60 protein-coding genes and 4 tRNA genes (2 of these 64 running past the window's edge) are annotated in these 54,641 nt (G+C 64.5%); 41 read left to right on the top strand and 23 right to left on the bottom strand.

The annotated features are described in order from the left end of the window. Positions 1–614, bottom strand: the 5' portion of a protein-coding gene (locus tag KW843_RS02905; RefSeq protein WP_218293576.1) for a DUF917 family protein. It extends 568 nt beyond the left edge of the window; only the first 614 of its 1,182 coding nucleotides appear in the window; it begins with the start codon at positions 612–614; the stop codon falls past the left edge of the window. A 216-nt stretch (positions 615–830) separates the two neighbouring features. Between KW843_RS02905 and KW843_RS02900 the strand changes: the two genes are divergently transcribed. Beyond that, a complete protein-coding gene (locus KW843_RS02900) occupies positions 831–1,517 on the top strand; it encodes a DUF3334 family protein (protein WP_218293575.1) in 687 nt (228 codons plus the stop codon). 266 nt (positions 1,518–1,783) lie between these two features. Next, entirely contained in the window at positions 1,784–2,110 is a 327-nt protein-coding gene (locus KW843_RS02895) for a plasmid stabilization protein (protein WP_218293574.1), read from the top strand. Positions 2,111–2,221: 111 nt separating this feature from the next. Here the strand turns inward: KW843_RS02895 and KW843_RS02890 are convergent, their stop codons facing one another. Both KW843_RS02890 and KW843_RS02885 read right to left on the bottom strand, forming a co-directional pair. Then, positions 2,222–3,259, bottom strand: coding sequence for a response regulator (locus tag KW843_RS02890; RefSeq protein WP_218293573.1), 1,038 nt, complete (start codon positions 3,257–3,259; stop codon positions 2,222–2,224). After that, positions 3,256–6,906, bottom strand: coding sequence for an ATP-binding protein (locus KW843_RS02885; RefSeq protein ID WP_218293572.1), 3,651 nt, complete (start codon positions 6,904–6,906; stop codon positions 3,256–3,258). The genes KW843_RS02890 and KW843_RS02885 overlap by 4 nt, the downstream gene beginning before the upstream one ends. Before the next feature lie 210 nt (positions 6,907–7,116). Here KW843_RS02885 and KW843_RS02880 point away from each other — a divergent pair, with 210 nt between their 5' ends. From KW843_RS02880 to KW843_RS02840, 9 genes are all read left to right on the top strand, one after another. Next, a complete protein-coding gene (locus KW843_RS02880; protein WP_055399013.1) occupies positions 7,117–7,419 on the top strand; it encodes an urease subunit gamma in 303 nt (100 codons plus the stop codon). 35 nt (positions 7,420–7,454) lie between these two features. Continuing rightward, positions 7,455–8,069 (top strand): HupE/UreJ family protein, encoded by a 615-nt coding sequence (locus KW843_RS02875; protein ID WP_218293571.1) that lies wholly within the window; start codon positions 7,455–7,457, stop codon positions 8,067–8,069. A gap of 26 nt (positions 8,070–8,095) precedes the next feature. Then, the gene (locus tag KW843_RS02870; RefSeq protein WP_218293570.1) at positions 8,096–8,401 is read left to right on the top strand and encodes an urease subunit beta; all 306 of its coding nucleotides are present in this window, start codon (positions 8,096–8,098) and stop codon (positions 8,399–8,401) included. 91 nt (positions 8,402–8,492) lie between these two features. Further along, positions 8,493–10,211, top strand: coding sequence for an urease subunit alpha (gene ureC / locus KW843_RS02865; RefSeq protein WP_218293569.1), 1,719 nt, complete (start codon positions 8,493–8,495; stop codon positions 10,209–10,211). Positions 10,212–10,222: 11 nt separating this feature from the next. Continuing rightward, positions 10,223–10,711, top strand: a complete 489-nt coding sequence (locus KW843_RS02860; RefSeq protein ID WP_369641715.1) for a GNAT family N-acetyltransferase — start codon at positions 10,223–10,225, stop codon at positions 10,709–10,711. A gap of 77 nt (positions 10,712–10,788) precedes the next feature. Beyond that, complete coding sequence (gene ureE / locus KW843_RS02855) at positions 10,789–11,457, top strand: urease accessory protein UreE (protein WP_218293568.1); 669 nt, start codon at positions 10,789–10,791, stop codon at positions 11,455–11,457. Positions 11,458–11,492: 35 nt separating this feature from the next. Next, positions 11,493–12,203: an urease accessory protein UreF gene (locus KW843_RS02850; RefSeq protein WP_218293567.1), complete on the top strand. Its 711-nt coding sequence runs from the start codon at positions 11,493–11,495 to the stop codon at positions 12,201–12,203. Then, positions 12,200–12,880, top strand: a complete 681-nt coding sequence (gene ureG, locus KW843_RS02845) for an urease accessory protein UreG (RefSeq protein ID WP_218293566.1) — start codon at positions 12,200–12,202, stop codon at positions 12,878–12,880. The genes KW843_RS02850 and ureG overlap by 4 nt, the downstream gene beginning before the upstream one ends. A gap of 19 nt (positions 12,881–12,899) precedes the next feature. Then, positions 12,900–12,987 (top strand) — tRNA-Ser (locus tag KW843_RS02840). Here the strand turns inward: KW843_RS02840 and KW843_RS02835 are convergent. Further along, complete coding sequence (locus KW843_RS02835) at positions 12,973–13,236, bottom strand: hypothetical protein (protein ID WP_218293565.1); 264 nt, start codon at positions 13,234–13,236, stop codon at positions 12,973–12,975. The genes KW843_RS02840 and KW843_RS02835 overlap by 15 nt on opposite strands. 201 nt (positions 13,237–13,437) lie before the next feature. After that, on the bottom strand, positions 13,438–13,935 hold the full coding sequence (locus KW843_RS02830) for a DUF2726 domain-containing protein (protein WP_218293564.1): 498 nt from the start codon (positions 13,933–13,935) through the stop codon (positions 13,438–13,440). 305 nt (positions 13,936–14,240) lie between these two features. Between KW843_RS02830 and KW843_RS02825 the strand changes: the two genes are divergently transcribed. From KW843_RS02825 to KW843_RS02775, 11 genes are all read left to right on the top strand, one after another. Continuing rightward, a complete protein-coding gene (locus KW843_RS02825; RefSeq protein ID WP_218293563.1) occupies positions 14,241–15,464 on the top strand; it encodes a replication initiation factor domain-containing protein in 1,224 nt (407 codons plus the stop codon). Positions 15,465–15,487: 23 nt separating this feature from the next. Then, the gene (locus KW843_RS02820; protein ID WP_218293562.1) at positions 15,488–15,811 is read left to right on the top strand and encodes a hypothetical protein; all 324 of its coding nucleotides are present in this window, start codon (positions 15,488–15,490) and stop codon (positions 15,809–15,811) included. A gap of 2 nt (positions 15,812–15,813) precedes the next feature. Continuing rightward, positions 15,814–16,026: a hypothetical protein gene (locus KW843_RS02815; RefSeq protein WP_218293561.1), complete on the top strand. Its 213-nt coding sequence runs from the start codon at positions 15,814–15,816 to the stop codon at positions 16,024–16,026. After that, positions 16,019–16,210, top strand: coding sequence for a hypothetical protein (locus tag KW843_RS02810; protein ID WP_218293560.1), 192 nt, complete (start codon positions 16,019–16,021; stop codon positions 16,208–16,210). Before KW843_RS02815 ends, KW843_RS02810 begins: the two co-directional genes overlap by 8 nt. Continuing rightward, positions 16,203–16,406 (top strand): hypothetical protein, encoded by a 204-nt coding sequence (locus KW843_RS02805; protein WP_218293559.1) that lies wholly within the window; start codon positions 16,203–16,205, stop codon positions 16,404–16,406. The genes KW843_RS02810 and KW843_RS02805 overlap by 8 nt, the downstream gene beginning before the upstream one ends. A gap of 3 nt (positions 16,407–16,409) precedes the next feature. Further along, positions 16,410–16,625 carry a major capsid protein gene (locus KW843_RS02800; RefSeq protein ID WP_218293558.1) on the top strand — a complete coding sequence of 72 codons (216 nt, stop codon included), beginning with the start codon at positions 16,410–16,412 and terminating at the stop codon, positions 16,623–16,625. Between the two features lie 1,288 nt (positions 16,626–17,913). Beyond that, positions 17,914–18,444: a virulence factor TspB C-terminal domain-related protein gene (locus KW843_RS26960; protein ID WP_218293557.1), complete on the top strand. Its 531-nt coding sequence runs from the start codon at positions 17,914–17,916 to the stop codon at positions 18,442–18,444. Positions 18,445–18,447: 3 nt separating this feature from the next. Next, entirely contained in the window at positions 18,448–18,750 is a 303-nt protein-coding gene (locus KW843_RS02790; protein ID WP_218293556.1) for a DUF2523 domain-containing protein, read from the top strand. A gap of 3 nt (positions 18,751–18,753) precedes the next feature. Beyond that, entirely contained in the window at positions 18,754–19,935 is a 1,182-nt protein-coding gene (locus KW843_RS02785) for a zonular occludens toxin domain-containing protein (protein WP_218293555.1), read from the top strand. 163 nt (positions 19,936–20,098) lie between these two features. Next, positions 20,099–20,539, top strand: coding sequence for a hypothetical protein (locus KW843_RS02780; protein WP_218293554.1), 441 nt, complete (start codon positions 20,099–20,101; stop codon positions 20,537–20,539). Continuing rightward, the gene (locus KW843_RS02775; protein ID WP_218293553.1) at positions 20,536–21,114 is read left to right on the top strand and encodes a recombinase family protein; all 579 of its coding nucleotides are present in this window, start codon (positions 20,536–20,538) and stop codon (positions 21,112–21,114) included. Before KW843_RS02780 ends, KW843_RS02775 begins: the two co-directional genes overlap by 4 nt. Positions 21,115–21,752: 638 nt before the next feature. On the opposite strand, the gene KW843_RS02770 is transcribed toward KW843_RS02775, so the two are convergent. The 5 genes from KW843_RS02770 to KW843_RS02750 form a co-directional block, all read right to left on the bottom strand. Further along, positions 21,753–22,280, bottom strand: coding sequence for a hypothetical protein (locus KW843_RS02770; RefSeq protein ID WP_218293552.1), 528 nt, complete (start codon positions 22,278–22,280; stop codon positions 21,753–21,755). Between the two features lie 463 nt (positions 22,281–22,743). Then, positions 22,744–23,115 (bottom strand): DUF2750 domain-containing protein, encoded by a 372-nt coding sequence (locus tag KW843_RS02765; protein WP_218293551.1) that lies wholly within the window; start codon positions 23,113–23,115, stop codon positions 22,744–22,746. A gap of 423 nt (positions 23,116–23,538) precedes the next feature. Continuing rightward, entirely contained in the window at positions 23,539–23,778 is a 240-nt protein-coding gene (locus KW843_RS02760) for a hypothetical protein (protein ID WP_218293550.1), read from the bottom strand. A 37-nt stretch (positions 23,779–23,815) separates the two neighbouring features. Beyond that, positions 23,816–24,088, bottom strand: a complete 273-nt coding sequence (locus KW843_RS02755) for a hypothetical protein (RefSeq protein WP_218293549.1) — start codon at positions 24,086–24,088, stop codon at positions 23,816–23,818. A 300-nt stretch (positions 24,089–24,388) separates the two neighbouring features. Next, a complete protein-coding gene (locus tag KW843_RS02750; RefSeq protein ID WP_255591736.1) occupies positions 24,389–24,973 on the bottom strand; it encodes an IPTL-CTERM sorting domain-containing protein in 585 nt (194 codons plus the stop codon). 447 nt (positions 24,974–25,420) lie between these two features. Here KW843_RS02750 and KW843_RS02745 point away from each other — a divergent pair, with 447 nt between their 5' ends. Next, positions 25,421–25,768 (top strand): I78 family peptidase inhibitor, encoded by a 348-nt coding sequence (locus KW843_RS02745; protein WP_218293547.1) that lies wholly within the window; start codon positions 25,421–25,423, stop codon positions 25,766–25,768. Between the two features lie 43 nt (positions 25,769–25,811). Here the strand turns inward: KW843_RS02745 and hemW are convergent, their stop codons facing one another. The 5 genes from hemW to KW843_RS02720 form a co-directional block, all read right to left on the bottom strand. Further along, positions 25,812–27,065, bottom strand: a complete 1,254-nt coding sequence (gene hemW / locus KW843_RS02740; RefSeq protein ID WP_218293546.1) for a radical SAM family heme chaperone HemW — start codon at positions 27,063–27,065, stop codon at positions 25,812–25,814. 172 nt (positions 27,066–27,237) lie between these two features. Then, positions 27,238–27,840: an RdgB/HAM1 family non-canonical purine NTP pyrophosphatase gene (gene rdgB / locus KW843_RS02735; RefSeq protein WP_218293545.1), complete on the bottom strand. Its 603-nt coding sequence runs from the start codon at positions 27,838–27,840 to the stop codon at positions 27,238–27,240. 66 nt (positions 27,841–27,906) lie between these two features. Continuing rightward, complete coding sequence (rph, locus tag KW843_RS02730; protein WP_218293544.1) at positions 27,907–28,641, bottom strand: ribonuclease PH; 735 nt, start codon at positions 28,639–28,641, stop codon at positions 27,907–27,909. 121 nt (positions 28,642–28,762) lie between these two features. Continuing rightward, positions 28,763–29,665, bottom strand: a complete 903-nt coding sequence (locus KW843_RS02725; RefSeq protein ID WP_218293543.1) for a PP2C family serine/threonine-protein phosphatase — start codon at positions 29,663–29,665, stop codon at positions 28,763–28,765. Positions 29,666–29,747: 82 nt separating this feature from the next. Continuing rightward, positions 29,748–30,764 (bottom strand): serine/threonine-protein kinase, encoded by a 1,017-nt coding sequence (locus KW843_RS02720; RefSeq protein ID WP_218293542.1) that lies wholly within the window; start codon positions 30,762–30,764, stop codon positions 29,748–29,750. A 90-nt stretch (positions 30,765–30,854) separates the two neighbouring features. On the opposite strand from KW843_RS02720, the gene KW843_RS02715 reads away from it, so the two are divergent. The 4 genes from KW843_RS02715 (at position 30,855) to KW843_RS02700 (ending at position 35,009) form a co-directional block, all read left to right on the top strand. Then, a complete protein-coding gene (locus tag KW843_RS02715) occupies positions 30,855–31,757 on the top strand; it encodes a YicC/YloC family endoribonuclease (protein WP_304505103.1) in 903 nt (300 codons plus the stop codon). A gap of 36 nt (positions 31,758–31,793) precedes the next feature. After that, entirely contained in the window at positions 31,794–32,414 is a 621-nt protein-coding gene (gmk, locus tag KW843_RS02710) for a guanylate kinase (RefSeq protein ID WP_218293540.1), read from the top strand. Positions 32,415–32,429: 15 nt separating this feature from the next. After that, a complete protein-coding gene (gene rpoZ / locus KW843_RS02705) occupies positions 32,430–32,633 on the top strand; it encodes a DNA-directed RNA polymerase subunit omega (RefSeq protein ID WP_005794722.1) in 204 nt (67 codons plus the stop codon). A 96-nt stretch (positions 32,634–32,729) separates the two neighbouring features. Further along, positions 32,730–35,009, top strand: a complete 2,280-nt coding sequence (locus tag KW843_RS02700; protein WP_218293539.1) for a bifunctional (p)ppGpp synthetase/guanosine-3',5'-bis(diphosphate) 3'-pyrophosphohydrolase — start codon at positions 32,730–32,732, stop codon at positions 35,007–35,009. A gap of 67 nt (positions 35,010–35,076) precedes the next feature. On the opposite strand, the gene greB is transcribed toward KW843_RS02700, so the two are convergent. The 4 genes from greB to hrcA form a co-directional block, all read right to left on the bottom strand. Continuing rightward, the gene (gene greB / locus KW843_RS02695) at positions 35,077–35,634 is read right to left on the bottom strand and encodes a transcription elongation factor GreB (protein WP_218293538.1); all 558 of its coding nucleotides are present in this window, start codon (positions 35,632–35,634) and stop codon (positions 35,077–35,079) included. A 79-nt stretch (positions 35,635–35,713) separates the two neighbouring features. Then, positions 35,714–35,790, bottom strand: a tRNA-Arg gene (locus KW843_RS02690). A 206-nt stretch (positions 35,791–35,996) separates the two neighbouring features. After that, positions 35,997–36,073: transfer RNA gene (locus KW843_RS02685), tRNA-Ile, on the bottom strand. A 51-nt stretch (positions 36,074–36,124) separates the two neighbouring features. Next, entirely contained in the window at positions 36,125–37,129 is a 1,005-nt protein-coding gene (gene hrcA, locus KW843_RS02680) for a heat-inducible transcriptional repressor HrcA (RefSeq protein ID WP_218293537.1), read from the bottom strand. A gap of 28 nt (positions 37,130–37,157) precedes the next feature. Between hrcA and KW843_RS02675 the strand changes: the two genes are divergently transcribed. From KW843_RS02675 to rapZ, 3 genes are read left to right on the top strand one after another with little or no spacing between them, the layout of a single operon-like run. Further along, on the top strand, positions 37,158–38,054 hold the full coding sequence (locus tag KW843_RS02675) for an NAD kinase (protein WP_218293536.1): 897 nt from the start codon (positions 37,158–37,160) through the stop codon (positions 38,052–38,054). Positions 38,055–38,056: 2 nt separating this feature from the next. Beyond that, on the top strand, positions 38,057–39,727 hold the full coding sequence (gene recN, locus KW843_RS02670; RefSeq protein ID WP_218293535.1) for a DNA repair protein RecN: 1,671 nt from the start codon (positions 38,057–38,059) through the stop codon (positions 39,725–39,727). Beyond that, a complete protein-coding gene (rapZ, locus tag KW843_RS02665) occupies positions 39,727–40,590 on the top strand; it encodes an RNase adapter RapZ (RefSeq protein ID WP_218293534.1) in 864 nt (287 codons plus the stop codon). The genes recN and rapZ overlap by 1 nt, the downstream gene beginning before the upstream one ends. Positions 40,591–40,620: 30 nt before the next feature. Here rapZ and mutY read toward each other — a convergent pair whose 3' ends face one another. The 3 genes from mutY to mutM form a co-directional block, all read right to left on the bottom strand. Then, positions 40,621–41,691, bottom strand: a complete 1,071-nt coding sequence (mutY, locus tag KW843_RS02660; RefSeq protein ID WP_218293533.1) for an A/G-specific adenine glycosylase — start codon at positions 41,689–41,691, stop codon at positions 40,621–40,623. Continuing rightward, positions 41,688–43,652 carry a dynamin family protein gene (locus tag KW843_RS02655; protein ID WP_218293532.1) on the bottom strand — a complete coding sequence of 655 codons (1,965 nt, stop codon included), beginning with the start codon at positions 43,650–43,652 and terminating at the stop codon, positions 41,688–41,690. The genes mutY and KW843_RS02655 overlap by 4 nt, the downstream gene beginning before the upstream one ends. A gap of 107 nt (positions 43,653–43,759) precedes the next feature. Continuing rightward, positions 43,760–44,575 carry a bifunctional DNA-formamidopyrimidine glycosylase/DNA-(apurinic or apyrimidinic site) lyase gene (gene mutM / locus KW843_RS02650; protein WP_218293531.1) on the bottom strand — a complete coding sequence of 272 codons (816 nt, stop codon included), beginning with the start codon at positions 44,573–44,575 and terminating at the stop codon, positions 43,760–43,762. A gap of 29 nt (positions 44,576–44,604) precedes the next feature. Between mutM and KW843_RS02645 the strand changes: the two genes are divergently transcribed. From KW843_RS02645 to pth, 7 genes are all read left to right on the top strand, one after another. After that, complete coding sequence (locus tag KW843_RS02645) at positions 44,605–46,383, top strand: tetratricopeptide repeat protein (protein WP_218293530.1); 1,779 nt, start codon at positions 44,605–44,607, stop codon at positions 46,381–46,383. 32 nt (positions 46,384–46,415) lie between these two features. After that, positions 46,416–46,919: a lipoprotein insertase outer membrane protein LolB gene (locus KW843_RS02640; protein WP_218293529.1), complete on the top strand. Its 504-nt coding sequence runs from the start codon at positions 46,416–46,418 to the stop codon at positions 46,917–46,919. Positions 46,920–46,952: 33 nt separating this feature from the next. Continuing rightward, on the top strand, positions 46,953–47,810 hold the full coding sequence (gene ispE / locus KW843_RS02635) for a 4-(cytidine 5'-diphospho)-2-C-methyl-D-erythritol kinase (protein WP_218293528.1): 858 nt from the start codon (positions 46,953–46,955) through the stop codon (positions 47,808–47,810). Between the two features lie 30 nt (positions 47,811–47,840). Continuing rightward, positions 47,841–47,917, top strand: a tRNA-Gln gene (locus tag KW843_RS02630). Positions 47,918–47,964: 47 nt separating this feature from the next. Then, positions 47,965–48,939, top strand: a complete 975-nt coding sequence (locus KW843_RS02625) for a ribose-phosphate pyrophosphokinase (protein ID WP_218293527.1) — start codon at positions 47,965–47,967, stop codon at positions 48,937–48,939. A gap of 162 nt (positions 48,940–49,101) precedes the next feature. Beyond that, on the top strand, positions 49,102–49,737 hold the full coding sequence (locus tag KW843_RS02620) for a 50S ribosomal protein L25/general stress protein Ctc (protein WP_218293526.1): 636 nt from the start codon (positions 49,102–49,104) through the stop codon (positions 49,735–49,737). A 218-nt stretch (positions 49,738–49,955) separates the two neighbouring features. Then, positions 49,956–50,564: an aminoacyl-tRNA hydrolase gene (pth, locus tag KW843_RS02615; RefSeq protein ID WP_218293525.1), complete on the top strand. Its 609-nt coding sequence runs from the start codon at positions 49,956–49,958 to the stop codon at positions 50,562–50,564. A 107-nt stretch (positions 50,565–50,671) separates the two neighbouring features. Here pth and KW843_RS02610 read toward each other — a convergent pair whose 3' ends face one another. Beyond that, positions 50,672–50,929: a YfhL family 4Fe-4S dicluster ferredoxin gene (locus tag KW843_RS02610; protein WP_218293524.1), complete on the bottom strand. Its 258-nt coding sequence runs from the start codon at positions 50,927–50,929 to the stop codon at positions 50,672–50,674. A 209-nt stretch (positions 50,930–51,138) separates the two neighbouring features. Between KW843_RS02610 and KW843_RS02605 the strand changes: the two genes are divergently transcribed. The 4 genes in view from KW843_RS02605 to KW843_RS02590 are tightly spaced (at most 30 nt apart) and all read left to right on the top strand, a layout consistent with a single transcriptional unit that may run on beyond the window. Next, positions 51,139–52,101 (top strand): ABC transporter permease, encoded by a 963-nt coding sequence (locus tag KW843_RS02605; protein WP_218293523.1) that lies wholly within the window; start codon positions 51,139–51,141, stop codon positions 52,099–52,101. A 5-nt stretch (positions 52,102–52,106) separates the two neighbouring features. After that, a complete protein-coding gene (locus tag KW843_RS02600) occupies positions 52,107–52,985 on the top strand; it encodes an ABC transporter permease (RefSeq protein WP_218293522.1) in 879 nt (292 codons plus the stop codon). A gap of 30 nt (positions 52,986–53,015) precedes the next feature. Next, entirely contained in the window at positions 53,016–54,053 is a 1,038-nt protein-coding gene (locus KW843_RS02595; protein ID WP_218293521.1) for an ABC transporter ATP-binding protein, read from the top strand. Continuing rightward, positions 54,050–54,641 carry the 5' portion of an ATP-binding cassette domain-containing protein gene (locus KW843_RS02590; protein WP_218293520.1) on the top strand. 284 nt of this gene lie beyond the right edge of the window, so only the first 592 of its 876 coding nucleotides appear in the window; it begins with the start codon at positions 54,050–54,052; its stop codon lies off the right edge, out of view. The genes KW843_RS02595 and KW843_RS02590 overlap by 4 nt, the downstream gene beginning before the upstream one ends.

Genomic DNA, 54,641 nt, shown 5'->3' with positions numbered 1-54,641 from the left:
GCGTTGGACGGCCACATCGCGATGCCGGAATACCCGCCAAAGCCGCCCACCACGCCGCCGGCCAGCGTTTCCACCCGCGCGGCCGTGCTCGCGCCCAGCACGGCGGATTCGATGTCGGCGGGGCTGGCCGCGTCGCTGGCCAGCGCCGCGGGGCACGGAGCCAGCGGCGGATTGCCGGTGAACGTGGTCTGCGGCAGCTCGGGCACCGCGCGCCCGGCTCCGTCGCCGTTGACCACCCAGACCGCCCCCCCGCCCATGGCCGCGCCGATCAGCGGCACCAGCGAGTTGATGGGCCCGATCTCCACCGGGATGTAGGCCCCCGGCGACGCCCCGGTGGCGTCCGCCAGCACCTGCACCGTGTTGCGGATGGAGTTCTGGATGGCGGCCAGCGTCAGGCTGTCGGCCGCGTCGGGCGAGCCCATGATGGCCAGCACGCAGGCGTTGGTCGCCCCGTCATAGTCCTGCACCTGGACGGTGCCCGTGAAGCCCTGGCGGGCCAGCTCCTCCAGGATGGAGCACGCGTCGTGGTAACTGCCACCGCCGCCACTGGCCAGCACCGCCGCGCCGTCCGCCACCGACTGGAACTCGTTCAGCCCGTAGGAATAAACACCCATCTCTCGCCCCTCTCATGGATGGCTGGCACGATACGCCAGCCCGGTCGGTTGTCAACCCGCGCCATCCCGCGCGGAACAAAGGCCAAAGCGTGGTAGGCAGCGGACCGCGCCGCGGCCCGTGGCGCGGAAAGCACTCTGGTTTCGCGCGGCGGCTTCGCCTATGCTCTGCCCAGCGCCCCGCGCCAGAAATTCGACTGTCCGCCATCCACACACACCATGAGCCACCCTGAAAAAAACTCCGTCTACGGCACCGAAGACCTGCTGATCAGCCTGTGCAACTCCGTCACCCGGGTGCTGAACGTGGCCACCCACAGCCAGATCCACTACTCCGGCATGGTGCAGCGCATCAGCAAGACCTGCCTGAAGCCGGACATCGGCTGCTTCGTGCTGTTCGATGGCGGCTTCTCGGGCCTGGTGATCATCAACTTCTCGGCCACGGCGGCCATGGAGCTGTACGCCAACTACCTGCTGAACATGGGCATGTCCAAGGACGACCTGGTCACCTCCTACACCTCGGACGAGGTCAGCAACGTGATGGGCGAGCTCATGAACCAGGTGGTGGGCGACTTCACCGGCAAGGTGCGGCGCGAACTGCAGACCCACATCACCCAGAACCAGCCCAAGATGCTGGTGCTGAACAAGCAGGTGATGCTGAGCGTGGACGCCAACCTGGACAAGCCCGAGGCGCGGCGCGTGACCTTCTACACCAGCAACAACAACATCTTCTACCTGGAGCTGGCGATCGACCGCACCGAATTCATCAAGCTCTACGACTTCGAGGCGCAGGAGGCCCCGGACCCGGATGCGCTGATGGCCCAGTCGCAGGCCGCGCCCCCCGTGCCCGCACCTCCCCCCGCCGGGCAGGACGACACGGACGCGCTGCTCAAGTCGCTGGGGATGTAGCGCGGCCCCTGCGGCCGCCCCATGGCCCGCAGGCCATTCGCTATCAAAAAAGTAGCTCCCGGCGCTTGCCGATCGGGCGCCACGGCCATTTTTCATACCGCCACCATGGGGCATGGCGGCCCCGGCCGTTGTCAGCGAGGAGGTCCGCTGTCCTACAGCTGCATGCCGGGCCTGCTGACGCACGCGGGCCGCGCGCCGGATAGATTGGGCTCAGATGCGGGGCCAGCCTGGCTGCCCCGCCCGCCAACCCATCGAAGGAGCCCGCCATGCCCCAAGCCCAGTGGAGCGCCAAGCGCGAACGCCAGTACGAACACATCAAGACCAGCCTGAAACAGCGCGGCAAGAGCACGGACACGGCCGAAGAGATTGCGGCGCGCACCGTGAACAAGGAACGCGCCCAGCACGGCGAAAGCAAGACCGCCAACCCCAAGACCTTGCGCGACACCCCGGCCCCGGTGCGCGGCGGCCAGCGGTCCCACCAGGGCGCGCAGGGCCGAACGCGCGACCAGCTGTACGAAGAGGCCCGGCGCAAGGGGATCGAGGGCCGCTCCAGGATGAACAAGCAGGAGCTGGAACGCGCGGTGGGCCGCTGAGCGGCACCCGGCCGGCCTTGCGCACCGCAGGCCCAGGCCTCACCAAAGCTATTAAATTGATAGCTTTCCGCGCTTATTCCACAAGCGCCAGGAGCCCAAAATACTGAAGAATCAGCCCTCGAACTGCGGGTGCAGCTGCCGGATGCGGTTCATCGCCATGGCGGCCGCCGCCGTGCGCGTTTCCACCCCCAGCTTGGCGAACACGCGTTCGAGGTGCTTCTTCACCGTGGCGGGGCTGGCGCCCAGGATGTCGCCGATGTCGCGGTTGATCTTGCCCTTGACCACCCAGTACAGCACCTCTGCCTCGCGCGCGGTGAGCTTGAAGGACAGGCTCATGGATTCGATGATCTTGGCGTCCGACACCTCGCGCATGACGATCAGCCAGTCGCCCCCGCCTTCGCTGTCGCCCGCCTGCTGGTGCAGGCGGAAGGTCAGGCGGCGCGCGCCCTGCTCGATGGCCAGGCGCGGCGGCTCGGCCAGCGCATGGGCCAGCAGCTCCGCGGCGTTTTCGGCGAGCACATGGCGGCGCAGCCAGGCCTGCACGATCCCGGGCGCCCAGGGACTGGCTTCGCCAAAGTAGCCCTGCAGCAGTTCGCGCGCCAGCGGGGTCTGCCACACGATGCGGCCGTCCACCGCGCGCACCGTGATGCTGGCATAGCCGAAGGCATCGAGCGCATTGCGCGCCTCGCGGGCCTGGCTCGCGTCCTGGCGCGCCCTGCGCGCCGCGCCCAGGTGCACGCCCATGCGGGCCATCACCTCGCGCGGCTTGATGGGCTTGGTCACGTAGTCCACGCCGCCCGCCTCCAGCGCGGCCACCAGGTGCTCGGTCTCGGTGAGGCCCGTCATGAAGATGATGGGGATGTGCGCGGTGGCGGGCGACGCCTTCAGGCGCCGCGCCACCTCGAAGCCGTCCATGCCGGGCATCATGGCGTCGAGCAGCACGATGTCGGGCAATGCCTGCGCGGCGCGCTGCAACGCGGCCTCGCCGTGCGTGGCCACGAGCACCGTGTAGCCCGATTCATCGAGCGCGTCGTGCAGCACGGCCAGGTTGTCGGGCACGTCGTCCACGATCAGGACCAGGTCGCTGTCGCCGCGATCAAGGGCCGCGGCATGCACCGGCAGGGAGGGTGGGGTCGCGGTGGTCGTCACGGTGGCGCCTGCTCCAGGATGTGGCCCATGGCATCGAACTGGAACTGCCTGGCCAGCTGCCGCATGGTGCCGACAAAAGCGCCGTGCGCGGGCTGGCCGCGTTCGATGTCGTCCAGGGTGTTGAGGATGCCCCGGTAGTAGCCCAGCGCGACCACCTGGGCCAAGGCCGCCAAGGCGGTGGCATCGGGGTACGTGAGGGGCGCATCCGCTGCCGCGGGCAAGGCGGGGGCGGGGGCGGCGTCGGCCTCGCCGTGCTGCCACTGCAGGCCCAGGCGGCGCTCCAGCCAGTCCAGCAGCTCGGTGTGGCGCACGGGCTTGACGATGAAGTCCTCGGGGCGGATGTCCACGTCGTTGTCCAGCGCCTTGTCGAACGCATTGGCCGACACAATGGCGCAGTGGACGTTCGCGAGGTGCATCTGCCGCACGCGCCGCAGGGTCTCCCACCCGTCGATGCCCGGCATGGCCAGGTCCATGAAGATCGCGTGCGGCCGGTAGCCCGTGGCCAGCAGGTCCAACGCGTCGTGCCCGCTGGCGGCCTGGCGCAGCTCGAAGCCCAGGGGTTCGAGCAGTTGCACCAGCAGTTCGCGGTCGGGCTCTTCGTTGTCCACCACCAGGATGCGGCGGTGGTCCCCCGCGTAACCCCTGCGCGCGCGCTGGGTGCGTGTGGCCAATGCGGCGGGCGCTGGCGCGGCCTTGCCCAGCGCGTCCCCATGCACCTCGGGCAGGAACAGCTTGACGTGGAACACCGAGCCTACGCCGGGGGTGCTGCCCACCGTCAGCTCGCCGCCCATGAGCGCGGTGAGCATCTTGGCAATGGTCAGGCCCAGGCCCGCGCCCGGCGCGGCCGCGGTGTTGCCACCGCCCGAGCCGCCCCGCGCAAAGGGCTCGAAGATGCGCTCGATCTCCTCGGCCGTGAGGCCCGGCCCCGTGTCCTGCACCTCGATGCGCGCCATCTCGCGCGCATAGCGCACGCGCAGCGTGACGGTGCCGTGCGCCGTGAACTTGACCGCGTTGCCCAGCAGGTTGATGAGGATCTGGCGCAGGCGCTTTTCGTCGGCACGAACCACCTCGGGAATCACGCCCAGCACATCGAACTGGAAGGCCAGGCCCTTGGCGGCGGCCTGCAGTTCGAACAGGCTGGCCATTTCGTGCAGGCCATCGGCAAAGCGCATGGGCGTGACATCCAGCGTGAGCTTGCCGGATTCGATGCGCGCGATATCGAGCGTGCCCTCGATGAGCGAGAGCAGGTGTTCGCCCCCCCGCCGGATCACGTGCACCGCCTGCTTGCGGTGCGGGGGCACGCCCGCGTCCTCGCCCATGAGCTGCGCGTAGCCCAGGATGGAGTTGAGCGGCGTGCGGATCTCGTGGCTGATGGCGCTGATGTAGCGGCTCTTGGCCTGGTTGGCCTGGTCGGCCGCGCGCTGGGCCGCCTCGGCCACCTGGCGCGCCTGCTCGGCCACGCTGCGCGCGGTCTGCAGGGCCTCGTCGGTCTGGCGGTGCAGCTCGATCTCGCGCACCAAAAGGCCCGTCTGGCGGTTGGATTCCTCCTGCGCCACCTGGCGGCTCTTGTGCGCCAGCACCAGCCACCAGGCCACGATGCCCGAGATGACGAGAAGCGCCAGGTAGGCCTTGAGCAGGCCGGAGCGCAACGCGACCTCCGGGGCGGCCAGGACTTCCGTGTCGGTCATCGCATTGGCGATGGTGTTGAGCTCCTGGTGGTACAGCAGCCCCATGACGGAGGCCAGCAGCGGCGCGATCACCAGCATCAGCAGCAGGAAGTGGCCCAGGCCCGTGTCCAGGTAGCGCCACATGGCGCGCGGCAGCACCCAGCGCAGGGCGGCAGACCATTGCACCGCCATGCTGGCGTCGGGCTTGCACAGGTCGCCGCAGCGTGCGTCCAGCGTGCAGCACAGCGAACATATGGCGCCCCGGTAGGCGGGGCACTGGGCCATGTCGGGCGCTTCGTATTCGCGCTCGCAGATCACGCAGCGCTGCACGGTGTAGCGCACGTAGCTGCCCAAGGCCGCATCCATTCCGCCGCCGGCCTTGCGGCCCACCGGGCCGTGCAGGGGTACCGCCACCACGTCGGCCAGCGCAGCGGGCTCGGACTGGCGCGCGATGTAGTAGCGCCCCCCGGTGGCCCAGGCAATGAGCGGTGCGGTGACAAACGCGACAGCCATCGCGATCACGGCCGAGAACGCCTGCGGCAGTGGGCCGAACAACCCCAGGTGCGCGCTGATGGACAGGATGGACGCGAGCGCCATCGCGCCCACGCCCACCGGGTTGATGTCGTACAGGTGCGCGCGCTTGAACTCGATGCCCCGGGGTGACAGCCCCAGCGGCTTGTTGATGACGAGATCGGCCACCACGGACATGATCCAGGCGATGGCGATGTTGGAGTACAGCCCCAGCACCTCGCCCATGGCGCGGAACACGTTCATCTCCATCAGCATGAAGGCGATCAGCGTGTTGAACACCACCCACACCACGCGCCCCGGGTGGCTGTGCGTGAGGCGCGAGAAGAAGTTGGACCACGCCAGCGAGCCCGCGTAGGCATTGGTCACGTTGATCTTGAGCTGCGAGACCACCACGAACAACGCCGTGGCCGCCACCGCCCAGCCGTAGTGGGGGAACACATATTCGTACGCGGCCAGGTACATCTGGTTCGGGTCCACCGCCCGGTCGGCCGGCACCATGTGGGTGAGCGCCAGGTAGGCGAGCAGCGCACCGCCCAGCATCTTGAGCACCCCCAGCACCACCCAGCCCGGCCCACCCACCAGCACGCCCAGCCACCAGCGCCCGCGCGTGGCGGGCGTGCTGGCGGGCATGAAGCGCAGGTAGTCGGCCTGCTCCCCCATCTGGGTGATGAGCGCAATGCCCACCGTGAGCGCCGCACCAAACAAGGGCAACTGGAACGTGGCACCGCGCATCGATTCACCACCATAGTGCACAACCCCGGAAAACGCACCAGGATCGCGCACCAGCACATAAGCAAACGGCACCACCAGCATCACCAGCCACAGCGGCTGCGTCCACACCTGCAGGCGGCTGATGGCGGACACGCCGTGCGTGACCAGCGGAATCACCACGATGGCGCAGATCAGGTAGCCCCAGGTGGGCGGGATGTCGAGCGCCAGCTCCAGCGCATAGGCCATCACCGCGGCCTCCAGCGCGAAGAAGATGAAGGTGAAGCTCGCGTAGATCAGCGAGGTGAGCGTGGAGCCGATGTAGCCAAAGCCCGCGCCGCGCGTGAGCAGGTCCATGTCCACCCCATAACGCGCCGCATACACGCTGATGGGCAGCCCCGCCAGAAAGATGATGAGCCCCGTGGCCACGATGGCCCAGAAGGCGTTGATGAAGCCGTACTGCACCAGCAGCGTGGCGCCCACGGCCTCCAGGATCAGGAACGACGCCGCACCGAAAGCCGTGTTGGCCACCCGCCATTCGGACCACTTGCGAAAGCGCTGGGGCGTGTAGCGCAGCGCGTAGTCCTCCATGGTCTCGGTGGCCACCCAGCTGTTGTAGTCGCGCCGGACCTTGACGACCTGCTGCGGGGCCTGCTGGGGCTCGTGTGCAGCCATGCCGGGCTCTGTCGGCTGCAGCGGGGTGGCGTCAGCAGGGGCGATGGAGGCGGTGTGGGAAGGCATGGGCAATGGCGGCGGTCACCCCTTCAGGTGCAGTTTCCATGCCACTGCACCTGGGGACGTGCGCCAGATGACGTATGGCGGGCACGGGGCTTGCTGCCTATGATGGAACAGCTCTCGCCAGATCACCCCCGTGGCCCATAGCACGCCCCTCGTGGTCACCCCGCGTCGGCTCACGCGCGAGCCAACAACACCAGCATTGAGTACAACGACATGGAACTGACGCCTCGCGAAAAAGACAAGCTGCTGATCTTCACCGCCGCCCTGCTGGCCGAGCGCCGCAAGGCCCGGGGCCTCAAGCTCAACTACCCCGAGGCCATGGCCCTGATCAGCGCCGCCGTGATGGAAGGTGCCCGCGACGGCAAGACCGTGGCGCAGCTGATGAGCGAAGGCCGCACCGTGCTGACCCGCGCGGACGTGATGGACGGCATCGCCGAGATGATTCCAGACATCCAGGTCGAGGCCACCTTCCCCGATGGCACCAAGCTCGTCACCGTGCACCAGCCGATCGTCTGACCCCTTTTCTCCCTCTTTCTCTCTGTGGAGCCCCCATGCGCATCGCACTCTCACACCGCCACACAGCCGCTCTTCTCTTCATGGCTGCCAGTGCCATCAGTACCAGTGCCGTCGCCCATACCGGCGCTGAAACCCACATCCACAGCAGTTTTCTGAGCGGCTTTGCCCACCCATTCTTTGGCCTGGACCACCTGGCCACCATGGTGGCCGTGGGCCTGTGGAGCGCCCTGGCCGCGCGCGGCGCCGGCCGCGAACTGCTGTGGGGCCCCGTGGGCTTTGCCGCCATGCTGCTGGCGGGCGCCGTGCTGGGCCTGCAGGGTGTGGCACTGCCCGCGGTGGAACCGATGATTGCGGCCTCGCTGCTGGCCACCGGCCTGCTCGTCGTGTCGCGCCTGCGCGTTCCCGGCCTGGTGGCCGCGCTGGGCGTGGGGGTGTTTGCCGTGTTCCATGGCGTGGCCCACGGCCACGAGCTGGCAGGCAGCGACAGCGCCTGGCAAACCCTGGCGGGCATGCTGGCCGCCACCGTGCTGCTGCATGGCACGGGCCTGGCGGCGGGCTGGGCGCTGCGCCACCACCACGTGTGGCTGGCGCGCGCTGCGGGTGCGGGCGTGGCAGTGTTCGGTGGTGCGCTGCTGGCGCAGATGGCCTGAGCCAATCCGCCCCACAGGAGCATCCCATGATCCCAGGCGAACTCTTCACCGAACCCGGCGAACACTCGCTCAACACTGGCCGCCGCACCCTCACGCTGGTGGTGCGCAACACCGGCGACCGCCCCATCCAGGTGGGCTCGCACTACCACTTTGCCGAGACCAACAACGCACTGGGCTTTGACCGCGCCGCCGCACGCGGCATGCGGCTGAACATCGCATCGGGCACGGCCGTGCGCTTCGAGCCCGGCCAGGAGCGCACCGTGGAACTGGTGGACTACGCGGGCCAGCGCCGGGTGTATGGCTTTCAGGGCCTGACGCACGGCGCCCTGTAGAAACACCAAGCCAAAACGGCCTCCAGCGCCTGTTGAATAAGCGCTGGCAGCTATCAAAAATATAGTCATCAGTTCTCGCGGAGCACACCCCATGGCAACCATTGGACGACGCGCCTACGCCGAAATGTTCGGCCCCACCGTGGGCGACCGCGTGCGCCTGGCCGATACCGAACTCATCCTCGAAGTCGAGGCCGACCACACGCTGCGCGCCGGCAGCTATGGCGAAGAAGTAAAGTTCGGCGGCGGCAAGACCATCCGCGACGGCATGGCGCAAAGCCAGCGCAGCAACGCACAAGGCGCGGTAGACACGGTGCTGACCAACGCCCTGGTGGTGGACCACACCGGCATCTTCAAGGCCGATATCGGACTCAGGGCAGGCCGCATTGCCGCCATCGGCAAGGCGGGCAACCCCGACACCCAGCCGGGCGTGGACATCATCATCGGCCCCGGCACCGAGGTCATCAGCTGCGAGGGCAACATCGTCACCGCGGGCGGCATCGACAGCCACATCCACTTCATCTGCCCGCAGCAGATAGAGGAAGCCCTGGCCAGCGGCGTGACCACCATGCTGGGCGGCGGCACCGGCCCCGCCACGGGCACGCTGGCCACCACCTGCACGTCGGGCCCCTTCAACCTGGAGCGCATGCTGCAGGCGGCAGACGCCTTCCCCATGAACCTGGGCTTTCTGGGCAAGGGCAACGCCAGCCTGCCCGATGCGCTGCATGAGCAGATCAACGCGGGCGCCATCGGCCTGAAGCTGCACGAGGACTGGGGCACCACCCCCTCGGCCATCAGCAACTGCCTGGACGTGGCCGAAGCCACCGACACGCAGGTGGCCATCCACAGCGACACGCTCAACGAATCGGGCTTTGTGGAAAACACCATCGCCGCCGTGGGCGGGCGCGGCATCTGCGCCTTCCACACCGAAGGTGCGGGTGGCGGCCACGCGCCGGACATCCTGCGCGTGGTGGGCGAGGAGAACTTCCTGCCCAGCTCCACCAACCCCACCATGCCCTACACGCACAACACGCTCGATGAACATGTGGACATGCTCATGGTGTGCCACCACCTCGATGCCAGCATTGCCGAGGACCTGGCCTTTGCCGAAAGCCGCATCCGCAAGGAGACCATCGCCGCCGAGGACATCCTGCACGACCTGGGCGCCATCAGCATGATGTCCAGCGACAGCCAGGCCATGGGCCGCGTGGGCGAAGTCATCCTGCGCACCTGGCAGACCGCGCACAAGATGAAGGTGCAGCGCGGCTGCCTGGCTGGCGACACCGCCCGGAGCGACAACACGCGCATCAAGCGCTACGTGGCCAAGTACACCATCAACCCGGCCATCGCCCACGGCATCAGCCACGAGGTGGGCTCGCTCGAAGTGGGCAAGTGGGCCGACATCGTGATCTGGAAACCCGCGTTCTTCGGCGTGAAGCCCGCGCTGATCCTGAAGGGCGGGCTGATCGCCATGGCGGCGATGGGTGACCCGAACGCCTCCATCCCCACGCCGCAGCCCGTGCACTACCGGCCGATGTTCGGCGCTTTCGGCGGGGCCATTGCCAAAACGTCGCTCACCTTCGTGTCGCAGGCAGGCTTGCATGCCGGCATCGGCGAGCGCTTCGGCCTGCGCAAGACGCTGTCCGCCGTGCACAACATCCGCGGCATCCGCAAGCGCGACATGGTGCACAACAGCTACACCCCGAAGATGGAAGTGGACGCACAAACCTACACCGTGCGCGCCGACGGCCAACTGCTCACCTGCGAGCCCGCGACGGTGCTGCCGATGGCGCAGCGCTACTTCCTGTTCTGAGGCCACGCCCCGTGAATGCTGTGCTGCAAGACCTGCACATCCGCCTGGACGACCTGAGCGATCCACGCATCGAAGCCTTCATGCAGGAACACCTGCAGGACATGTACGCGGTGTCGCCGCCGGAAAGCGTGCATGCCCTGGAGATGGACCAGCTGCGCCAGCCCGGCATTGCCTTCTGGTCCGCCTGGCTGCCTGACGCGGAGGGCGACGTGCTGGTGGGCACCGGCGCGCTCAAGCAGCTCGACGCCACCCACGCCGAACTCAAGTCCATGCGCACCAGCGCCCGCCACCGGGGCCAGGGCATCGCCCGCCAGTTGCTGAACCACCTGCTCCACGAGGCCCGCTCGCGCGGCTTTGCCCGCATGAGCCTGGAGACGGGCCCGCAGCCCTTCTTCGAGCCCGCGCGCCAGCTGTATTTCCAGAACGGCTTTTCCGAGTGCGGCCCCTTTGCCGACTACGGCCCCGACCCTTACAGCTTCTTCATGACCCGTCGGCTGTAAACCGGGGGCGCCCAACAGGGTTGCGCCCCTGGCCGACAATGCACGGTCTACCCGCTGGAACAAAGAAAAGAAACGCCATGATCCAAGCCTCCAAGCTCATCCCCCAAGGCAAAGGCCTTGCTCCCGTTCTGGTCAAGCGCGCCACCACCATCGAACTGGACTGGGACGTGCGCCAGAAAAGCCGTTTCGCGGCCACCGACTCCGCCGGGCGCGAGCTGGGCATCTTCCTGCCGCGCGGCACGCTGGTGCGCGGTGGCGATGTGCTCGTGGCCGAAGACGGCTCCATGGTCCGCGTGATCGCGGCGCCGCAGCCCGTGCTGGTCATCACACACTGCGCCAACCATGGCAGCCCGTTCGATCTGACCCGCGCCGCCTACCACCTGGGCAACCGCCATGTGCCCATCGAGCTGCAGCCCGATCACCTCAAGATCGAACCTGACCACGTGCTGGCCGACATGCTGCGCGCCATGCACTTGATCGTTAAAGCGCAGGACCTGCCGTTTGAACCCGAGGGCGGCGCCTATGCCGCAGGGCACGGCGGCCATGACCATGACCACGGGCACGATCATGGGCATTCCCACGATGCCGGCCAGGGTCACGGCCATGCGCACGGACACGAACAAGGCGCCGCCCCGGCCCGCGCCCGCCCCGTGGCCATCCCGGTCGTCGCCCAGGGCCATGTGCACGGCCCCGGCTGCAACCACGGCCATGACCATGACCATGAAAGCCACGGGCACAGCCACTGACGGGCTGCGTACCCCCCTTCCCCCCCTTCCCCGCCATGCGCCTCGAACGCCCCGCCTCCCTGCCGGCAGCCAGCCTGCTGCAGCTCATCTGGCTCGCCTCGCCCGCGCTGCCCGTGGGCGGTTTCTCGTATTCCGAGGGGCTGGAAAGCGCGATTGAAAACGCAGGCATCGCCAGCGAAGCCGCCGTGGCCGAGTGGCTGCTGGACCAGTTGCACATCACCCAGGCACGCGGCGACATGGCCCTGATCGCCAAGGCCGTGGGCGCCTGGCGCCGCGCCGACTGGGCGCATGTGCGTGAACTCAACGACTGGGTGCTGCACACCCGCGAAACCAGCGAACTGAGGCTGCAGACCGAGCAGATGGGCCGGTCGATGGCCGACTGGCTGCGCAACCAGCACCAGGACGATGAAGAGACCCTGCCCAGAATCCGCCACCTGGCCGCACTGCCCCCGACCTACCCCGTGGCATTCGCGCTGGCCGCCTCCACCACCCAGGCGCCCGTGCGCGACGTGCTGCTGGCCTACGCCTTTGGCTGGGCCGAAAACATGGTCCAGGCCGCGCTCAAGTCCATGCAACTGGGCCAAAGCGCCGGCCAGCGCATCCTGGCGCGCCTGGCCGATGCCATCCCCCCCGCCGCCGACCACGCCATCGGCCTGATGGACTGCGAGCGCCAGGCCTTTTCTCCCATGCTGGCCATCCTGAGTTCCCAGCACGAAACCCAATACTCCCGCCTCTTCCGATCATGACCACCAGCACCCTGCACCACATCCCGAACCGTACCAAGCAACTGCCCCCCCTGCGCGTGGGCATCGGCGGCCCGGTAGGCTCCGGCAAGACCACGCTGCTGGAAATGCTGTGCAAGGCCATGCGCGACGACTACGACCTCATCGCCATCACCAACGACATCTACACCAAGGAAGACCAGCGCCTGCTCACGGTGAGCGGCGCGCTGCCACCCGAGCGCATCCTGGGCGTGGAGACCGGAGGCTGCCCCCACACCGCCATCCGCGAAGACTGCTCCATCAACCTCGAAGCCATCGACCGCATGCTGGGCGAATTCCCCAATGCCGACATCGTGTTCGTGGAAAGCGGCGGCGACAACCTCGCCGCCACCTTCAGTCCCGAGCTGAGCGACCTCACCATCTACGTCATCGACGTCGCCGCCGGCGAAAAAATCCCCCGCAAGGGCGGCCCTGGCATCACCAAGAGCGACCTGTTCATCATCAACAAGACCGACCTGGCCCCCCACGTGGGCGCCAACCTGGACGTCATGCACGCCGACACCACCCGCATGCGCACCAACGCCCAGGGCCTCAAGCCCTTCGTGATGACCAACCTCAAGACATTGGCAGGCGTGGCCGATGTGGTGAAGTTCATCGAGACGCGCGGCATGCTGCAAAAACCCGCGCCCGCCGTGGGCTAGAATTCGCGCCTTCCCTCCCGGAGACTTGGGTGAGCGGTTTAAACCAGCAGTCTTGAAAACTGCCGACGGGCAACCGTCCGTGAGTTCGAATCTCACAGTCTCCGCCATGCCTTGACGCGGCTTTTCAGCCGTGCAAGTAGCTCGCTGTCCTTCTCAGCCTCGAGAGCCGCGATAGCAATCCAGTGCTCTGGATTTTCTCCTAATTCGATAGCAACATTGCCAGCCATGACAGGGCTTAACCGGCCTTTGCTTCTCGCAACATAGAACGCTTCAGGCGTCACATTGAATTGTCGCGCCCATTGCGCAGGGTGCTGCTTTTCGAGGGCTTTTGCCCACAAATCCATAGTCGTGTTCATGCTAAGTACCCGTTTGGAATAACAGGGTTTTAGCATTTTTCGTTGCCCGCGTTCATAACAGGTAGTTAGCCTAACGCCCTGTTAGCCAACAGGAGCCGCCTTGTATACGACCGTTTGCACATCCCCTGCCAATCAACGCCGAGGCATCAGCTTGGCGGCTCCTGTCTCAGCATGGCAGGGGGTGTGCACCCTGCTGCGCTGCTATCGCTCGGCGCGCATGTCCATCAATTCGGCGGGCATGGTCGGAACCGCTGGTGATTCGAAGTCGTCTCTGACGCGGTCAATGTCCGGCACTCGCGGATATCGCAGCACCCGATACCCCGCATTCACTAGCAGCACATCGCGGGCTCCGTCTTCCTTCTCCCGCCCTCGATGGCTGCTGTCGTCCAGCTCCACCACAGCCAAAACGCGGAATGCCTTGTCGCAAACCACGAAGTCCGCAACCTTGCGATCGAACGTGTTGCGCGCCGCATATGACCGTGCTGTCAGTAGCGCACTGAAGCTCACTTGCGCCAGCACGACAAGCTCAGGTAAAGCCTGCACAAGCCGGTTGTACATGGCTTGCTCACGTTCGGTCATCAGTGCTTTTTGTTTGGGCTTTTCGCCTTTGCCTCCGCGCTTCTTGTTCGCCCCTGTCATCACTGCCACGACGACCAGCAGCAGGGCCAGCACTGCCAGCAAAACGAATAAATTTTTCATTGGTACTCCCTCCGTTGCAGGAGGAAGTTTCGCATGACCGATAGGCCCATCTTCAACCGTCAATCCGGCGCAGGCATGGTGCCCATGTTCATTGGTCGCGCCCCTCACCAATGGCAGCACGTCCTCGCCTTCCTCGATGCACTACCCAAGCAAGACGACGCGGCCGCGACCGGCAAGCGAAGCGCGGGCGCGGCCGCGTCGGCTGTTGTTGCTGATTCTTCTGCTATCAATTTTGGGGGGTGCGTAGCGTCAGCAACAGCTGTCCCCGATGGTAATCACGGGGACAACTTCGAAGGGGGCAGAGCGTGACCATCGCCACCCCCCTCGTCCTTGATGGAAACGAAGTCCTGCTTCGTTTGCACGAAGAGCGCACCGTGACGGGTTCGCCCGTTCACATCGATTGGCTGCGTTTCACGCTCAATCTTCGGTTCGCTCCCATCCCTACGGTGGACACCCTGTTTCCCCCACGCGATGACACCGCCGATTGGGAAAAATCCGCCCACACCATCAGCGAAGAAGACCGTCGACGCCACGATTTGGCCCGCATCCTCCGTGGCCTGGATGATCCCGACTTCGCAGCCACCACCCAGGCCCTGGAGCTTGCAGAGAACGTGTGCGAACTGTTGGGCGATGGCTTCACCGTGGACCCTGAGCTGAAGAAGGGCCACGACTTCTACCGCTACCGCTGGTCGATCATGCGCGCAGGCTCCGAATGCGGCTGGGTCGGATGCCTGTCCAGCGGCGACAGCCCGCGACAGTCCGCCCAGGCCAAAACCCTGCACTGCAACCTCTACGGCGCGGCCTGCACCTTTGCCCGTCCTGGCTGGCACTACCAGATGGCCGACTATCTGGAAGAGCACCGCGCAGTGGTCACGCGCTGCGATCTCGCACTTGATTTTTTCGAGGGCATCTCAGGCGGCATGGACCGCATCGGCGCCGACTATGACGCGGGTTTGATGGACCACCTCGGCCACCGGCCTAAGCACAGCTGCGTGGGTGCATGGCGCGCTGGTGGGGTCGGCCGCTCCTTCTACTTCGGCAGCAAGGCCGCAGGCAAGCAGACCAACGTCTATGACAAGGGTGTGCAGCTGTACGGCGAACAGGACGCCACCGGCTGGCAGCGCATTGAAGTGCGCTACGGCAACCAAAAGCGCTTGCTCCCTGTCGATCTGCTGCGCAGGCCCGCCAACTTCTTTGCAGGCACCAGCGAATGGCACGCGCTGCTGCTGGCCGAGCACGGCGAAGTGGCCCAGGCAGAACCCATCAAAACAGAGCCGCGGCTACCGCTCGAAACGCTGATGGCCGAGTGCACGCGCAACGCACGTTGGTTCTTCTCCACCGCTGGCAAATCCGCCGCCCTGGCCTTCCTCTACATGGACCGAGAAACCCTGGCGGGCTTTATCGAGAACTGTGCCGAGCTTCCTGGCCGCCTGTCGAAGTTCAAGCGTCAGGAGGTCGAGCGCGTCTATCAAGCGATGTTCAAAAAAGTCTCTGGCACCAGCGTTGGCCCCGCTGCGTTCGCCGCATAACCCAGGCCAAAAAGGAAACCCAAATGCGTATGCAAAGCCAAGCCGTGTTGCACGGTATCAAGTCCAGCAAGGGCGACTACGAGGGCCGCGCTTTCGACTCCACCACGTTCCACCTCTCGGTGGACATGGGTCAAAGCTCCAGCGGCGAAAGCATCGGCGTTGTCACCCGCCCGTTCAAGTTCGGCGACTCGTCGGAGTTCCAGAAGTGGGCCCACCTCAAGGCCAAATGGCCCATCACCGGCGTGATGTGCGATTGCGAATTCGACGTGGTCGCCGGTGCTGACAACTCCACCAAGCTCACGCTCCTGGGCATCCGCCCCGCAGCCACGGCCAAAGCCGCAGCCTGACCATGCGCCTCGTCATCCAGTCGCGCACCACGGGCTGCTTTCTCGCGCCCAACGTTGAGGACGGACAGCCCGAATGGGTCATGTTGCTGTCCGAGGCTGCAACGCTGGATGACGTGGAAACCTGCGTCCAGCTGATCGAAGACCACGCAGAGCCGTTTCACCGGCCTGCTGTCGTGGACCTTGACGATCTCTACGGAAAGTCCCTTCATGCCTGAAATCGACCTCCCTCACGTGGCCCGGCAACTCGCCATCCTGGGCATCTGCAGTGGCTTCGTAGGCGCTGCCCTGTGGACCCTCGTTACCGGCTCCCTCGGTGTCCTGGCCGCACGCCTGCACGCCCGCGCCATGCGCCGTCAACGCATCGCCCAGGCACGTGCCCGCGCTTCCGGTCATGCCTGAACAAACCATTCAATGCGCCTCGGCCTGCACGGTCACCGTGGTGCACGAAATCACGCTTCCCGTGCTCGATCTGAGCCCGGCTGAAGCGGCACAAATCAGCAGCGCCATCCTGCTGGTGTGGTCTGTGGGGTGGGCCTTCCGGGCCCTCATCCAGACCATTCGATCCGATGGAAATTCATCAACCCAAGAGGACTGAAAAATGAACCGCTTCAATGCACAAACCCGCCGCTTCGCCACTGCTGCCGCAGTCGGTGCCCTGGCCCTCGCCAACAACGCGCACGCCGCCATCGATGTGACCGGCGTCGTCTCCGAGATCGGCGACACCATCGCGCCCATCGGCCTGATCGGCGCCGCCGTGCTGCTGGTCGTGGTGGCGATTGCCGCCTTCAAGTGGGTGCGCCGCGCTATCTCCTAAGCGCCCCTCGCATGTGCTCCCTGACCGGCCGGCAGGGGCCTTGCAAAAGTCCACGCGGTGGGCTTCTTCAAGGTGCAAAGCAAATGGGCCTCTTCGTCATCGTCGCAATCCTGGGGGCCGCATGGCTGATCTTTACCGCTTGATCTCTAGCGTGCTCGCCCTGGCGGTCTTGTTGATTGCTGCTGCAGTCTCGCCGCCGGTTGGGGCTGCTTTCAGTCCCACGCCCGGCCATAGCTACAGCGCATCTAACGGCCAGAATGGGTTTCCGACCGCGCTTGCTGCATGTCAGTCGCTAGGCGGTACATCTGTTGGCTCTTTCAGCAATGATCAGGCGTACTGCTATCAGTCCGGCACCACGGGATTTAAGGGCCTTGTGAGTCGGTATGCGGCATCTACCTGCCCCTCTGGCAGCACGCTGGGGGGAGGGCAATGCACGTGCAACGCTGGGTTTGACGAGTTCCAGAATCAATGCCTGCCCGCTTGCGCGGCGGGTTGGACCCGTGGCACCGATGGCGCGTGCAAGCGCGACAACCCGTGCGGGGAAGGTATGCATGAGGAAGGCGGCGCCTGCGTCCCCGACAACTGCAAGCCCGATGAGGTCCGCGTTAACGGCGTGTGCGTTAAAGAACCTCCCTGCGACCCTGGATACACACGCATCAACGGCAAGTGCGTGAAAGACAAATGCCCGAAGGCAGGCACCAGCGCCGGGGAGGGTTGGGAAATGTCCTCGGCGGCCACCGAGTACACATGTGAGGATCAGGGCGTGAGCTATGACGGCCCGGTCCAGTACTGCATGATCAAGGTGGTCAACAACATGGACGTCAGCTACAACGGCAGGACGCTTTACTATGGGCGCGGCACATACACGGGCGGTCAGTGCCAGGGTGGCACGGGTGGCGGCGATGGTCCCGGCACTGGCCCCGGTGAAGGACCTGGCGAGGGTCCGGGCGAAGGTCCCGGCACGGGTCCTGGTACTGATCCTGGCACCAACCCTGGTGGCGGTCCCAAGCCACCGGACCCTAACAATCCGCCCCCTCCGCCGCCGCCTCCGGTCCCCCCGGACAGCAATGGCAATTGTCCGCCTGGAACCCAGCGCTACAGCAACGGTAACTGCTATGCGCCCACCCCGCCGCCGCAGCCTCCAAACAGCAACGGCACGTGTCCCCCTGGAACCTCCAAGGTAGGCACCAGCTGCGTCTCGCCCTCGCCGCCCGGCAAGCCCATCCCGGAAAAGCCAAACGAGAACGGCGACTGTGGCCCGGGCTTCCACCGTGAGGGGAACTGGTGCGTGATCAACCCCAAGCCGCCCGAAGGTGGCACCTGCCCCGTGGGTACGCACTTGGTGAATGAAGTGTGCGTTTGGAATGCCGGTGTACCGCCCGATGGGGGCGGCAATGGCAATGGCAACGGGGAGGGCGACGGTGACGGAGAGAGCGGCTTTGCTGGCTCGTGTGTCGCGGGGTTCTCATGCGAGGGCGATGCCATCCAGTGCGCCATAGCGAAGGAGCAGCACAGCAGGGCCTGCAAGCTGTTTGACGACAAAAGCGCGGAGTCTGAGCTTTATGGCAAGGAAAAGGGCAAGGAAGGCGTGCAGACAAAAGACCTTCCCGGTAACAAGTCCGAGACCATGACGGGCCGCATCAACATGAGCGATGCATTGGGCGGTGGAGGCCAGTGCATTCAGGACCTGAGCGTCGTTGTGATGGGCCAGTCTATGACCCTGCCTTTCAGCAAGATCTGTCCAAGCATCGCGGTCATTGGAAACATCATGGTCGCGGTGTCGCTGCTGCTGGCCGCTCGTATTCTTGTGAGGGGGTAAGCCATGCCTGTATTCATCGCTGCCATCGGCGGCATGCTATTGAATCTCGTCGGCTCGCTGGTCGGCCGTGTGTTGATCGCCTTGGGCATGTGCGTCATCACCTATACCGGCGTGAATGCCGCGCTGGATGAGCTCAAGAATCAAGCCATTCAGCAGTTCTCATCCCTGCCCCCTGAGGTGTTCTCGATGCTTGCGGCCATGAAGGTAGGGGTAGCAATCAGCATCGTGACCAGCGCCATGGCGGCACGCATGCTGCTCGATGGCCTCACGTCCGATACGTTCAAGCGCTGGGCGCTCAAGGTATAGCCCATGCTGCACATCATCAGCGGCGCCAACGGCGCGGGAAAGACCCTGAACACCCTCAAGTGGGTACGCGAACGCCAGCTCAAGGAAAACCGCCCCGTGTGTCACAACGGGCGCTTCGAATCCGTCGAAGGCGGGGAGCTTGCGGGCTGGAAAAAAATCGACTTCAAGGATTGGCAGGCAGAGCCGGATGGCACGATCTTTCTGATCGATGAGGCGCACAATGATCTGCCAAACCGCCCGGCAGGGGCCGCAGTGCCGGACCCCATCAAGATGCTGGCAGAGCACCGCAGGCGCGGCTTTGATTTCTATCTGGTCACCCAGCATCCCCAGAACCTCGATAGCTTCGTGCGCAGGCTCGTCGGCCCGCCTGGATGGCACCGGCACCTGAAGCGCTCCTTTGGCGTCGATATGGTCAGCATGCTGGAGTGGTCCGCCGTCAATCCCAATTGTGAGAAGGACGGCAGCGGCAAGACCGGCACAGTGACCATGCAAGCCTTTCCGAAGGAGGTCTACGGCTGGTACAAAAGCGCCAGCCTGCACACCGGCAAAAAGAAGCTGCCCGCGAAGCTCTGGGTGTTCCTGGCCTGCGTGTTGCTCATCCCGCTGCTGATCTGGTTTGCATCGTCCAAGCTGCTGGCAAAGACCGAGGCGAAGGTGCAGGCGAAAACCGCCAGCGAGGCCCAGGCGCAGGCCAATGCGATGCCGCAGCAGGTAGCGGCAAAGCTCACCCCCGATCAGTACATCAAGGAACGCTCACCGCGCCTCAAAGACTTCCCGCACACGGCCCCGGCCTATGACGAGGTGACAAAGCCCACCGTGGCCCCATACCCTGCGGCGTGCATCACGATGGGCAAAACCTGCAAGTGCTACTCACAGCAGGCCACGCTTCTGCAGGTCAGCGGCCCCGTGTGCCTGCAGATCGTGGCGCAGGGTTTCTTTGTGGACTGGCAGCAGCAGAACCAGCAACAGGGCCAACACGCCATTCAGGGCCCGCAGATGCAGCCTATGCAGGCCCGGGGGCGCCCCGCAGAGCCACCACCGCAGCAGGTGCGCACGGTGCCCATGCCGACCCCGCAGTTACAGCAGCCTGGCCAGATCACCCAGGCCGACATACCCCAGGCGCTGGGCATCAGAAACCCTGCGTTCAACGCCCACCCGCACAACAGCGGCAGTCAAGGCGGCTGACGTCGCGCCACATCGTTCTGAGAGACAAACCGGGGCCCCGGGAACGGAGGCCTTGTGCCGCAGTGGTGGGGTCGGGGTATGGGGTGAAAAACCCCATGTCAGCCGGTTATGCAACCCGTGCCCTATCTAGACCAGCGATACACTGTTTTACAGGAGGGACAACATGCACAGGCGCTCGTACCAGACAGAGGACGAAGGGTCGTTTCTGCTGGACATCATCAAGATTGCAATCGGTGTATTCATCGGCGGGCTTGCAGCCGCCTTCACGTACGAAGCCATCCTTGCATACCGGGCTGAAATGGCGATACGCAAGGTGCAAGAGGAAGTCAAAGCCCAGGCGGACCGCATCGAAAAGCAAGACGCCCGTCGTCGCCAAGCCGAGGCCGAAGCTCTCGATGCAGCGCAGCTTGAGGCGGATCAACTCCGATCTGCCAAGGCCCTCGCGCAGCGGCTGGAAACCGAGCGCCAGCAGCGCAAAGATGCTGCCTGGGCCAAGTTCTACCAGCCTTCTCCCAACTGCAAGATCGACCCCGGCACCACCCCGTGCGCCAACGAACACATGGTTGCTCGAAAGCGCTTTGAAGGCCAGTACGTAGACCGTTGACCTCCTACGGCTACGCGCGCGTTTCCACCACCGAGCAGAACACCGCCGTACAGCTCGCGGCCTTCAAGCGCGCAGGAATCAAACACGTTGTGCAGGAAAAGCGCAGCGGCGTCGCGCAACGCCCTGAGCTGCAAAGCCTCCTTGCTCGCCTGCGTCCCGGTGATGTTCTTGTCGTTTACAAGCTCGACCGCCTGTCTCGCAGCCTGCGTGATCTTCTCCGGCTGCTGGAGTCCCTGGAGCAAGCTGGCGTCACGTTCCGCAGCCTCACGGAATCCATCGATACCAGCAGCCCAGCGGGCCGCATGTTCTGCCACATGCTGGGCGCCTTCGCGGAGTTCGAACGGGCCATGATTCGTGAGCGCTGCGCCGCTGGATTTGAGGCCGCCAAAGCAAGGGGGCAGACATTTGGAAGAGCCCGCTCTATGCCCGAAAAGACCGAAGCCAAACTGGTTCGCATGTACCTCTCAGGCAACTACACAATGCAGGCCCTAGCGGATCACTTTGGCGTGCACACTTCCAGTGTCAAACGTGCAATTTACAGAATCACGAAACCTGAGCACAGCAGCTTAAGATAGCGACGTGCGTATCTCATTGCACAGACAGGAAACGGCCAGAAGCAGCCGGTCGCGGCTAGCGAAAGCGGACGCTCAAGGTTCGCGTCTAGCGGGCCAGCCAACTAAGTTTGCGCGAGTTTGCTTGACCAAAGAGCTAAAGCGTCTTTCCGCCCTCATCGTGAACGCCAATCGCTCGTAACCGGCCAGCCACCTCGGCCAGGGCCCCAGATTGCGAACGAAAACGGGAGAGAAACCGAGTTCGCCACCGAGCCCAGTTCTCTTGGACCGCACTCAAAGCAGTCGCAGACGCTCCAGGGTCATCATCAAACCCAAACTCGAAGCCACAGCTGCACATCTCGAATGACGCAGCACCATCGCCAAAGTACGGCGCCTGCTTCAATTCAACGCTGCCGCAGACAGGGCAAGCCCAGTCACCAGACTCGGCTTGATAGATGGAAGCATTTGTTCCGTCTCGAAGGACTACTGGATGGGCACGCATGCGCTCGTAAATGATGATGGGCGATTGCAAATAGCAGAATTCGGCCAGGAGCGGTCTGTGGCGGCAGATAAAAGCGGACACTAAACGTAGAGATGACCGGACCACATCTCTCGCGGCGAAGCCGCCTTCCTGCAGTTGTGGGTCCGAGTCGATTGGCATGTTAAGCCCTTGACTCACTGAGAGCGCGAGAGATGAAGGCGAGGTGTTGTTCATACAGCGTGTGTGCCGTTGATCCTGGAGCATGGCCCTGAATTTTCATCATTACCCGTGAACTCTGATCTCGAAGCAGGTTCTGCAAGGTCATCAATCGTTCGAACAGTTCTTTCGAAGCCTTGTACTGTGACTGACCCCATTCGTAATTCTGCTTGGCAAGTCGCTCGAAGTCCCGTGCCTCGTACTGCCCCGGCGTTTGGGTCACAGCTTTTCCAGATAGCGCAATCTCGGCTCCATGGTCGGTCACGATGTGAGCCTCGGTGCCTGAAATCACGGATACATGGGCACCTGAATCATCTTTCATCACTCTGCAGAGTTCGGCATAAACAGCATCAGCGTTGTGCGGATCATCAACCTGCAGAAGTAAAACTGGCGGCGATGTCGGAGACGGGTCAAATCCCCCAACAACGAAACGCACCAGAATTTTGCCTTCGTCCCGGTGAGTGTGTTCGAGGAAACCTTCGAATGGATGCATGACAAAAGGGTTTAACGAATGAAAGGGACTTCCCCGTCCCCTGTGAACCGCGCAGTTGCGGAGTACGGCATCAAGTATGGGGCCGTAAGCAGAAAAAATGACCGGATTGGAGAGTTGCGCTCAGCGTCGGCTTCGGGCCCAAAGCAGACAGGGATGCTCATCTGTTTCTCGCTCAAAGTTGGCGAAGAATCCTCCGAAGCTCAGATAGTGAATTGCTGCAAGGTAGCATTCCGAGCTCCTCCGCTTCTTGTGGCGAAACATCTTCTGCGATAACCAAAATAGACAACGCATGAAGCCTGTCCTGCAAGTCTTTGGGGACGCCTTCAAGCGCCGAAAGATGTAGCTCAAGACTTGCGGCAATTGCGCTCGCGGGAGCTAAGCCAGTAGCGTACTTGTCCGCAATTTCCAGCACTCGCTCGGCTATTGAGGTATTCGACAAATCGTGAATTTCCGCTCCTGGCCGTCAGGAGTAGTTTTCGTCCAGCTCGGCTTGAATAGCTTGGCTCAGTGTCTCTGCGCTCATCACTATGCCCGCAGAATGGGGTGTTGAGAAAACGGCCACAGACCTGTGGTCCTTCGACATGCCGGGAAGCCAACGCTGCTGAAAGGCCTCAAGGGTTATTGAAGCGGGCTCACAGTCTACCCACGGTCCCGTAGCACAAGCACCGGCGTAATCGGGATGGGGCCAAACGGGGGCAATCTCGTCTGCTCCATTCGTACTGCTCAGGACCCAGCCGTCTTGGTTCCGCAGGCTCCAAACCTCCTCCCAATCTGCAATTCGCTTGATGAAATGTCGCAGCCGCTCCTCAGCAGGCAATCCGGAAACCGAAGCCATTTCCTGCGGTCTTAGTAGATATGACATGGGGGCCTTTTTGCTCCGACCAAAAAGTGAGGAGGTAGGTTCGTGAGTGGCAGCTTCTGGCCGATAGCGGAAAGTCTATCAGCGGTGCTATTTGCGACACACGATCCGCATGGTCGCGGTATACGCAACCAGAAGAGTCCCCTCAGGCAAGCGCACAAACACGCACCGCTCTAGAAATCCCTAAAAGTGGTTGGTTCGAAAACCACAGTCTCCGCCAAAACGCAAGAATGGCCCCCCGCAGTGGAGACCTCTTTGTCTTCGCGTGGCCGATCACAATGAAGGGCATCCGACAGGCCTTTCCGCACAAGCGGAACTCTCTAAAGCTGGCCATGGCAAGCACCGTGGTGGCGCACCTTCGGTCATCCTGAACGGTATCCATCAACGACCCGGCATCCATCACCCCCCGGAAACCGGCGGGGCGAAGCCCAGCACGCCGTCCACCAGCAGCATCAAGAGTGCTGCGCGCAAGTCGTCGCTGGTGTCCGTGACCCCCGTGACGAGGCCGCGCTGCACCCAGATGGCGCGCCCATTGAAGTTCGCGTCGCCCGTGGTGGATTGCAGGTGGCGCGCCAGGATCTCAACCCGTGCATAGTCGCTGTCCGAAATCGAATTCGCAACCGTGATGGTGCTGCTCATGGAGTCCTTGGCGAAGCCGGTCAGTGCGCCTCAAGGTTCAATCATTCATCGCATGCCTGGCACCCTGCGCGCTGCGCGGCGCATTCACAAAGCCACCTTTCAGCGCGTCTTCCACCACGAGCCGGAGGAGGTTCTCGCGCAAGCTGTCGACAGTGTCGGTGACCACGAACTCCTCGACCGGGCCCCGGGTGACCGCGATGGCAACGCCGTCGAAGTTGGCGTCGGTCTGCTGAAGGCAACGCATTACGTCCAGCACACGTTCAAAAGCCTCTTGCGGCACCTTCTGTGCAATGGTGATGTGGATGTTCATGTCTGACCTTGGTTGCAGGGTTGCTGAGCTTGCAGCGAAGAGACCCAGCCCCAGCGGTCATCGATGCCGCCCCCAGCTTGCGCCACCGCGCGGCATCCGTCTATGGGCGCGGTCCTACATCCTCGCCTTTATCTTTGCGATGGATGGATGGATGAATAAATGGACTGGCCGCGCGCAATGGCCGAGGTGCTCGTGCGAACCGCGATGTCCTTGACGCCATCATCCCTGCACCTTCGCACCACGCAGCAGGGCGCAAAAAAAGCCCACCGGAGTGGGCTCTGCGCTGTGCAACAGCCTGGCTCAGCGTTGCCGGCGCCGCAGCCCCACGAGGGCACCGGCGGCCAGCAGGCCAGACATGAGGAGCATGGCCCATTCACTGAGCGTGGGAATGCTGGCTGTCGAAGCCACCACAATGGTGAAGGAATCTGCGGTGGGCCCAGCCCCCCAGGTCCAGGTATAGGAGCCCGGGGTGAGGCCGAGGGCCGCCATCGTGGTTCCCGCCCAGGTCGTTGTGGAGGGCGCCAAGGGGGCGCCGGAAACATAGCCGACGGGCACTCCAATCCACGCCCCCGACGTGATGCCCGCCGCGTCGCCGGTGGTACTGGAGGACAGGATGCCTGCGCCCGACCCATAGTCCGCAGGCCCCAGCGTGGTGATCGCATAGATGCTCGACGGCGGCGTTCCGACCAGAGCCATTCCAAGATTGGGGATGATCACCGCCGGTGAAATGGTGTTCCCGGCAAAAGTCGCACCCGAGGTGTTGATGCTGCCGCTTCCCGTGGCGACGACATCTGGGCCGCTCTGGACAAAATTCAGCGTGTACGCAGCGTGTGAATGGCCGCAAGCAAACACCAGCGCCATGGCCGCGCATTGGACGATTTTCATTGATTCCCCCTGTGAGCGGACGTTTGTAACACGCCGTGAGAAGTCGGCCAACTTCTGGCTGCGCACGTGGCCGCACGGCAGGCGGCGGGCAGGGGTGAAGCCCCGCGGCCGCTGACTCGGAACCAAGCCCTCGCGGCTGCTGTCCGGACCGGCTCCGTTGGTTCGCAGGCCCTCAGCGCCCCCGGCCAGCACGCAAAAAAAAGCCCGCAGTGCGCGGGCTGAACACTTGCTTGTGCAAGCGGGAGGGATGTCGAGAGGGTATCGACGCACGCATCCTAAAACGCCCGTCTTGTGCCAGCTGTAGGACAACATCGCGTGCGGTCCGCGCCGCCGCGGGCAGGGGCTACCGGGCCGGTGCAAACCCGCAGGCCGGGTTGTTACGCGCGGACACGCCGCCCGGCGGAGGGTTCTAGTATGGTGAGCGGATTCGATACCCGAAGGATCCACATGTTGAAAGCTTCTCTTGCCCTTGTGGGCAGCGTGACCTTGGCCGCCGCCATGACGGGCTGCTCCGGTTATGGCCAGACACCCGCCCCGTCCTCCTCCAGCGGGTCCGGCAGCGCCACGCCTCCACCGGCGGCGCCTCCAGCAGCGGTGTGCAACGCCCAGCCCGCGCAGTTCGCGGTGGGGCAGAACAGCACCTCCTCGGTCATGGAGTCCGCACGCGCCCGATCGGGCGCGCAACTGGCCCGCATCCTGCGGCCGGGGCAGATGATCACCAAGGAGTTTGATGCGCAGCGCCTGAACCTGGAGGTGGATGCCAACGGGCGCATCATCGCCGTGCGCTGCGGCTGATCCGGCCCGCGACACCGGGCACGCGGCGGGCGCCCGCGATCCTTCAGTCGGCCAGAAAGAGTTCCTGCAGGTCGCTCAGGAAATCAAAGCCCCGCTCCGTCGGGCGCACGCGGGCCATGTCGCGTTCGATCAAGCCCTTGCGCTCGGCCGCCTCCAGGCCTTTGGCGATGGCGGTGACGGGCAGGCCGGTGCGGGCCATGAAGTCCTGCAGCGCAAAGCCCTCGCGCAGCCGCAAGGCATTGAGCATGAATTCGAACGGCAGGTCGGCGCGGCGCACCTCGTCATCCTGGGCCACGGCGCGGCCGGCCAGGGCGTTGTCCATATAGCGGCCCGGATCGCGAAAGCGCACCTGGCGCACCACGCGGTGCGCAAAGCTCAGCTTGCTGTGCGCGCCCGCGCCAATGCCCAGATAGTCGCCGAACTGCCAGTAGTTGGTGTTGTGAAAACATTGGTGCCCCGCCCGGGCGTAGGCCGAGATTTCATAGCGCCCCAGGCCCGCCTGCCCGGTCATCTCCGTGATGCGGTCCAGCATCGCATAGGCCTGGTCATCCTCGGGCACGGCCGGCGGAAACTTCGCGAAGTAGGTGTTGGGCTCGATGGTCAGGTGGTAGATGGAGATGTGCGGCGGTTTCAGGGCCAGCGCCGTCTGCATGTCCTGCTCCAGCTCTTCCAGCGTTTGCCCCGGCAGCGCGTACATGATGTCGAGGTTGAACGTGTCGAAGGCCTGGGCAGCCTCCCCCACCGCCGCCAGGGCCTGGGCGCGGTCATGCACCCGGCCCAGGGCCTGGAGGTGCCGGTCGTTGAAACTCTGCACCCCCACCGACAGGCGCGTGACGCCCGCTGCACGGAACGCTCGGAAGCGGTCTTTTTCGAAGGTGCCGGGGTTGGCCTCGAGGGTGATCTCGCAATCGGCCTCCAGCCGCAGGCGGGCGCGGATGTCGCCGATCAGCCGGTCAATGGCTGCGGGCGAGAACAGGCTGGGCGTGCCCCCGCCGATGAAGATGCTGTGCACCGTGCGGCCCCAGATCAGCGGCAGCGCCGCCTCCAGGTCGGCCATCAACGCGTCGATGTAGCGTTGCTCGGGCAAACCGCCCCCTCCCGGATCACCGGCGGCCTCGCGGTACTCATGCGAGTTGAAGTCGCAGTACGGGCATTTCTTCAGGCACCAGGGCAGGTGCACATACAAGGACAGTGGAGGCAGGCTTGGCAATTGCAGCAGGCCGGGCCGCATGTAGTGCTGGATGTCGCGCACCACGGCGGGCGCATCAGCAGCAGCAGGAATGATGGGAATAGCCATTGCAAGCCTCAAAGGTTCATAGCGCTCGCGCCGCAGTACCCGCCTGCAGCGGGAGCTGTCGCGCGGACGACCGCCGCGCAAGGGCCTCCCAGGCGGCGCAGCTGCGTTTCACTTGCGTGCGCTGGCGGTGTCCCCCTTTGGGGGGAAGGCGCGAGGCGACTCAGGGGGAACTTCATGCCAGCCAGCGCTCGCGCATCAGCGCCAGCATCTGCGCGGCAGAACGGCCCCGGTGGCTGTGGGCGTTCTTCACCTCCACGGGCAACTCGGCGAAGGTCTTGCCGAATTCAGGGATGAACATCACGGGGTCGAAGCCAAAACCGTTGCTCCCCCGGGGGGCCGTGGTGATCTCGCCCACCACGCGGCCCACCGCAATCAGCGGCTCCGGGTCCTGCGGGCTGCGCACGGCGACCAGGGAGCTGACCATCGCCGCGCGGCGGTTGGCCACGCCCTGCAGTTGCTCCAGCAGGGCCCGCACATTGTTGTCGTCACTCTTCTCGTAGCCGAACTGGGTGCAGTAGTAGGCGGTATCGACGCCCGGCAGGCCGCCAAAGGCGTCCACACACATGCCGGCGTCGTCCGCCAATGCAGGCAGGCCCGTGTGTGCCGAGGCGAAGCGGGCCTTGGCCAGGGCGTTCTCGACAAAGGTGCGAAAAGGCTCTTCGGCCTCGCCCACGCCGAGGTCGGCCTGGCGCACCAGTTCCACGCCCAGCGGCTCGAACATGGCCTGCAGCTCCGCCAGCTTGCCGCGGTTGTTGGATGCAAGGACAATTTTCATAGGTCAAAATGGCCTCTGGCGCTTATCCATCAAGCGCTAGCAGCTATCAATAAATGAGTATTCCTGTCATGGGGTTTCCAGAAGCGACCGCTGCTGCAGCTGCACCAGCTCTGCAATGCCCTTTTCCGCCAGCGCCAGCAGCTGGTCCATCTCCGCGCGGGTAAAGGCCGCGCCCTCGGCCGTGCCCTGCACTTCCACGAAATGGCCAGCGCCGGTCATCACGATGTTCATGTCGGTGTCGCAGTCCACGTCTTCGACGTACTCCAGGTCGAGCAGCGGCGTGCCCTGAACCATGCCCACCGAAATGGCGGCCACGGGCTGCACCAGCGGCGACTGGGCGATCTTGCCGCTGGCAAGCAGCTGGTTGACCGCGTCCTGCGCCGCCACCCAGGCGCCGGTGATGGCCGCGGTGCGCGTGCCGCCGTCGGCCTGGATCACGTCGCAGTCGAGCTGGAGAGTGCGCTCTCCCAGCAGCTTCAGGTCGAACACGGCGCGCAGCGAGCGGCCGATGAGACGCTGGATCTCCTGCGTGCGGCCATTTTGCTTGCCCCGCGCGGCCTCGCGGTCGTTGCGGGTGTGGGTGGCGCGCGGCAGCATGCCGTACTCGGCCGTCACCCAGCCCTCTCCGCTGCCCCGCTTGTGGGGCGGCACCCGCTCCTCCACCGACGCGGTGCACAGCACCTTGGTGTTGCCAAATTCGATGAGCACCGAGCCCTCGGCATGCATGGTGTAGTGGCGGGTGATGCGCACGGTGCGCAACTGGTCGGCGGCGCGGCCGCCGGTACGGACAAAGGGTGTCATGGTGTGGGTGGCTCGTAAAAAAACACAAGGCGGATGAGTGAAGGACCTGCGTGCAGGGACACACTCCCGCGCCCCAAAAACTCAGGCCGCCAGATCCATCGGCGCCTGGCCGGCCGGGAACTCACGCCTTGCGGGCGGCAGAGCGGCGTATGGCTTCGTTGATTTCGGCGATGGACCGCTCAATGGCCGCGTCGTCCAGGTCATCCACCAGCCCGTCGAGCGGGCCCGCCTGGATGGTGGACGCAAACACGTCGTCGCTGATGCTGTCTGTCGAGACGCCCTGGGTGGACTCGAACGCGTCGGGGGTTTCCCATTCCATCGCCACCACCGTGACGTTGTCGCTGCTGTCGCCCGCCTTGCGCAGGGCATCCTCCACCAGCTCGGGCACCGCGTGCGACACCGCATTGCGGGCGAGCTGCTTGGCGATTTCCTCGTCGCTGAGCGTGCCCCACAGGCCGTCCGAGCACAGCAGGATGCGGTCGCCCTGCTCCAGATACACCGGGCCCGTGATGTCGTAGATGGGTTTGGTCGGCGAGCCCAGGCAGGTGAACAGCACATTGCGGTTGATGCGCTCGAGCCCCGGCGGGGGCGAATTGCGCAGCTCCATGTACGAATGGTCGCGCGTGCGGGTGAGCAGGTCGCCGTCGCGCACCATGTACAGGCGCGAATCGCCGCAGTGGATCCAGGTGGCCGTGCCAGCCTGCAGCACGGCCGCCACCAGCGTGGTGCGGGGCGTGTCGAGCATGCCCTTGTCGGTGGCATAGCGCAGGATCTGGTGGTGCGCGGCCAGCAGTGCGCCCGAAAGAAATTCCTGCACGTCCTTGAGCTGGGGCTTGGCCTGGCGCTGGAACAGCGCCGAGATGGTCTGCAGCGCGATCTGCGCGGCCACTTCACCTTCGGGGTGGCCGCCCATGCCGTCGGCCAGCACGAACAGGCCCGATTCGCGCGTGTAGCAATAGCCCATGCGGTCTTCGTTCTTCTCGCGGCCGCCACGGCGGCTGATCTGGAAAACCGAGAACTTCATAGTGACCCACGCAAACAAGGATGCACCACGGCATCGTTAATGAACAGGCGCCCCGCCCCAACCCGCTTCGCGTGGGTCGTTTTCATTTGGGTTTGGCTCCGATACCGGTGGCTTCACCCACCTTTTGCACGTTCTTCTTGGTGTCGGACACCAGGGTGTCCAGCTGCAGGCGCATCTTCTCGGCCACCGTGAGCTTGGTGTAGCGGCGCTCGCCCTCGCGGCTGAGCTCCTTTTGCAGCGCGAACACCGACTGCGGGCGCGACAGCGGGTCCAGCGCCATGCACCACTCCACCACCTCGATGAGGTTGTCGGAGTACACGCCGCGCAGCTTGGTCAGCGCCAGCGACAGGCGGTCTTTTTCGATGCGCTGGGGCGCCTCGTTGGGTGGAAAGCCCTGCATGCAGGCGTAGATGCAGGCACCGATGGCATAGATGTCGGTCCACGGGCCCATGGACGAGTCGCGCCGGTACATCTCGGGCGCGGCAAAGCCGGGCGTGTACATGGGGCGGATGAAGTTGCCCTCCTTGGACAGCACCTCGCGCGCGGCGCCGAAGTCGATCATCACGGCCTTGTTGTCGTCGGTGATGAAAATGTTGGCCGGCTTGATGTCGAGGTGCAGCATCTTGTGCTGGTGCACGATGCGCAGGCCGCGCAGCACCTCGTCGAACAGAGAGCGGATGGTCGACTCGCGGAACACCTTCTGCGTCTTGAGGTCACGCGCGGTGATGATGAAGTCCTGCAGGGTCGCGCCCTCCAGGTAGTTCATCACCATGTAGACGGTTTCGTTCTCGCGAAAGAAATTGAGCACGCTCACCACGGAGGCGTGCGAGATCTGGGCCAGCGAGCGCCCTTCTTCAAAAAAGCTCTTGAGCCCCAGGCGGTAGAGCGAGAGCTTCTCCGACGGCACCTTGGGCAGCAACTCGCCAGGCGCGCGCGTCGCCAGGGACGACGGAAGGTATTCCTTGATGGCGACCTGCTGTCCTTCGCTGTCCGTGGCGAGGTAGACCACGCCAAAGCCCCCGGAGGACACCCTGCGAACCACGCGGTATCCACCAATGGCGGTGTCGGGCGGCAAGGGAGCCGGCTTGATTTTTGACATATTTTGCGAAGATGACTCGGGGGTAGAGCGGAACCCGGATAATCGCCGGATCGCAAGCAACCATCAAAAAGTCCAATGCCAGTTTACAGCATGACCGGATACGCCAGCGCACAGCACGGCGCGTCCGCCACTGGCGCAGAAACCGAGGCCCGCGCGTCCCAATCGCGCAGGCTGGGGCTGGAAATCCGGTCGGTCAACAGCCGCTTCCTGGACCTGTCGTTCCGCCTGCCCGATGAGCTGCGCGCCATGGAGCCCGCGCTGCGCAGCCTGCTGACCGCCCGGCTCAAGCGCGGCAAGGTCGAGGTCCGGGCCGCCCTGGAGAACGAGGAAAGCAACACCCTGCAGGATCCGCCCGCGCGGCTGCTGCAGCGGCTCAACTCGCTGCAGGACTCCGTCAAGGCATGGCTGCCCACCGCCGCCCCCCTCACGGTGGCCGATGCCCTGCGCCTGTGCGCCAACGCCCCGTCGGGCTCCGAGGACTGGAGCGAAGCCGTGCCCGCCCTCGCGGAAGAAGCGCTGACCGCGCTCATGGCCGCCCGCGAGCGGGAGGGCAAGCGGCTGGCCACCATGCTTCTGGACAGGGTCAAGCAGCTGCGCGCCCTGGCGGAACAGGCCGTCCCCATGGTGCCCCTGTTGGTCGAGCAGCAGCGGCTGCGCTTCATGGAGCGCTGGAAGGAGGCCATGGCCCTGACCGATGGCGCCACCCTGCCCGAGGCCGCCCGCGACCGCGCCCTGACAGAAGCCACCGCCTTTGCCATCCGTATCGACGTGGCCGAGGAAATCACCCGGCTGGACTCCCACCTGGACGAAATCGAACGCCTGCTCAAGAAGGGCGGCGAAGTGGGCAAGCGGCTGGACTTCCTGATCCAGGAACTGCACCGCGAGGCCAATACGCTGGGCTCCAAGTCTGCCGCGCTTGACCTCACACGCATCAGCGTGGACATGAAAGTGCTGATCGAGCAGATGCGCGAGCAAGTGCAAAATATCGAGTAATACTCATTTTTTGATAGCGCGCAGCGCACATCAACTATGGACTACCCCGGAAATCTCATCGTAGTTGCAGCCCCCAGCGGGGCTGGCAAATCCAGCCTCGTCAAGGCCCTGCTGGAGCTGGACTCCCACGTCCACCTGTCCATCTCCCACACCACCCGCGCGCCACGCGGCCAGGAAAAACACGGCCGCGACTATTACTTCGCCTCGCAGTCTGAATTCGACGCCATGGTGGAGGGCAATGCCTTCGTGGAGTGGGCGCATGTGCACGGCAACCGCTACGGCACCTCCAAGAAAGCCATCGAGGAGCGGATTGCCCAGGGCTCGGACGTGATCCTGGAGATCGATTTCCAGGGCGCCCTGCAGATCAAGCAGGCATTTGCCAACGCCATCCTGGTGTTCATCCTGCCTCCCAGCTGGGAAGAACTGCGCTCGCGCCTGGAACGGCGGGGCGAAGACTCTCCCGATGTCATCGAAGTCCGCCTCAAGAACGCGGCCATCGAGATGGCGCAAGTCAGCAAATTCGACTTCGTTATAATCAATGAGTTGTTTGAGCGCGCGCTTTTCGACCTGAAAGCCGTAGTTCACGCCCAGCGACTCAAGTACGCCGCCCAGCGCCGCGCCCGTGCTGACACCTTCCAGTCGCTCAATATCACCTGAATCCGGAGTAAACCGATGGCACGCATCACCGTAGAAGACTGTCTGGAAAAGATCCCCAACCGCTTCCAGCTCGTGTTGGCCGCCACGTACCGTGCCCGCATGCTGAGCCAAGGCCACGCCCCCCGCATCGAAAGCCGCAACAAGCCCGCCGTGACTGCCTTGCGCGAAATCGCCGAAGGCAAGGTTGGCCTGGAAATGCTCAAGAAGGTTCCTGGTTGAGCCTTTTCCCGGGCGAAGTCCCTAAAGAGCACCGCGGCAGCGGTGCTTTTTTTTGCCCAGAAGTCGTCTGATGCGCTCCCGCGCTACATTTAAGGCATGAACGCGGTGCTCAACTCACCTTCTGCAACGCAGCCCCGGTTTGGCGAATCGCCAACGGCGGGCACCCTTTCGGCAGCCGCAGCGGCCGCCAATGCCGCTGCGGCCAGCTTTGCCGCGCTGACGGACAGCCTGGACTACCTGGACGCCGGCAGCATCGAGCAGGTGCGCCAGGCCTACCGGTTCGCGGACGAGGCCCATCTGGGCCAGTTGCGCAACAGCGGCGAGCCCTACATCACCCACCCCATCGCCGTGGCGGCCCAGTGCGCCACCTGGAAGCTCGATGCACAGGCGCTGATGGCGGCCCTGCTCCACGATGCCATGGAAGATTGCGGCGTCACCAAGGCCGACCTGATCGACCGCTTTGGGGCCCCCGTGGCCGAGCTGGTGGACGGCCTGACCAAGCTCGACAAGCTGCAGTTCAACACCCGCGAGGAAAACCAGGCGGAGTCCTTCCGCAAGATGCTGCTGGCGATGGCGCGCGACGTGCGGGTCATCCTGATCAAGCTGGCGGACCGCACCCACAACATGCGCACGCTGTCCGACATGCCGCGCAGCAAATGGGGCCGCATCTCATCCGAAACGCTGGAGATCTACGCCCCCATCGCCCACCGCCTGGGGCTCAACCAGACCTACCGTGAATTGCAGGACCTGGCATTCCGGCATCTGCATCCGTGGCGGTATGCCACGCTGTCCAAGGCCGTCAACAAATCGCGCAACCGCCGGCGCGACCTGGTGCAGAAGGTGCAGGCCGAGGTGGATACCGCCTTCTCGAAAATCGGCATGAAGGTTCGCCTGGCCGGCCGGGAAAAGACCTTGTACGCCATCTACCAGAAGATGGACCTCAAGCACCTGAGCTTTGCCCAGGTCACGGACATCTACGGCTTCCGGGTGATCGTGCCCACGGTAACGGACTGCTACACCGCATTGGGCGTGCTGCACCAGATGTACAAGCCCGTGCCCGGCAAGTTCAAGGACCATATCGCGATCGCCAAGCTCAACGGCTACCAGTCGCTGCACACCACCCTTGTCGGCCCTTCGGGCGTGAACATCGAGTTCCAGATGCGCACGGACGAAATGCACGTGATCGCCGAGGCCGGCGTGGCGGCGCATTGGCTGTACAAGGCACAGGATGGCGACGGCACGTCTGCCGAACGCCTGGGCACCAAATGGCTGCAATCGCTGCTCGACATCCAGAACGAAACCCGCGATGCCGCCGAGTTCTGGGACCACGTGAAGGTGGACCTGTTCCCCGACGCCGTGTACGTGTTCACCCCCAAGAGCCAGATCATGGCCCTGCCCCGCGGCGCGACGGTGGTGGACTTTGCCTACGCCATCCACAGCAACGTGGGCGACCGCACCACCGCCGCCAAGATCAACAACGAGCAGGTGCCGCTGCGCACCGAGCTCAAGAACGGCGACGTGGTGGAAATCATCACCGCGCCCGTCTCCACCCCCAATCCGGCCTGGCTGGGCTTTGTGCGCACCGGCCGGGCGCGCTCCAAGATCCGCCACTATCTGAAAACCCTGGCGCAGACCGAATCGGAAGGGCTGGGGGAAAAGCTGCTGACACAGGCCATCCGCGCCGAAGGCCTTGAACAACTGCCACCGCTGGACGCGGAAACCCAGCCGATGTGGGAGAAGCTGCTGCGCTTCACCGGCAACCGCACCCGCAGCGAACTGATGACGGACCTGGGCCTTGGCAAGCGCATTGCCAGCATCGTCGCAAAACGGCTCATGGTGCTGATGTCCGAGCATGGCCACCGCCCCGACGCGCTGCTCATGACCCGCGAGCGCTATACCTCGCATGAAACGCTGTCTCAGGGGGCCGTCACGCTCGACGGCAGCGAAAACGCGTCGGTGCAATACGCCACCTGCTGCAGGCCCGTGCCCGGCGACAGCATCGTCGGCTATCTCGGCCGGGGCGAAGGGCTGGTCGTCCACAACGTGCACTGCACGGTGGCCAAGCGCCTGCAGCACAAGGACAGCGAACGCTTCATCGCGGTGGACTGGTCCGACGAGCCCACCCGCATGTTTGAAACAGGGGTCGTGGTCACCGTCACCAACGGCAAGGGTGTCCTGGCCCGCGTGGCCGCGGAACTGGCAAATTCAGAAGCGGATATCACCCATGTCGACATGGATGACGAGGCCGCGCTCGACACCACCGACCTGCGGTTTATCGTTGCCGTGCGGGACCAAGCACACCTGGAACTGGCGCTGAAAAACCTGCGCCGCACCCAGGCAGTCATTCGCGCCGCCAGGATCACGCCACAGGCGTAGGAAATCCAGCTGGCCTGGAGGCCCCACCAGCCACTCGGCTTCGGCTGAGTTGCTGCGCGGTTGGCTGCTACCCGGCTCGCGGCGGGTATCTCACCGCCACCACCTCCAGATTGCGGACACCGCCCGGCGTGGGCAGTTGCACCTCATCACCGACACGGGCCTTGAGCAATGCGCGGGCGACCGGAGAAATCCAGCTCACCTGCGACTCGTGGCTGTCCGCCTCATCGATGCCCATGATGGTGATGGTGCGCTCCACGGCCCCATCATCCACATAGGTCACCGTGGCCCCGAAAAACACCTGGTCACTTCCAGCGTGAAGGCTGGGGTCCACCACTTCAGCAATTTCCAGCCGCTGGGTCAGGAACCGGATGCGCCGGTCGATTTCGCGCAAACGCTTCTTGCCATACAGGTAGTCGCCGTTTTCGGAGCGATCGCCGTTGCTGGCGGCCCAATGCACGACGTCCACGATCTTGGGACGCTCGTTGTCGATCAGGTCAAGCAGCTCATCCCGCAGGCGGGCATAGCCAGCGGGAGTGATGTAGTTCTTGCCACCCGCAGGCAGCGGAGGCAGCGCCAATTCATCTTCGTCGCCACCGTCGGTTTCTTTGGTAAAAGCCTTGCTCATAGCCACATCTCCCGATCAGCGCAAAGCGCTCTGGACAAATGAAAAAGCCTGCAATCTTTCGATTGCAGGCTTTAAACATTGGTGCGGCTGGCAGGAATCGAACCCACGACCCCTTGGTTCGTAGCCAAGTACTCTATCCAGCTGAGCTACAGCCGCTAAGCTTTGAATTATAGCATAATTTCTTGGCGACCCTTGAAATCAGATTTTTCTGCTTGTTCCTGCCTTGAAGGCAAACTCAATCAGACACTCAACTCAACGCAAGCCAGGATTGTAATGCACTCCAGAGACTCCAAAGAGAAAAGGACTGCACTGCGACAAGAAAAATGGCTGCAATCGCGATGATCGCCCGTGCGAACGACGGGTGGTAGGGCGTGTTGGACTTGAACCAACGACCAAAGGATTATGAGTCCTCTGCTCTAACCAACTGAGCTAACGCCCCAAGCCATGCTCCTGCGCCATACAACGGGGCAAGCGCCGTATTGTAGGGGCTTTACTTGCGATGGCTGAGTGCGTTGGACACGAGCTTGGACGTGATGTCCACGATCTGGATCATCCGGTCATAGGGCATGCGCGTAGGGCCGATCACACCCAGCGTGCCCACGACCTTGCCGTCCACTTCGTACGGCGAACTGACAATGGACAGCTCTTCAAATGGCACCACATGGCTTTCGCCGCCGATGTAGATGCGCACACCTTCCGCTTGGCTGGAGATATCCAGCAACCGCAGTATCTGGGTCTTTTGCTCGAACAGATCGAAGGCCCGCCGCAGGTTTCCCATGTCGCTGGAAAAATCGCTGACAGCCAGCAGGTTGCGCTCGCCCGAAATAACAACCTCGTCCTGCGCCTCCGACAGGGCCTCGGAACCCACGTTGACGGCCGCCTGCATGAGGGAGGCGATCTCGCCGCGCAGCACATCCACTTCGGACTTCAGGCGCTCGCGCACCTGCTCCATCGCGAGACCCGCATAGTGCGCGTTGAGGAAGTTGGAGGCTTCAACGAGCTGCGATTGCGAGTAGTCCGCCTCGGTGAAGATGACGCGGTTCTGAACGTCCCCCTCGGGAGAAACGATGATGACCAGAAACCGGCGCTCGGAAAGCCGCAGGAATTCGATGTGGCGAAATACCGAAGTGCGCCGTGGCGCCATGACCACCCCGACGAACTGCGAGAGGTTTGACAACAACTGCGCCGCGTTCGCAATCACCTTCTGGGGCTGCTCCGGCGCAAGCTGTGGAGGTGTCAGCGGATCCCTTTGCACCGTCAGCATGGTGTCTACAAAGAGCCGGTAGCCACGTGCCGTGGGAATGCGGCCTGCCGAAGTGTGGGGGCTTGCAATCAGCCCCAGTTCCTCCAGATCCGCCATGACATTGCGGATGGTGGCTGGCGAGAGATCGAGCCCCGACGCGCGCGACAAGGTCCTCGATCCAACGGGCTGGCCATCGGCGATATAGCGCTCGACCAGCGCTTTGAGCAACAACTTGGCACGGTCATCGAGCATGGAATGATTTTAATGATGTAATTTCGCGATGACGTCCAATTTCCGCCATGTTGCGCTCATCGGCAAGTACCAGGCTTCATCGGCAGGCTCCATGGGCGACAGCTCTCGCCAAGCCTTGGAAGACATCGCCCATTTTCTGGAGCGCCAAGGCTGTGAAGTGATGCTGGAGGCTGAAACCGCCAGCAACACCGGGCTGACACACTACCCAGCCTTGAATGTAGACCAGATAGGCAGCCAGTGCGACCTGGGCCTCGTGGTCGGAGGCGATGGCACCATGCTCGGCATAGGCCGCAGGCTCGCCCGGTTTGGCACCCCCCTGATCGGCATCAACCAGGGGCGCCTGGGCTTCATCACGGACATTCCGTTTGACACGTACCAAGCCACCCTGCTGCCCATGCTGCAGGGCGAGTACGAGGAAGACCTGCGGCCGCTCATGCACGCCACGGTGGTGCGGGATGAGCGGATTGTCTTTGAGGCCCTCGCGATGAACGATGTGGTGGTGAACCGAGGCGCCACGTCGGGCATGGTGGAGCTGCGTGTCGAGGTGGGCGGCCGCCTGGTGGCGAACCAGCGCGCAGACGGCCTCATCATTGCTTCGCCGACGGGGTCCACGGCCTACTCGCTTTCCGCCGGCGGGCCGATGCTGCACCCCTCCATTCCAGGATGGGTGCTCGTGCCCATTGCCCCCCACACGCTGTCCAACCGCCCCATCGTCCTGTCGGATGCCACCGAAGTGGCGGTCGAGGTGGTCAGCGGAAGGGATGTCAGCGCCAATTTCGACATGCAGTCCCTGGCCTCTCTGCTGCACGGGGACCGCATCCTGGTCAAACGGTCGGAGCACTGCGTGCGGTTCCTTCACCCCCTGGGCTGGAACTACTTTGCCACGCTGCGCAAGAAACTACGTTGGAACGAAGGAGGTTCCTGACCATGGCGCTCAGGCGGATCACCCTGCGTGATTTTGTGATCGTTCAGGCGCTGGAGCTTGAACTGGGCTCCGGCTTCACCGTGCTGACCGGAGAAACCGGCGCCGGCAAGTCGATCCTGATTGATGCCCTGCAATTGGTGCTGGGCTCCCGTTCGGATGCGGGCGTGGTTCGCGAGGGCGCAAGCAAGGCCGACCTGTGTGCGGAATTCGATTGCCCGGCCCATGTTCACCCCTGGCTGGAGGAAGCGGGCTTCGACATCGATGACCTGCTGCTCTTGCGCCGCACCGTGGACGCGCAGGGTAAAAGCCGGGCATGGATCAATGGAACGCCCGCCACTGCGGCGCAACTGCGGACGCTGGGCGACAGCCTCCTGGACATTCATGGCCAGCATGCGTGGCAGAGCCTCACGCGGCCTGACTCCGTGCGCGGGCTGCTCGACGCATTTGCAGGAGTGCGCACCGCAGAGACCACCGCACGCTGGGCCCAATGGCGTGCGGACCAGAAGGCCCTGCAACAGGCGCGCCAGGCGCAGGCCACGCTGCAGCAGGAACGTGAGCGCCTGCAGTGGCAGATCAGCGAGGTGGACAAGCTGGCCCCCGCCAATGGCGAATGGGAAGAGCTCGACGCCCAGCACAAGCGCCTCTCGCACGCGCAGGCCCTGCTGGAAGGCGCGGAGGGCGCGATCCAGACCCTGCAGGACGACGAGGCCGGGGCGCTCGCCGGGCTCGCGCGCGCGCACGCCCTCCTGCAAAGCCAGGAACATATTGAGCCCGAGTTCGCCAATCTTGCGGACATCCTCTCCTCCAGCCTCGCGCAGGCGAGCGATGTCGTGCACTCGCTGCAGCTGTACCTGAGGCATGCGGAGATCGACCCACAGCGCCTGGCAGAACTCGACGCGCGCATATCGCTCTGGATGACTCTGGCGCGCAGGTACAAGCGCACTCCCGCAGAGCTGCCTGCCCTGCTCGCAGGCTGGAAGGAAGACATGCGCCGCCTGGATGCGGCCACCGATCTGGAGCAGCTGCAGGTCGCGGAAGCCTCCAGCGCCAAGGCCTACCAGGCATCGGCGCGGTCTCTGTCACTGGGCCGCGCAAAGGCGGCTCCCCGGCTGTCCCAGGCCATCACGCTGGCCATGCAGGGCCTTGGCATGGAAGGAGGGAAATTCGAGGTGTCCGTCACCAAAGCGCAGGAGCCTTCAGCCCATGGCATCGACGACGTCGTCTTCCTCGTGGCCGGCCATCCCGGCATGACCCCCAAACCCATCGGCAAAGTGGCGTCGGGGGGCGAGCTGTCGCGCATCTCCCTTGCCATCTCGGTGACGACCAGCGAATTGGGCATGGCGCCCACGCTCATCTTTGACGAAGTGGACTCCGGTGTCGGCGGTGCGGTGGCCGAAACCGTGGGACGCCTCATGCAGCAACTGGGCAGCAACCGGCAGGTGCTCGCAGTCACCCATCTGCCCCAGGTGGCAGCCTGCGCCCACCATCACCTGAAGGTTTCCAAGCGCAAGAGCCCACAAGGCACCACCAGCACCGTCCTGGCGGTTCAGGAGGAGCAACGTGTCGCGGAGATCGCCCGCATGCTGGGAGGGGAACGCTCCACGGGCACGACACTCGCCCACGCACGGGAAATGCTGGATATCGCTGCCGCAACTTCGGAAGGAAACGGCTGATGGCGCTCGAAATCGTCCTCATCACCGGCATGTCGGGCTCCGGAAAATCCGTGGCGCTGCATGCCCTGGAAGACGCTGGGTACTACTGCGTGGACAACCTGCCGCCCGAACTGTTGCCTGCCTTCGTGGCACTGGAGCACCGCCACCACGGGAACCGCGTTGCCATCGCAATGGACGTCCGCAGCGCCACATCCTTGCACCAGGTGCCGCAGGAGCTCCATAGGCTCAGGAGCCAGGGTGTGCTGGTGCAATCCATTTTTCTGGATGCAACGATCGACACCCTGGTGCGGCGCTTTTCGGAAACACGGCGACGCCACCCACTGTCGCACGACGACCTCCAGCAGGGGCGCAAGGCGCTGGTGCAGATCATCGAACTGGAGCGCGAGCTGCTGGCCGAGCTACGAGAGCAGTCGCATGTGATCGACACGAGCACGATACGGGCCTCGCAACTGCAAAGCTACGTCAAGAGCTTGATCGTCACGGCCCGGGGGCAGATGACCCTGGTGTTTCAATCCTTTGCGTTCAAGCGCGGCATACCGATGGACGCGGACTACGTCTTCGATGTTCGGATGCTGCCCAATCCGCACTATGAGCCCTCATTGCGTGATCTGACCGGGCTGGACGAGCCTGTTGCCCACTTCCTGCGCCAGCAGCCCGACGTCTCGTTGATGCAGGCGCACATCGAGCAGTTCCTTGCGCACTGGCTGGAAATGCTTGACCGCAACCACCGCAGCTACGTTACCGTGGCCATAGGCTGCACCGGTGGCCAGCACCGCTCGGTCTATCTGGTGGAGCGCCTCGCCGAGGTTCTGAACAGCCGCTGGACCGCACTGAAGAGGCACCGGGAACTGGATGGGCGGTAAGGCGCGGTACCGCGCACACCCCCACCCCCATCACCAAAGCTGCGCCTGCGTCGAATCAAGCAGCTTGCGGATAGGCGCCGGCAGGCCGATGGAGTGCCATTCGTCGGCACCAAACCACCCGCCGTCTTCCGTGGGACGCTCTGCAATGTCCCCCGCGACCAGAACGGGATGAAGATGCAGATCCCTGTGCGTCAGCACGTGAAGAAACGGCTGCAGCTCATTGCAGGAAATGCGGGACGCATCGCCCAAAGACGCGACACAGCCCATGAGAGAGGCACCGTCGGCAAATACCGGAACGCAGTGCATTCCCGCCCAGATGCCAGCCGCCGGACGACGCTGCAACCAAACCCGGCCCCCGGGATTTCGAAGCACGAGCAGTTGCCAGGATTCTGAACGGCGCACCAGCCTGCGCGTCTTGACGGGATAACGCTCCGCGTCGCCGGCCCTGGACGCTGCGCAGCCGCTTGCCAGGGGGCACTGCCCGCAGCGCGGCATTTTTGGAGTACAGACCGAGGCGCCCAGATCCATGAGCCCCTGCGTGTAGCGGGGCATGGCAGCATGCAGATTTTTCCTGGGGAGCAGTGCCTGCGCCTCCTCCCACAACAGACGTTCATTTCCTGCCGACGCCAGGTCCTTGTCGAACCCCAGCAGGCGCGTGAGCACCCTGCGGACATTGGCATCCAGAATGGGGACTCGCTCAGAAAAACAGAAGGCTGCGATCGCTCCCGCCGTGGACCGGCCAATCCCCGGCAAAGTCGCCAGCACCGCGGCAGTGTCGGGAAATACGCCCCCATGTTCGGCGACCACCTGCTGGGCGCAGCGATGCAGGTTGCGGGCACGGGCGTAGTAGCCCAGCCCGCTCCACAGCCCCATCACTTCGTCCTGCCCGGCCTGCGCCAGCGCCCTCACATCGGGGAAACGCGCAAGAAAGCGCGCGTAGTAGTCGAGAACCGTGGCAACCTGGGTTTGCTGCAGCATGATTTCCGACAGCCAGACCCTATACGGATCACGTGTTTGCTGCCAGGGCAGATGGTTGCGCCCGTGCGTCGACTGCCACGCGACCACGCGCTCCGCCACGCTCCCGTGCTCTGTGGCGCTCATGCCGAGACAGGATGGCTGCTGTCGGTGGTCGCGGATTCCAGTCCCGGCAGGGCAATGAGCTTCGCGGTCAGTTCCTGCAGCCTGTGCTCCAGCTGAACCAGCTCGTCCTCGCTCGACTCTATTTCCGCGATGCGCTCCACCAAGCCACTGGCCGCATGCTGTATGCGATCGACGGCTTCGATGCGGCGCGCAAAACTGCGGCGACGTTCACGCAATTGGGCATCCAGCTGGGCGGTGGCGGATTTGCTCCACAGTTCCAGATCGTTCGCTGCGGACTCGTACACGGTACGCAGCCGCATGGCCAAGGCCCGCACCAGGCGTTCCGCGAACTCGGGCTGTGCCAGCTTCAGCGCATTGCCCATGCCGAGGTACTGCAGATGGCTTTGTTCGATCTGGTTCAGATCGTGCGTGAAATGCTCCAGCTGGGGGGCTGAAGGCACCTGAAGGGAAAAACCGAACTCGGCATTGAGTTGCCTGAACGTTCCACCCAGCATGGCCTGGATCTCGGTGCCCGATGCCTGTGCCTTGTCCAGCGTGCCGCGCAGTTTGTCGAAGGTCTGGACATAAATTTTCTTGACCCCCAGCTTGAGCCCCTTTTGTTGCAGCGTCTGCGCCAGTTCAGAGAGTTCCGCCTTGAGCGCCTTGGCGCCCAGTTGCTGGAACACGTCACGGAGAAGCTTGAGGTGAACAGCGCGCACCGCCTGTATCTTGGTCGTGCTCAGGTCGAATTCGCGCTGCTCCTGCTCGACGCGGTGGCGCATCGATTCGATCACCGATGCGTTCTTGCCACGGAGGCTGCGCAACTCGGCCATCTGGTCGTCGAGATCGCGGCGCCGGATATTGATGACGCGGGAGGTTTCAGTGCGCAGGCTGGCGACGCCATTGGCCACCGCCGCCCGCAGAATCGACTGACGCCGGCCCATGATGCCCTTGGCCAGAGCCTCTTCCAACACCGGCAGTCCGCTGGTTTCCAGCAGCAGATCGTCGGCGGTGATCTTGGCGACCAGGCCTTTCTGCGCGGACACCGGGACCACCCTCTCCAGGGGAACCCCCAGCATTTCCGCGGAAGTGCTGCACTGGCGCTCCATCTGCGCCTGCACCTGTTCGGCCGAGTTGAGCGTGTCCCACAGCGTATCGATCTTGTTCAACACCACCAGCCGGGCATCCATGCTGTCCGCTGAAATGGCCAGATGCTCGCGCCAGATGGACAGGTCGGAACGGGTCACGCCGGTGTCGGCACTCAGGATGAAAACGACCGCATGTGCCTGCGGGATGAGATTGACCGTGAGTTCGGGCTCCGCGCCCACGGCGTTCAGCCCTGGGGTATCGAGGATCACCAGCCCCTGCTTGAGCAAGGGGTGCGGAATATTGATGATGGCGTGGCGCCACATGGGCACTTCCACGAGCCCCTGGGCGTCGGGCACGGGGTTCTCATCGGTCAGGTCATCGTGCCAGAAGCCCAGTGCGCGCGCGTTGTCCAGGCTGACCTTGCGCACTTCGGCGACTTTCTCGAGCGCCTTGGCAATCTGGTCTGCGTTGCCGACGTCCAGAGGAATCTCCTGCCAGCGATCCGTTTTGACCCTCCACTCGGCCAGGCTCTGCATCTGCAGGCGGGTTTCAATCGGCAGCAACCGAAGGCTGGGCGCCACGCTGGCGTCGTAGCCGAGTTCCGTGGGGCACATGGTGGTGCGCCCCGCACTCGCAGGCATGATGCGGCGTCCATAGTCGGCAAAGAAGATCGCGTTGATCAACTCGGATTTGCCGCGCGAGAACTCGGCAACGAACGCCACCATGACCTTGTCGCTGCGAACCTGCTCCTCCAGACGGTGCAGCCGTTCCTGCACGGCAGCGTCCATGAGCTCGTGCGAAGACATCCACTCGGCCAGCCGCTTGAGTTGCTGGGCGAACTCACGCCGCCAGACGCCGTGCTGGTCGAACTGCTCGTTGAATGAAGGTCCCACTGTGCTCCCAGAGATCTATGTATGGCCTACAAGGCAGGCATATACACAAAATATAGCATCGACGGCCCACGGGCTGTCATTTGGGCCAGGCCGCGCCCCCGCTCGCCTCAGGGCCGCTGGCATGCCGGGCAAAAATAGCTGCTCCGCTGTCCTTGGCGCAGAACGCGTATCGGAGTGGCGCACCCGTGGCACGGCGCTCCATCGCGCCCATAGACATTTGCCTGGGTCTGAAAGTGCCCCGCGGTGCCATCCGCATTGGAAAAGTCGCGCAATGTGCTGCCCCCCAGCTCCACCGCCCGCGCAAGCACCACGCGAATGGCTTCATGCAGTTTCCGCACCCGTGCGGGCCCAATGCGCGAAGCACTCGTGGTCGGCCGGATGCCGGCCAGGAAAAGCACTTCCGAGGCATAGATGTTGCCAACCCCCACCACAAGCCGGCCGGCCAGGAGCAACTGCTTGATGGGCATCTGGCTCTTTTTCAGCCCCGACTGGAAGGCCGCGAGAGAAAACGCTTCGGACAGAGGCTCCATGCCCAATCCCCCGAGCAACTTGGCAGCGACCGGATCCTCCTCCCCCGTGGCGTAAACCACCGCACCGAACCGGCGGGGATCATGCAGCCGCAGCGTTCCCTGGCTGGTCACCATGTCGAAGTGATCATGGACGCCCGCCGCAGGCAACCCTCGGGTGAACCGAAGGCTTCCGGACATCCCGAGGTGCAGGAGCAGGACCCCGCTGCTGGTATCGGCCAGCAGGTACTTGCCGCGACGGCGCAGGTCCACCACGTGCTGGCCTATCAGGGTCTGAGGGGGGCAACCCAGGGGCCAGCGCAGGGGTTTTCCCAGTGTGACGGCCTCGATGCGGGCGCCAGTGATGGCATCGGCCAAACTGCGGCGCGTCACTTCCACCTCGGGCAACTCAGGCATACGAAGACCCCGGCAATGGGTTAACAGGCATGGATTATTATGACCCGATGGTGCCATTTCACAGCTTTCGGATCGCCGCATTGACTACCGTTATCGCGGTAGCTGCCCACTCAGCATGGGCGCAACAGCCGGGGGGCGACGCCCCTCCCGCCACCGGCGAAGCCCCCGTGGCATCCAATCCGGCGCTGGATGCGGAATTGTTTTACGAGATTTTTCTGGGCGAGATCAGTGCGCGGACCGGTGACCCGGGTGCCGGCTACGCGTTCATGCTCGAGGCGGCACGCCGCAGCGCGGATGGACAGCTTTACCAGAGGGCAGCGGACATCGCACTGCAGTCGCGCTCGGGCGAGTACGCGCTGGCAGCCGCCAAGGCGTGGAAGGAAGCACTGCCGCAGTCACGGGAAGCCAACCGCTATGTACTCCAGATTCTGGTTGCGCTGAACCGGATTGGCGAAACCCCCGATCTGCTGCGCCAGGAGCTTGCCCAGTCCCCGCCCCGCGCCAAGGCGTCCACGCTTTCCGCACTGCCCCAGATGTACGGACGCGCGAGTGACAAGGCACTGGCGGCCAAGGTGGTGGAAGCGGCCCTTGTCGACGAACTCGCGCACCCCGCCACCGGACCGGTGGCCTGGGTGTCCCTGGGGCGCCTGCGCATGGCGGCTGGCGACAAGCCGGGAGCGCTGGATGCTGCGCGCAGGGCGCAGGCCCTGGACAACGCCAACGAGGCTGCCGCCGTGCTGGCGCTCGAGCTGGTGGAAGAGAACACCCCCGAGGCCGAGCCCTTGGTGACACAGGCACTCGCCAAGCAGCCGGTCCCCGAGCTCAGGATGGCGTATGCCCGGGTGCTTCTGGGCTTGCAGCGCTATCCGGACGCCAGCCATCAGCTGGAATTTGTCACCAGGGACAAGCCCGAACTGGTGGAAGCATGGCTGGTGCTCGCCACCTTGCAATTCCAGGACAACCGCCTGCCCGCGTCGGAGAGTTCGCTGCAGCGCTTCATGGAACTTGTGTCGGCCTCTCCGGATGCGGACGTGCGCCAGAAGGGGTTGACGCAAGCCTACTTGCTGTACGCGCAAATCGCAGAGAAGAAGCAGGATTTCGCGGCCGCCGAGGCATGGCTGGGACGCATCGACAACGTCGATGAAGTCTTCAGCGCGCAAAGCCGCCGCGCATCCCTGCTGGCGCGCCAGGGCAAGGTGGCCCAGGCGCGCGCGCTGCTGCGCAACCTGCCCGGTACCTCGGCCGAAGACAAGCGGATGAAGCTGCTGGCCGAAGTGCAATTGCTGCGCGACCTGCGGCTGTACCAGGAGGCCTACGCAGTCCAGAGCGATCTCGTGGCGCTGGCGCCCGATGACGCGGAGCTGGTCTACGACCAGGCCATGCTGGCGGAAAAAGCAGGCCAACCCGAGACGATGGAACGGCTGCTGAGACAGGTCATCGCGCAAAAGCCCCAATACCATCACGCCTACAACGCGCTCGGCTACTCCCTGGCGGAGCGAGGCTTGCGCCTGGACGAAGCCAAGCAGCTGATTCTCAAGGCCATGGAGTTCGCTCCGTCGGACCCCTTCATCACGGACAGCCTGGGCTGGGTGGAATTCCGGATGGGGAACAAGGCGGAAGCGCGGCGGCACCTGGAAACCGCGTACAAGGCGCGTCCGGACGTGGAAATCGCCGCGCACCTTGGCGAGGTGCTCTGGAGCCTGGGAGACAGGGAAGCGGCCGTCAGGGTCTGGAAGGAAGGCCAGCGCGCGAGCCCCGACAATGAGACCCTCAAGGAAACACTGGCGCGCCTCGGAGTCAGCCTTTGATGCGGGGCTGGCAAACGACACCGCTGCACCCCATGGTCGGCCTTGCAGGTCTGCGGCGTTTCGCCGTGTTGCTCGCATGGCTTGCCTGCGCGTTGTGGCTGGCCGGTTGTGCGCAGCCGATGCAAAAAACCGCTCCTGAAGAAGACGCATGGAGCGGTCGCCTGGCCCTGCAAGTCGATGGGCAGGCATCGCAGTCGTTTTCCGCCATGTTCGAGCTGCGCGGCAATGCCCAGAGCGGGGGGCTTGCATTGATAAGCCCCCTGGGCAGCCGCATCGCGCAGCTGGACTGGAAGGATGGGCACGCGCAGCTCGTCAGCGCGCAGGAGACCCGCACCTCCGATTCGCTGGATGCACTGCTGCAGGATGTGACCGGCACGCGCATCCCCGTCGCGGCCCTGTTTGGCTGGCTCAAGGGCGTGCAAGCCACGGTGCCAGGCTGGAGAGCGGACCTCTCCGCCCTGGAGCAGGGGCGGCTGGTCGCCCACCGGGACGACCCCGTGCCACAGGCCACCTTGCGCATCGCCCTGACCCGCTAGCCCGCATCCCCTCCTCGCGCACCGTTTGTTGCCATGCAAGCCCTTTATGACGTGCCTGCCCCGGCCAAGCTCAACCTTTTTCTGCACATCACAGGCCGACGCCCGGACGGGTACCACCTGCTGCAGTCGGTCTTCATGCTGGTCGACTGGTGCGACACGCTTCATTTCGAGCGCTGCGCGTCAGGCGAGATCACGCGTGAAGACATCGGCCCCGCATTGCCGGAGATAGACCTCACCATCAAGGCGGCGCGTGCCCTGCAGCAGGCCACGGGCTGCCGCCAGGGCGCGCGCATCGGCGTCTTGAAGAGCGTGCCTTCGCAAGCGGGCATGGGCGGCGGCTCGTCGGATGCCGCAACCACCTTGCTGGCTCTCAATCGGCTGTGGGGCCTGGACCTGCCGCGCACGGCACTCGAAAAGATCGGATTGACGCTGGGTGCCGACATTCCATTTTTTTTACGCGGCCACAACGCCTGGGTCGAAGGAATTGGTGAGACAATCACGCCGCTTGAGAAAGCACACCAACTGCCGCCAGCGCGCTTTGCCATCGTGAAGCCCGCAGCAGGCTTGGAGACAAAATCAATTTTTTCGTCACCAAGTTTGAAACGCGATTCAGATAGTGCTACAATCTTAGGCTTTGCTGCAGCACACTTTGACTTCGGTCGAAACGACTTGCAGCCCGTTGCCCAGGCGCTCTGCCCCGAAGTCACCGAAGCCATTGAATGGCTCAGGTCGCGAGGGTTGCAAGGCCGGATGACAGGCTCAGGCAGTGCGGTGTTTGCACAAATGTCACACGCAGTTGATTTGGACCGCGCCCCCGAGGGCTGGCAGGTCAAGGCATGTGAAAATCTGATGATCCATCCTCTGGCAGGCTGGGCATCAGACGAGAATTAAGGTTCGCTGCCTTCGGCAGTTGACCTGTGTAGGGGAGTCGCCAAGCTGGTTAAGGCACCGGATTTTGATTCCGGCATGCGAAGGTTCGAATCCTTCTTCCCCTGCCAAATTTCTTTTCGCGTACGGGCTTTTTTTTCAGACTGCTGGGACGCTCATGCAAGCCAACCACCCCGACTTCATGGTTTTCACCGGCAATGCCAATCCTGGCATGGCAGCTGAAATCGCCCAACACCTCGGCACCACCCTCGGTGCAGCCGACGTGGGTCGCTTCTCCGACGGCGAAGTCACCGTAGAAATCAAACAGAACGTGCGTGCACGGGATGTTTTCGTGGTGCAGTCCACCTGCGCGCCGACCAACGAAAACCTGATGGAACTGCTGATCATGGTCGATGCGCTCAAGCGCGCGTCGGCAGAGCGGATCAGCGCCGTGATCCCCTACTTCGGCTATGCCCGCCAGGATCGCCGCCCGCGTTCCACGCGCGTGCCGATCACCGCCAAGGTGGTGGCCAACATGCTGCAGGCCGTGGGCGTTGCCCGGGTCCTGACCATGGACCTGCATGCCGACCAGATCCAGGGTTTCTTCGATATCCCCGTGGACAACATCTACGCGTCGCCCGTGCTGCTGGGTGACCTGCGCCAGAAGAACTACGAAGACCTGATCGTGGTTTCGCCCGACGTGGGTGGCGTCGTGCGGGCGCGTGCGCTCGCCAAGCAGCTCAACTGCGACCTGGCCATCATCGACAAGCGCCGCCCCAAGGCCAACGTGTCGGAAGTCATGCACGTGATCGGCGAGATCGAAGGCCGCAACTGCGTGATCATGGACGACATGATCGATACCGCCGGCACGCTGGTGAAGGCGGCCGAAGTGCTCAAGGAGCGTGGCGCCAAGAAGGTGTACGCCTACTGCACGCACCCCATTTTTTCGGGTCCTGCCATCGAACGCATCGCCAAGGGTTCCGCCCTCGACGAAGTGGTGGTGACCAACACCATCCCCTTGAGCGACAACGCCCGGGGATGCACCAAGATTCGCCAGCTCTCCGTGGCACCGCTGATCGCAGAGACGATACAGCGCATTGCCAAGGGTGAGTCGGTGATGAGTCTGTTCTCGGACCAGGACAACCTGTTCTGACGCGCTTCCCACGGGAGCGTTGCGGACCGGATTGCGTGCAGGCCTCCTTCGGGAGGCTTGCCTGTTCGAGGGCATTGCATGGGCCTGCCGCCAGGAATGGCACCGCAGGCTTTTTTCAACAGGGCAAGACTGGTCGCGGTCTGTCCTTTTCAGGAGCTAGTTATGAACTTCGTCGCTTTTGAGCGCGCCAAGCAAGGTACGGGTGCGAGCCGCCGTCTGCGCAATTCGGGCAAGACGCCTGGCATCGTCTACGGTGGCACCACTGAACCCCAACTCATCGAGGTGGACCACAACGCACTGTGGCACGCCCTCAAGAAGGAAGCTTTCCACTCCAGCGTGCTGGACATGGAAGTGGCCGGCACGACCTCCAAGGTCCTGCTGCGCGACGTGCAATACCACCCCTACAAGCAGCTCGTCCTGCACATCGACTTCCAGCGCGTGGACGAAAAGACCAAGCTGCACATGAAGGTGCCACTGCACTACAGCGGCGCTGAAGAGTCCAACGCCGTCAAGGTCGACAAGTGCATGGTCAACCCGATCGTGAACGAACTGGACGTGACCTGCATGCCTTCGGACCTGCCAGAGTTCATCGCTGTGGACCTGTCCAAGCTGGAAAAGGGCGCATCCCTGCACCTGAAGGACATCAAGCTGCCCAAGGGCGTGGTGGCCAAGGTCCGTGGTGGCCAGAACAACAACCCCGTTCTGGTGTCCGTGGTGCCTCCGGTCGTGGTCGTCGAGACCCCTGCCGAAGCAGCCCCCGCGGCCGACGCCAAGGGCAAGGGCAAGGGCAAGAAGTAATCAGCCGTCCTTCACGGACGACCCTTTGCTTCTTCCCCAAGGCCAGCGCGCTCCGGCGACGCTGGCCACAGAAACGGCCCACCCTGCGTGGGCCGTTTTCATTGGAAGACGCGGCCTGGCGGACCCCGTCCCGCCGCCGGGCGAGCCCCCCTTCCCCGGCGGAGCCGCTCCGCACCCCTTGCAGTTCGCACCACCGCCGCACACGGATAATCCCGCCCATGATCAAGCTGTTTGTAGGCCTTGGAAACCCCGGGCCAGACTACGAGGCCACCCGCCACAACGCCGGTTTCTGGTGGATCGATGCCCTGGCGCGCGAGCTCAAGGCCACGCTGGTGCCCGAGCGCAGCTACCACGGGCTGGTCGCGCGCACCACGGTGCATGGACAGAGCGTGTGGCTGCTGGAGCCGCAGACCTTCATGAACCTCTCGGGCAAGTCCGTCGCTTCGCTGGCGCGCTTCTTCAAGATCCAGCCCGAAGAAATCCTGGTGGTGCATGACGAACTGGACATTCCGCCCGGGCAGGTCAAGCTCAAGCGCGGCGGAAGCCATGCCGGGCACAACGGGCTGCGCGACATCCACGGCCAGCTGGGCTCGCCCGACTACTGGCGCCTGCGCGTGGGCATCGGCCATCCGGGCGTGAAAAGTGAAGTCGCCAACTGGGTGCTCAAGAAACCCTCGCCCGACCAGCGCACGCTGATCGAGGACAGCATCGCCCATTCCCTGAAGGCCTACCCGGCCATGCTGGCGGGGGAGATGGACAAGGCCACCTTGCTCATCCACACCACCAAGCCGCCACGCCCCAAGCCACCCCGTCCCGCGGAAGACTGACCCCCCTGCCGGCGTGGCCCTGCCCACAGGGCATGGCAGTCATTGCTATTTATTTCATAGCATCCTGCGCTTGATACACAAGCGCTTACCGCCTCCAAGGCTTGAAATCAGGCCGGCGGCGCAGCCTGCAGCCGCTGGAATTTCTGCCACAGGGTTTCCCGGTTCTCCACGTGCTGCGGGTTCACGGGGATGCACGCGACGGGGCAGACCTGCACACACTGGGGCTCATCGAAGTGCCCCACGCATTCGGTGCATTTGCTCGGGTCGATCTCGTAGATCTCCTGCCCCAGGTAGATCGCCTGGTTGGGGCATTCGGGCTCGCAGACATCGCAGTTGATGCACTCGTCGGTGATCATCAGCGCCATACGGCCTCCCTGGGCATGGAGCCGGAAGCAGGGGCCAGAAGGTACGCAGCGCAGTTCATGCTCCGTATTATCCCGCGATGGTGGCATGTGCCTTGCATGCGACACTGCAACCCACCACCGCCGACGGGGATGTTTTTACCGTTATGCTGTGTATACACATTAATTTGACGCACTCGCGCCTTCCTCCTTTTTCCTGACGCCACCCTCCCATGGGCCTGTTTTTCCTCAAGCGATTCATCACCCTCCTGGCCACGCTGATCGGTGCTTCGGTCGTGGTGTTCCTGGTGCTAGAGATCCTGCCGGGCAACGCCGCCCAGATCCTGATGGGCCCCGACGCCTCTCCCGATGCCGTGGCCGCGCTGGCGGCCAAGCTGGGGCTGGATCAGCCCGCCGGCCTGCGCTACTGGAACTGGGTCAGCGGCCTGGTGGTGGGCAACATGGGCGACAGCTATGCCTACAGCTCCCCGGTTCTTGATCTGGTGCTGGAGCGCCTGGCCCTGACCGTGCCGCTGGCCCTCATGGCCATGGTCATCACCACGGTGCTGGCGCTCGCGGCGGGTGTCTACGCCGCCGCGCGCCACAACAAGCTCGGCGACGTGGGCGTGATGGGGCTGGCGCAGATCGGCATCGCCATTCCCAACTTCTGGTTCGCCATCCTGCTGATCCTGCTGTTCTCCGTGAAGCTGCAATGGTTTTCCGCCGGCGGCTTCCCCGGCTGGACGGAGGACGCCGGCGGCGGCCCGCTGGAAGCCCTCAAGGCGCTGCTGCTGCCGGCCATCGCGCTGGCCGTGGTGCAGGCGGCCATCCTCGCACGCATCACGCGCTCGGCCGTGCTGGAGGTGCTGCGCGAAGACTTCGTGCGCACCGCGCGCGCCAAGGGCCTGTCGCAGCGCGCCGCGCTCTGGGGCCACGTGCTGCGCAACGCCATGATCCCCGTGGTCACCGTCATGGGCCTGCAGTTCGCCAACCTGCTGGCCGGCACCATCGTGGTGGAGAACGTGTTCTACCTGCCAGGCCTGGGGCGCCTGATCTTCCAGTCGATTTCCAACCGCGACCTGATCGTGGTGCGCAACTGCGTGATGCTGCTCGCGGCCATGGTGGTGATCGTGAACTTCGTGGTGGACATCCTCTACGCCGTGATCGACCCCCGCGTGAAGGCTTCCGACATCTGATTCCCATGAGCGCCGCCGTGTCCACCCCCTCCTCTTCCACGCCCTCCGCCCCCGGCTGGCTGCACCGCGCCCTGCGCCACCGCAGTTTTGTCATTGGTGCTGTGTTGTCAGCGCTGCTGATCCTTGCTGCGCTGCTCTCCTTCGTCTGGACGCCCTGGTCGCCCTACGAGATGGACTTGGCCAACAAGCTGGCGAGTCCATCCGGCACCCACTGGCTGGGCACCGATGCCTTCGGGCGCGATGTCGCGTCGCTGCTGCTGGTGGGCGCGCGCAACTCCATCCTGGTGGGCGTGATCGCCGTGGGCATCGGCCTGACCATCGGCACGGCCCTGGGCCTGCTGGCCGCCGCCAAGCGCGGCTGGGTGGAAGAACTGATCATGCGGCTGGCGGACTTCACGTTCGCGTTCCCCGCCATCCTCTCGGCCATCATGATGACGGCGGTGTTCGGGGCGGGCATCGTCAATTCCATCATCGCCATCGGCATCTTCAACATCCCCACCTTCGCGCGCGTCACGCGCGCCTCGGCCAACGCCGTGTGGTCGCGCGAATACATCATGGCCTCGCGCGCCTGCGGCAAGGGCGGCTGGCGCATCACCCTCGAGCATGTGCTGCCCAACATCCTGTCGGTGCTCATCGTGCAGGCCACCATCCAGTTCGCCATCGCCATCCTGGCGGAAGCCGCCCTCTCCTACCTGGGCCTGGGCACGCAGCCACCCCAGCCTTCGTGGGGCCGCATGCTCAGCGAGGCACAGACCCTGATGTTCCAGGCGCCGCTGCTGGCCGTGTGGCCCGGCGTTGCCATCGCGCTGGCCGTGCTGGGCCTGAACCTGCTGGGCGACGGCCTGCGCGACCTGCTCGACCCCCGCCTTTCACGCAAGCGCTGATCCCGCCAAGCAGACCACCAGAATCCCACGATGTCTCTGTTAGAAGTCTCCAACCTCCGCATCCGCCTGCAGACGCACCGAGGCCCCGCCGACGCCGTGCGCGGCGTGAGCTTTTCGCTGGCGCGCGGAGAAACCCTGGGCCTGATCGGCGAGTCGGGCTGCGGCAAGTCCATCACCGCCATGTCGCTCATGGGCCTGCTGCCCGACAGCGCGCAGGTCACGGGCAGCATCCGCTTTGATGGCCAGGAGCTGGTGCGCCGCACCGATGCGCAGATGTGCAAGATGCGCGGCAACCGCATCGGCATGGTGTTCCAGGAGCCCATGACAGCCCTGAACCCCGTGCACACCATTGGCCGCCAGGTGGCCGAGCCCTTGCGTCTGCACCGTGGCATGAGCGCTTCGGCCGCGCGCGCGGAGGCCCTGGCGCTGCTCGACCGCGTGGGCATCCCCCACGCCGCGCAGCGCTTCGATGCCTACCCCCACCAGTTCTCGGGCGGCCAGCGCCAGCGCATCACCATTGCGATGGCCTTGGCCTGCGGGCCCGACCTGCTGATCGCCGACGAGCCCACCACCGCGCTGGACGTGACCATCCAGCAGCAGATCCTGGACCTCATCAGCGACCTCGTGGCCGAGCGCAACATGGCGCTGATCCTCATCTCGCACGACCTCGGCGTGATCTCGCAGAACGTGGACCGCATGATGGTGATGTATGGCGGCAGCGTGGTCGAGAGCGGCTCCACCGCTTCGGTCTTCTCCGCCATGGCCCACCCCTACACACGCGGACTGTTCGCGGCACGGCCCCATCTGGGCGCCGTGCATGCACCTGGCCAGCGCCCGCGCCTGTCCACCATCCCCGGCACCGTGCCGGAACTCGTGGACCTGCCGGCCGGCTGCCCTTTCGCCGGGCGCTGCAGCTACACCGTGGATGCCTGCCACCACGATCGGCCCGAAGCCACGCTGGTGGCCACCGATGCCGATGGCGACCACGCGGTGCGCTGCCTGCGCCGCGAAGCCATCGCCGAGGCCCAGAGTGCCCAGGCGGTGAACATTGTCGAGGTGACCGCATGACCCCCCTGGCGTCCCTTTCCAACGCCCCCCTGCTGCAGGTGAAAGACCTGGTGCGTGAATACACGCTGCCGCGGGAACATCTGTTCCAGCCCCCGGGCAAGGTGCATGCACTCAACGGCGTGAGCTTTTCGGTGGCTGCAGGCCGCAGCCTGGGCATCGTCGGCGAATCGGGCTCGGGCAAATCCACCCTGGCCCGCCTGGTGATGGCGCTGGACACGCCGACCTCCGGCACCGTCGAGCTGCAGGGCCGCAACCTGCACCAGTTGCCCGCAGAGCAGCTGCGCCACGCGCGGCGCGACTTCCAGATGGTCTTCCAGGACCCCTACGGCTCGCTCGATCCGCGCCAGACGGTGGAGCGCATCGTGACCGAGCCCCTGCAGGCCCAGGGTGAAACCAGCCGCGCCGCCCAGCGCGAGCAGGCCGGCCAGGTGCTGGCCCAGGTGGGCCTGCGCACCAACGACCTCTCCAAGTACCCGCATGAATTCTCGGGCGGGCAGCGCCAGCGCATCGCCATCGCGCGCGCGCTCATCACGCGCCCGCGCCTCATCGTCGCCGACGAGCCCGTGAGCGCGCTCGACGTGTCCGTGC

It is taken from the genome of Acidovorax sp. sif1233, from assembly GCF_019218755.1.
In the GTDB taxonomy this organism is placed as follows: Bacteria; Pseudomonadota; Gammaproteobacteria; order Burkholderiales; family Burkholderiaceae_C; genus Acidovorax.
Note: the sequence above shows the minus strand (reverse complement) of the source record. Positions and strands in the feature narration are given on the sequence as shown.

What these genes read in the sequence shown, in the direction of transcription:
- KW843_RS02900 (WP_218293575.1), top strand. Translation starts at nt 831, where the DNA reads ATGAGCCACCCTGAAAAAAACTCCGTCTACGGCACCGAAGACCTGCTG.
- KW843_RS02895 (WP_218293574.1), top strand. Translation starts at nt 1,784, where the DNA reads ATGCCCCAAGCCCAGTGGAGCGCCAAGCGCGAACGCCAGTACGAACAC.
- KW843_RS02885 (WP_218293572.1), bottom strand. Translation starts at nt 6,906, where the DNA reads ATGCCTTCCCACACCGCCTCCATCGCCCCTGCTGACGCCACCCCGCTG.
- KW843_RS02880 (WP_055399013.1), top strand. Translation starts at nt 7,117, where the DNA reads ATGGAACTGACGCCTCGCGAAAAAGACAAGCTGCTGATCTTCACCGCC.
- KW843_RS02875 (WP_218293571.1), top strand. Translation starts at nt 7,455, where the DNA reads ATGCGCATCGCACTCTCACACCGCCACACAGCCGCTCTTCTCTTCATG.
- KW843_RS02870 (WP_218293570.1), top strand. Translation starts at nt 8,096, where the DNA reads ATGATCCCAGGCGAACTCTTCACCGAACCCGGCGAACACTCGCTCAAC.
- ureC (WP_218293569.1), top strand. Translation starts at nt 8,493, where the DNA reads ATGGCAACCATTGGACGACGCGCCTACGCCGAAATGTTCGGCCCCACC.
- ureE (WP_218293568.1), top strand. Translation starts at nt 10,789, where the DNA reads ATGATCCAAGCCTCCAAGCTCATCCCCCAAGGCAAAGGCCTTGCTCCC.
- KW843_RS02850 (WP_218293567.1), top strand. Translation starts at nt 11,493, where the DNA reads ATGCGCCTCGAACGCCCCGCCTCCCTGCCGGCAGCCAGCCTGCTGCAG.
- ureG (WP_218293566.1), top strand. Translation starts at nt 12,200, where the DNA reads ATGACCACCAGCACCCTGCACCACATCCCGAACCGTACCAAGCAACTG.
- KW843_RS02835 (WP_218293565.1), bottom strand. Translation starts at nt 13,236, where the DNA reads ATGAACACGACTATGGATTTGTGGGCAAAAGCCCTCGAAAAGCAGCAC.
- KW843_RS02830 (WP_218293564.1), bottom strand. Translation starts at nt 13,935, where the DNA reads ATGAAAAATTTATTCGTTTTGCTGGCAGTGCTGGCCCTGCTGCTGGTC.
- KW843_RS02820 (WP_218293562.1), top strand. Translation starts at nt 15,488, where the DNA reads ATGCGTATGCAAAGCCAAGCCGTGTTGCACGGTATCAAGTCCAGCAAG.
- KW843_RS02815 (WP_218293561.1), top strand. Translation starts at nt 15,814, where the DNA reads ATGCGCCTCGTCATCCAGTCGCGCACCACGGGCTGCTTTCTCGCGCCC.
- KW843_RS02810 (WP_218293560.1), top strand. Translation starts at nt 16,019, where the DNA reads ATGCCTGAAATCGACCTCCCTCACGTGGCCCGGCAACTCGCCATCCTG.
- KW843_RS02805 (WP_218293559.1), top strand. Translation starts at nt 16,203, where the DNA reads ATGCCTGAACAAACCATTCAATGCGCCTCGGCCTGCACGGTCACCGTG.
- KW843_RS02800 (WP_218293558.1), top strand. Translation starts at nt 16,410, where the DNA reads ATGAACCGCTTCAATGCACAAACCCGCCGCTTCGCCACTGCTGCCGCA.
- KW843_RS02790 (WP_218293556.1), top strand. Translation starts at nt 18,448, where the DNA reads ATGCCTGTATTCATCGCTGCCATCGGCGGCATGCTATTGAATCTCGTC.
- KW843_RS02785 (WP_218293555.1), top strand. Translation starts at nt 18,754, where the DNA reads ATGCTGCACATCATCAGCGGCGCCAACGGCGCGGGAAAGACCCTGAAC.
- KW843_RS02780 (WP_218293554.1), top strand. Translation starts at nt 20,099, where the DNA reads ATGCACAGGCGCTCGTACCAGACAGAGGACGAAGGGTCGTTTCTGCTG.
- KW843_RS02770 (WP_218293552.1), bottom strand. Translation starts at nt 22,280, where the DNA reads ATGCATCCATTCGAAGGTTTCCTCGAACACACTCACCGGGACGAAGGC.
- KW843_RS02765 (WP_218293551.1), bottom strand. Translation starts at nt 23,115, where the DNA reads ATGGCTTCGGTTTCCGGATTGCCTGCTGAGGAGCGGCTGCGACATTTC.
- KW843_RS02760 (WP_218293550.1), bottom strand. Translation starts at nt 23,778, where the DNA reads ATGAGCAGCACCATCACGGTTGCGAATTCGATTTCGGACAGCGACTAT.
- KW843_RS02755 (WP_218293549.1), bottom strand. Translation starts at nt 24,088, where the DNA reads ATGAACATCCACATCACCATTGCACAGAAGGTGCCGCAAGAGGCTTTT.
- KW843_RS02750 (WP_255591736.1), bottom strand. Translation starts at nt 24,973, where the DNA reads ATGAAAATCGTCCAATGCGCGGCCATGGCGCTGGTGTTTGCTTGCGGC.
- KW843_RS02745 (WP_218293547.1), top strand. Translation starts at nt 25,421, where the DNA reads ATGTTGAAAGCTTCTCTTGCCCTTGTGGGCAGCGTGACCTTGGCCGCC.
- hemW (WP_218293546.1), bottom strand. Translation starts at nt 27,065, where the DNA reads ATGGCTATTCCCATCATTCCTGCTGCTGCTGATGCGCCCGCCGTGGTG.
- rdgB (WP_218293545.1), bottom strand. Translation starts at nt 27,840, where the DNA reads ATGAAAATTGTCCTTGCATCCAACAACCGCGGCAAGCTGGCGGAGCTG.
- rph (WP_218293544.1), bottom strand. Translation starts at nt 28,641, where the DNA reads ATGACACCCTTTGTCCGTACCGGCGGCCGCGCCGCCGACCAGTTGCGC.
- KW843_RS02725 (WP_218293543.1), bottom strand. Translation starts at nt 29,665, where the DNA reads ATGAAGTTCTCGGTTTTCCAGATCAGCCGCCGTGGCGGCCGCGAGAAG.
- KW843_RS02720 (WP_218293542.1), bottom strand. Translation starts at nt 30,764, where the DNA reads ATGTCAAAAATCAAGCCGGCTCCCTTGCCGCCCGACACCGCCATTGGT.
- KW843_RS02715 (WP_304505103.1), top strand. Translation starts at nt 30,855, where the DNA reads ATGACCGGATACGCCAGCGCACAGCACGGCGCGTCCGCCACTGGCGCA.
- gmk (WP_218293540.1), top strand. Translation starts at nt 31,794, where the DNA reads ATGGACTACCCCGGAAATCTCATCGTAGTTGCAGCCCCCAGCGGGGCT.
- rpoZ (WP_005794722.1), top strand. Translation starts at nt 32,430, where the DNA reads ATGGCACGCATCACCGTAGAAGACTGTCTGGAAAAGATCCCCAACCGC.
- KW843_RS02700 (WP_218293539.1), top strand. Translation starts at nt 32,730, where the DNA reads ATGAACGCGGTGCTCAACTCACCTTCTGCAACGCAGCCCCGGTTTGGC.
- greB (WP_218293538.1), bottom strand. Translation starts at nt 35,634, where the DNA reads ATGAGCAAGGCTTTTACCAAAGAAACCGACGGTGGCGACGAAGATGAA.
- hrcA (WP_218293537.1), bottom strand. Translation starts at nt 37,129, where the DNA reads ATGCTCGATGACCGTGCCAAGTTGTTGCTCAAAGCGCTGGTCGAGCGC.
- KW843_RS02675 (WP_218293536.1), top strand. Translation starts at nt 37,158, where the DNA reads ATGACGTCCAATTTCCGCCATGTTGCGCTCATCGGCAAGTACCAGGCT.
- recN (WP_218293535.1), top strand. Translation starts at nt 38,057, where the DNA reads ATGGCGCTCAGGCGGATCACCCTGCGTGATTTTGTGATCGTTCAGGCG.
- rapZ (WP_218293534.1), top strand. Translation starts at nt 39,727, where the DNA reads ATGGCGCTCGAAATCGTCCTCATCACCGGCATGTCGGGCTCCGGAAAA.
- mutY (WP_218293533.1), bottom strand. Translation starts at nt 41,691, where the DNA reads ATGAGCGCCACAGAGCACGGGAGCGTGGCGGAGCGCGTGGTCGCGTGG.
- mutM (WP_218293531.1), bottom strand. Translation starts at nt 44,575, where the DNA reads ATGCCTGAGTTGCCCGAGGTGGAAGTGACGCGCCGCAGTTTGGCCGAT.
- KW843_RS02645 (WP_218293530.1), top strand. Translation starts at nt 44,605, where the DNA reads ATGGATTATTATGACCCGATGGTGCCATTTCACAGCTTTCGGATCGCC.
- KW843_RS02640 (WP_218293529.1), top strand. Translation starts at nt 46,416, where the DNA reads ATGGTCGGCCTTGCAGGTCTGCGGCGTTTCGCCGTGTTGCTCGCATGG.
- ispE (WP_218293528.1), top strand. Translation starts at nt 46,953, where the DNA reads ATGCAAGCCCTTTATGACGTGCCTGCCCCGGCCAAGCTCAACCTTTTT.
- KW843_RS02625 (WP_218293527.1), top strand. Translation starts at nt 47,965, where the DNA reads ATGCAAGCCAACCACCCCGACTTCATGGTTTTCACCGGCAATGCCAAT.
- KW843_RS02620 (WP_218293526.1), top strand. Translation starts at nt 49,102, where the DNA reads ATGAACTTCGTCGCTTTTGAGCGCGCCAAGCAAGGTACGGGTGCGAGC.
- pth (WP_218293525.1), top strand. Translation starts at nt 49,956, where the DNA reads ATGATCAAGCTGTTTGTAGGCCTTGGAAACCCCGGGCCAGACTACGAG.
- KW843_RS02610 (WP_218293524.1), bottom strand. Translation starts at nt 50,929, where the DNA reads ATGGCGCTGATGATCACCGACGAGTGCATCAACTGCGATGTCTGCGAG.
- KW843_RS02605 (WP_218293523.1), top strand. Translation starts at nt 51,139, where the DNA reads ATGGGCCTGTTTTTCCTCAAGCGATTCATCACCCTCCTGGCCACGCTG.
- KW843_RS02600 (WP_218293522.1), top strand. Translation starts at nt 52,107, where the DNA reads ATGAGCGCCGCCGTGTCCACCCCCTCCTCTTCCACGCCCTCCGCCCCC.
- KW843_RS02595 (WP_218293521.1), top strand. Translation starts at nt 53,016, where the DNA reads ATGTCTCTGTTAGAAGTCTCCAACCTCCGCATCCGCCTGCAGACGCAC.